58 protein-coding genes (1 of these 58 running past the window's edge) are annotated in these 56,633 nt (G+C 68.7%); 7 read left to right on the top strand and 51 right to left on the bottom strand.

The genetic code is table 11. The features are described 5' to 3' along the window. The 16 genes in view from VHR41_06395 to ndhC are tightly spaced (at most 49 nt apart) and all read right to left on the bottom strand, a layout consistent with a single transcriptional unit that may run on beyond the window. Positions 1-1,958 carry the 5' portion of a UPF0182 family protein gene (locus VHR41_06395; GenBank protein HEX3233807.1) on the bottom strand. 496 nt of this gene lie to the left of the window's left edge, so 1,958 of the gene's 2,454 nt are visible here — the first part of the coding sequence; its start codon is at positions 1,956-1,958; its stop codon lies beyond the left edge, outside the window. Positions 1,959-1,962: 4 nt separating this feature from the next. Then, on the bottom strand, positions 1,963-3,333 hold the full coding sequence (locus VHR41_06390; protein HEX3233806.1) for a phosphomannomutase/phosphoglucomutase: 1,371 nt from the start codon (positions 3,331-3,333) through the stop codon (positions 1,963-1,965). A gap of 8 nt (positions 3,334-3,341) precedes the next feature. Then, the gene (locus VHR41_06385; GenBank protein HEX3233805.1) at positions 3,342-4,844 is read right to left on the bottom strand and encodes an NADH-quinone oxidoreductase subunit N; all 1,503 of its coding nucleotides are present in this window, start codon (positions 4,842-4,844) and stop codon (positions 3,342-3,344) included. Then, positions 4,841-6,412, bottom strand: a complete 1,572-nt coding sequence (locus tag VHR41_06380) for an NADH-quinone oxidoreductase subunit M (GenBank protein HEX3233804.1) — start codon at positions 6,410-6,412, stop codon at positions 4,841-4,843. The genes VHR41_06385 and VHR41_06380 overlap by 4 nt, the downstream gene beginning before the upstream one ends. 7 nt (positions 6,413-6,419) lie before the next feature. After that, on the bottom strand, positions 6,420-8,393 hold the full coding sequence (gene nuoL, locus VHR41_06375; protein HEX3233803.1) for an NADH-quinone oxidoreductase subunit L: 1,974 nt from the start codon (positions 8,391-8,393) through the stop codon (positions 6,420-6,422). Further along, entirely contained in the window at positions 8,393-8,689 is a 297-nt protein-coding gene (nuoK, locus tag VHR41_06370) for an NADH-quinone oxidoreductase subunit NuoK (protein HEX3233802.1), read from the bottom strand. Before nuoK ends, nuoL begins: the two co-directional genes overlap by 1 nt. Continuing rightward, entirely contained in the window at positions 8,689-9,246 is a 558-nt protein-coding gene (locus tag VHR41_06365) for an NADH-quinone oxidoreductase subunit J (protein ID HEX3233801.1), read from the bottom strand. Before VHR41_06365 ends, nuoK begins: the two co-directional genes overlap by 1 nt. Then, on the bottom strand, positions 9,247-9,753 hold the full coding sequence (locus tag VHR41_06360) for an NADH-quinone oxidoreductase subunit I (GenBank protein HEX3233800.1): 507 nt from the start codon (positions 9,751-9,753) through the stop codon (positions 9,247-9,249). It abuts the gene before it with no gap. After that, positions 9,753-11,051, bottom strand: coding sequence for a complex I subunit 1 family protein (locus VHR41_06355; protein HEX3233799.1), 1,299 nt, complete (start codon positions 11,049-11,051; stop codon positions 9,753-9,755). The genes VHR41_06360 and VHR41_06355 overlap by 1 nt, the downstream gene beginning before the upstream one ends. Beyond that, the gene (locus VHR41_06350; protein ID HEX3233798.1) at positions 11,048-12,643 is read right to left on the bottom strand and encodes a molybdopterin-dependent oxidoreductase; all 1,596 of its coding nucleotides are present in this window, start codon (positions 12,641-12,643) and stop codon (positions 11,048-11,050) included. The genes VHR41_06355 and VHR41_06350 overlap by 4 nt, the downstream gene beginning before the upstream one ends. 5 nt (positions 12,644-12,648) lie before the next feature. Beyond that, positions 12,649-13,956: an NADH-quinone oxidoreductase subunit NuoF gene (gene nuoF / locus VHR41_06345; protein ID HEX3233797.1), complete on the bottom strand. Its 1,308-nt coding sequence runs from the start codon at positions 13,954-13,956 to the stop codon at positions 12,649-12,651. Next, positions 13,956-14,483 (bottom strand): NAD(P)H-dependent oxidoreductase subunit E, encoded by a 528-nt coding sequence (locus VHR41_06340; protein ID HEX3233796.1) that lies wholly within the window; start codon positions 14,481-14,483, stop codon positions 13,956-13,958. Before VHR41_06340 ends, nuoF begins: the two co-directional genes overlap by 1 nt. Further along, complete coding sequence (nuoD, locus tag VHR41_06335) at positions 14,480-15,772, bottom strand: NADH dehydrogenase (quinone) subunit D (protein ID HEX3233795.1); 1,293 nt, start codon at positions 15,770-15,772, stop codon at positions 14,480-14,482. Before nuoD ends, VHR41_06340 begins: the two co-directional genes overlap by 4 nt. Next, on the bottom strand, positions 15,769-16,386 hold the full coding sequence (locus VHR41_06330; GenBank protein ID HEX3233794.1) for an NADH-quinone oxidoreductase subunit C: 618 nt from the start codon (positions 16,384-16,386) through the stop codon (positions 15,769-15,771). Before VHR41_06330 ends, nuoD begins: the two co-directional genes overlap by 4 nt. 49 nt (positions 16,387-16,435) lie before the next feature. Next, a complete protein-coding gene (gene nuoB / locus VHR41_06325; protein HEX3233793.1) occupies positions 16,436-17,065 on the bottom strand; it encodes an NADH-quinone oxidoreductase subunit NuoB in 630 nt (209 codons plus the stop codon). Next, positions 17,056-17,421 (bottom strand): NADH-quinone oxidoreductase subunit A, encoded by a 366-nt coding sequence (gene ndhC / locus VHR41_06320; protein ID HEX3233792.1) that lies wholly within the window; start codon positions 17,419-17,421, stop codon positions 17,056-17,058. The genes nuoB and ndhC overlap by 10 nt, the downstream gene beginning before the upstream one ends. Before the next feature lie 165 nt (positions 17,422-17,586). Between ndhC and dcd the strand changes: the two genes are divergently transcribed. Genes dcd through VHR41_06300 form a run of 4 tightly spaced genes read left to right on the top strand, consistent with a single transcriptional unit; the run spans position 17,587 to position 23,749 of the window. Continuing rightward, positions 17,587-18,165 carry a dCTP deaminase gene (dcd, locus tag VHR41_06315; protein ID HEX3233791.1) on the top strand — a complete coding sequence of 193 codons (579 nt, stop codon included), beginning with the start codon at positions 17,587-17,589 and terminating at the stop codon, positions 18,163-18,165. Between the two features lie 43 nt (positions 18,166-18,208). Continuing rightward, the gene (locus tag VHR41_06310) at positions 18,209-20,248 is read left to right on the top strand and encodes a M1 family metallopeptidase (protein HEX3233790.1); all 2,040 of its coding nucleotides are present in this window, start codon (positions 18,209-18,211) and stop codon (positions 20,246-20,248) included. Positions 20,249-20,279: 31 nt separating this feature from the next. Next, positions 20,280-21,740, top strand: a complete 1,461-nt coding sequence (locus VHR41_06305; GenBank protein ID HEX3233789.1) for a CHAD domain-containing protein — start codon at positions 20,280-20,282, stop codon at positions 21,738-21,740. Between the two features lie 41 nt (positions 21,741-21,781). Further along, positions 21,782-23,749, top strand: coding sequence for a M1 family metallopeptidase (locus tag VHR41_06300; GenBank protein HEX3233788.1), 1,968 nt, complete (start codon positions 21,782-21,784; stop codon positions 23,747-23,749). Between the two features lie 7 nt (positions 23,750-23,756). Here VHR41_06300 and VHR41_06295 read toward each other — a convergent pair whose 3' ends face one another. The 15 genes from VHR41_06295 to VHR41_06225 form a co-directional block, all read right to left on the bottom strand. Continuing rightward, positions 23,757-24,899, bottom strand: coding sequence for a hypothetical protein (locus tag VHR41_06295; protein HEX3233787.1), 1,143 nt, complete (start codon positions 24,897-24,899; stop codon positions 23,757-23,759). A gap of 32 nt (positions 24,900-24,931) precedes the next feature. Continuing rightward, on the bottom strand, positions 24,932-25,420 hold the full coding sequence (locus tag VHR41_06290) for a hypothetical protein (protein ID HEX3233786.1): 489 nt from the start codon (positions 25,418-25,420) through the stop codon (positions 24,932-24,934). Next, complete coding sequence (locus VHR41_06285) at positions 25,417-26,160, bottom strand: hypothetical protein (GenBank protein HEX3233785.1); 744 nt, start codon at positions 26,158-26,160, stop codon at positions 25,417-25,419. Before VHR41_06285 ends, VHR41_06290 begins: the two co-directional genes overlap by 4 nt. Positions 26,161-26,222: 62 nt before the next feature. After that, positions 26,223-26,993 carry a succinate dehydrogenase/fumarate reductase iron-sulfur subunit gene (locus tag VHR41_06280; GenBank protein HEX3233784.1) on the bottom strand — a complete coding sequence of 257 codons (771 nt, stop codon included), beginning with the start codon at positions 26,991-26,993 and terminating at the stop codon, positions 26,223-26,225. Continuing rightward, on the bottom strand, positions 26,990-28,903 hold the full coding sequence (locus VHR41_06275) for a fumarate reductase/succinate dehydrogenase flavoprotein subunit (protein ID HEX3233783.1): 1,914 nt from the start codon (positions 28,901-28,903) through the stop codon (positions 26,990-26,992). The genes VHR41_06280 and VHR41_06275 overlap by 4 nt, the downstream gene beginning before the upstream one ends. A 40-nt stretch (positions 28,904-28,943) precedes the next feature. Beyond that, positions 28,944-29,606, bottom strand: coding sequence for a succinate dehydrogenase cytochrome b subunit (locus VHR41_06270; protein ID HEX3233782.1), 663 nt, complete (start codon positions 29,604-29,606; stop codon positions 28,944-28,946). 13 nt (positions 29,607-29,619) lie between these two features. Continuing rightward, positions 29,620-30,552 carry a malate dehydrogenase gene (gene mdh / locus VHR41_06265; protein ID HEX3233781.1) on the bottom strand — a complete coding sequence of 311 codons (933 nt, stop codon included), beginning with the start codon at positions 30,550-30,552 and terminating at the stop codon, positions 29,620-29,622. Positions 30,553-30,611: 59 nt separating this feature from the next. Beyond that, positions 30,612-31,070, bottom strand: coding sequence for a tRNA (cytidine(34)-2'-O)-methyltransferase (locus VHR41_06260; protein HEX3233780.1), 459 nt, complete (start codon positions 31,068-31,070; stop codon positions 30,612-30,614). Beyond that, positions 31,070-32,110 (bottom strand): GTP 3',8-cyclase MoaA, encoded by a 1,041-nt coding sequence (gene moaA, locus VHR41_06255; GenBank protein ID HEX3233779.1) that lies wholly within the window; start codon positions 32,108-32,110, stop codon positions 31,070-31,072. The genes VHR41_06260 and moaA overlap by 1 nt, the downstream gene beginning before the upstream one ends. Next, positions 32,110-32,556, bottom strand: a complete 447-nt coding sequence (locus VHR41_06250; protein HEX3233778.1) for a molybdenum cofactor biosynthesis protein MoaE — start codon at positions 32,554-32,556, stop codon at positions 32,110-32,112. The genes moaA and VHR41_06250 overlap by 1 nt, the downstream gene beginning before the upstream one ends. A 2-nt stretch (positions 32,557-32,558) precedes the next feature. Beyond that, a complete protein-coding gene (locus VHR41_06245) occupies positions 32,559-32,825 on the bottom strand; it encodes a MoaD/ThiS family protein (protein HEX3233777.1) in 267 nt (88 codons plus the stop codon). Between the two features lie 132 nt (positions 32,826-32,957). Then, complete coding sequence (locus VHR41_06240) at positions 32,958-33,287, bottom strand: HU family DNA-binding protein (protein HEX3233776.1); 330 nt, start codon at positions 33,285-33,287, stop codon at positions 32,958-32,960. Positions 33,288-33,365: 78 nt separating this feature from the next. Next, the gene (gene carA / locus VHR41_06235; protein HEX3233775.1) at positions 33,366-34,487 is read right to left on the bottom strand and encodes a glutamine-hydrolyzing carbamoyl-phosphate synthase small subunit; all 1,122 of its coding nucleotides are present in this window, start codon (positions 34,485-34,487) and stop codon (positions 33,366-33,368) included. A 25-nt stretch (positions 34,488-34,512) separates the two neighbouring features. Next, a complete protein-coding gene (secG, locus tag VHR41_06230) occupies positions 34,513-34,989 on the bottom strand; it encodes a preprotein translocase subunit SecG (GenBank protein ID HEX3233774.1) in 477 nt (158 codons plus the stop codon). A gap of 50 nt (positions 34,990-35,039) precedes the next feature. Further along, complete coding sequence (locus VHR41_06225; protein HEX3233773.1) at positions 35,040-35,924, bottom strand: protein phosphatase 2C domain-containing protein; 885 nt, start codon at positions 35,922-35,924, stop codon at positions 35,040-35,042. Positions 35,925-36,084: 160 nt separating this feature from the next. Between VHR41_06225 and pgm the strand changes: the two genes are divergently transcribed. Then, positions 36,085-37,719: a phosphoglucomutase (alpha-D-glucose-1,6-bisphosphate-dependent) gene (gene pgm / locus VHR41_06220; protein HEX3233772.1), complete on the top strand. Its 1,635-nt coding sequence runs from the start codon at positions 36,085-36,087 to the stop codon at positions 37,717-37,719. 81 nt (positions 37,720-37,800) lie between these two features. On the opposite strand, the gene VHR41_06215 is transcribed toward pgm, so the two are convergent. The 19 genes from VHR41_06215 to VHR41_06125 all read right to left on the bottom strand — a co-directional run bounded on the left by VHR41_06215 (position 37,801) and on the right by VHR41_06125 (position 54,698). Continuing rightward, positions 37,801-38,685, bottom strand: coding sequence for a DNA-formamidopyrimidine glycosylase family protein (locus VHR41_06215; protein ID HEX3233771.1), 885 nt, complete (start codon positions 38,683-38,685; stop codon positions 37,801-37,803). After that, positions 38,678-39,973 (bottom strand): formimidoylglutamate deiminase, encoded by a 1,296-nt coding sequence (locus tag VHR41_06210; GenBank protein HEX3233770.1) that lies wholly within the window; start codon positions 39,971-39,973, stop codon positions 38,678-38,680. Before VHR41_06210 ends, VHR41_06215 begins: the two co-directional genes overlap by 8 nt. Continuing rightward, on the bottom strand, positions 39,970-41,157 hold the full coding sequence (gene argE, locus VHR41_06205) for an acetylornithine deacetylase (GenBank protein HEX3233769.1): 1,188 nt from the start codon (positions 41,155-41,157) through the stop codon (positions 39,970-39,972). Before argE ends, VHR41_06210 begins: the two co-directional genes overlap by 4 nt. A 65-nt stretch (positions 41,158-41,222) precedes the next feature. Then, complete coding sequence (gene tpiA, locus VHR41_06200) at positions 41,223-41,975, bottom strand: triose-phosphate isomerase (protein ID HEX3233768.1); 753 nt, start codon at positions 41,973-41,975, stop codon at positions 41,223-41,225. Between the two features lie 4 nt (positions 41,976-41,979). Beyond that, positions 41,980-43,167, bottom strand: coding sequence for a phosphoglycerate kinase (locus VHR41_06195; GenBank protein HEX3233767.1), 1,188 nt, complete (start codon positions 43,165-43,167; stop codon positions 41,980-41,982). After that, positions 43,164-44,177, bottom strand: a complete 1,014-nt coding sequence (gene gap / locus VHR41_06190; GenBank protein ID HEX3233766.1) for a type I glyceraldehyde-3-phosphate dehydrogenase — start codon at positions 44,175-44,177, stop codon at positions 43,164-43,166. The genes VHR41_06195 and gap overlap by 4 nt, the downstream gene beginning before the upstream one ends. A 44-nt stretch (positions 44,178-44,221) precedes the next feature. Next, the gene (locus VHR41_06185; protein ID HEX3233765.1) at positions 44,222-44,977 is read right to left on the bottom strand and encodes a ComF family protein; all 756 of its coding nucleotides are present in this window, start codon (positions 44,975-44,977) and stop codon (positions 44,222-44,224) included. Continuing rightward, positions 44,961-45,743, bottom strand: a complete 783-nt coding sequence (locus VHR41_06180; GenBank protein HEX3233764.1) for a hypothetical protein — start codon at positions 45,741-45,743, stop codon at positions 44,961-44,963. The genes VHR41_06185 and VHR41_06180 overlap by 17 nt, the downstream gene beginning before the upstream one ends. Positions 45,744-45,760: 17 nt before the next feature. After that, complete coding sequence (locus VHR41_06175) at positions 45,761-46,225, bottom strand: low molecular weight protein arginine phosphatase (protein HEX3233763.1); 465 nt, start codon at positions 46,223-46,225, stop codon at positions 45,761-45,763. A 13-nt stretch (positions 46,226-46,238) separates the two neighbouring features. Next, on the bottom strand, positions 46,239-46,889 hold the full coding sequence (locus tag VHR41_06170) for an L-threonylcarbamoyladenylate synthase (protein HEX3233762.1): 651 nt from the start codon (positions 46,887-46,889) through the stop codon (positions 46,239-46,241). Continuing rightward, entirely contained in the window at positions 46,886-47,581 is a 696-nt protein-coding gene (gene ispD, locus VHR41_06165; protein HEX3233761.1) for a 2-C-methyl-D-erythritol 4-phosphate cytidylyltransferase, read from the bottom strand. Before ispD ends, VHR41_06170 begins: the two co-directional genes overlap by 4 nt. Further along, positions 47,571-48,941, bottom strand: a complete 1,371-nt coding sequence (gene radA / locus VHR41_06160) for a DNA repair protein RadA (GenBank protein ID HEX3233760.1) — start codon at positions 48,939-48,941, stop codon at positions 47,571-47,573. Before radA ends, ispD begins: the two co-directional genes overlap by 11 nt. Before the next feature lie 66 nt (positions 48,942-49,007). After that, positions 49,008-50,387 (bottom strand): replicative DNA helicase, encoded by a 1,380-nt coding sequence (gene dnaB / locus VHR41_06155; GenBank protein HEX3233759.1) that lies wholly within the window; start codon positions 50,385-50,387, stop codon positions 49,008-49,010. Next, on the bottom strand, positions 50,350-51,150 hold the full coding sequence (locus VHR41_06150; protein HEX3233758.1) for a uracil-DNA glycosylase: 801 nt from the start codon (positions 51,148-51,150) through the stop codon (positions 50,350-50,352). Before VHR41_06150 ends, dnaB begins: the two co-directional genes overlap by 38 nt. After that, positions 51,140-52,342 (bottom strand): bifunctional phosphopantothenoylcysteine decarboxylase/phosphopantothenate--cysteine ligase CoaBC, encoded by a 1,203-nt coding sequence (gene coaBC / locus VHR41_06145; protein ID HEX3233757.1) that lies wholly within the window; start codon positions 52,340-52,342, stop codon positions 51,140-51,142. The genes VHR41_06150 and coaBC overlap by 11 nt, the downstream gene beginning before the upstream one ends. After that, on the bottom strand, positions 52,339-52,551 hold the full coding sequence (locus VHR41_06140) for a DNA-directed RNA polymerase subunit omega (GenBank protein HEX3233756.1): 213 nt from the start codon (positions 52,549-52,551) through the stop codon (positions 52,339-52,341). The genes coaBC and VHR41_06140 overlap by 4 nt, the downstream gene beginning before the upstream one ends. 23 nt (positions 52,552-52,574) lie before the next feature. Then, on the bottom strand, positions 52,575-53,231 hold the full coding sequence (gmk, locus tag VHR41_06135; GenBank protein HEX3233755.1) for a guanylate kinase: 657 nt from the start codon (positions 53,229-53,231) through the stop codon (positions 52,575-52,577). Then, positions 53,228-54,103 (bottom strand): YicC/YloC family endoribonuclease, encoded by an 876-nt coding sequence (locus tag VHR41_06130; protein ID HEX3233754.1) that lies wholly within the window; start codon positions 54,101-54,103, stop codon positions 53,228-53,230. The genes gmk and VHR41_06130 overlap by 4 nt, the downstream gene beginning before the upstream one ends. A gap of 277 nt (positions 54,104-54,380) precedes the next feature. After that, complete coding sequence (locus tag VHR41_06125) at positions 54,381-54,698, bottom strand: hypothetical protein (protein HEX3233753.1); 318 nt, start codon at positions 54,696-54,698, stop codon at positions 54,381-54,383. A gap of 117 nt (positions 54,699-54,815) precedes the next feature. Between VHR41_06125 and VHR41_06120 the strand changes: the two genes are divergently transcribed. Both VHR41_06120 and VHR41_06115 read left to right on the top strand, forming a co-directional pair. Further along, positions 54,816-55,088 carry a hypothetical protein gene (locus VHR41_06120; protein ID HEX3233752.1) on the top strand — a complete coding sequence of 91 codons (273 nt, stop codon included), beginning with the start codon at positions 54,816-54,818 and terminating at the stop codon, positions 55,086-55,088. Between the two features lie 78 nt (positions 55,089-55,166). Beyond that, the gene (locus VHR41_06115) at positions 55,167-55,487 is read left to right on the top strand and encodes a hypothetical protein (GenBank protein ID HEX3233751.1); all 321 of its coding nucleotides are present in this window, start codon (positions 55,167-55,169) and stop codon (positions 55,485-55,487) included. A 228-nt stretch (positions 55,488-55,715) separates the two neighbouring features. Here the strand turns inward: VHR41_06115 and VHR41_06110 are convergent, their stop codons facing one another. Beyond that, positions 55,716-56,201, bottom strand: a complete 486-nt coding sequence (locus VHR41_06110; GenBank protein HEX3233750.1) for a hypothetical protein — start codon at positions 56,199-56,201, stop codon at positions 55,716-55,718. Between the last annotated feature and the right edge of the window lie 432 nt (positions 56,202-56,633).

The following is a 56,633-nucleotide window of genomic DNA, read 5'->3' as shown; positions in this document are numbered from 1 at the left end:
CCCGCGACCAGCAGACCAGTGAGGCGGCGCTCCGCGATCCGCTCGAACGAGACGACGAGCTGCGGGCCCGCGGCATCCGGCAGCCAGGCGATCTCCGCGCGGGGGAGCTGGTTGCTGTCGGCGGGCACTCGTCCGCTGCCTGCTCCCAGATTCCACGCGGGGCGCTCCAGCTCGTGAGCCTGCGCCTCAAAGAGGTCCTCCGGATACGGCGCGGCACGGAGCACCGGTCCGGGGATGGATGACGCCGGTTCGACCACACCCTCCGAGATGCCCGCCCAGGCCTCCGCCAGCGGGTCGCTCGCCGGACGAAGAAAGATGTGGGTCGCTCCGGTGAGCGCCGACACGCTTCCCAGAAAGCCCGCGCGGAGACTACCCACGGAACGATCATGCCAGGTGATCCGGGGCGAGAGGGGAAAGGTGGCGCTGGAAGTGTAGCCGTCCACCAGCCAGACCAGCTCGCCGTCGATTACCCGAGCCGACGGCTGGCCCCACGTCACATACGGAGCGAGGCATTCGAGCCGGGCGCTGGGGGACAGCCGCCAATCGATCCGCGCGCCGGCCGGGAGCGGCCCCAGCAGTCGCCCGGCCTGCAGTGCCCAGGCCAGCAGGATGCGCCGGTGCCAGCTGGTGGCCGGCACGCCCGGACCGTCGCGCCCGTTCACCCGGAACGACGCGGCGGCCGGCCTGAACGTCTCCTCCCCCAGCTCGAGCAGCGGTCCCGCCGAGGGCCGCGGCACCGAGTCGCGCGACTGGTAGTAGAGTGGCTCGCCGGCGGGCCCGATGCGATCGTCCGCGATCGCCGACAGTGAGAGCCGGCCCTCGCCGAGGGTGCGCGCCGCGAGCCACACCGGACGAGGTCCGCCCTGCACGCTGAGCATCGCGGCATCGATCGACAGCAGGTGCATCGAGTCGACAGCGAGGATTCGCGAAAGCGTCTCCTGGCTCCAGTACGACGGCACGCGGGGCGGCACCGGCTCCCCCCGCGACGCCACCGTCACCTCCCGCAACTGCTCGAGCCCGTATGCGTAGCGGCCCAGCCGATCGAGGCTCGCCGAGTCGGCCAGCGGCTCGGCGTCGCCGGCGATGGCCGCCGGCACCATCAGATGGCCCACCAGCGAGGCCCCCGCGAGGACGATCCATCCGGCGGCGGCCAGCGCGTGGCGCGCGCGGACCGCCCAGGCGACGGAGAGCACAGCGGTAGCAAGCGCGACGCCCGCCAGGATGGGCGTCACGTTTCTGGTGGCGCGCCAGATGGCCTCCGCGGGCACTCCGCCCAGCGCCACCAGCTCGTAACGCTCGAGCAGATAGCCCCACATGAGGGTCAGCGCGAGTCCGGCCAGGAGCCAGCCGAGGTGAATGCGCGCGTGATTGTTGATGGCGGGGCGGCCTTCGATCCAGCGGACCGCTCCGACCACCAGATACAGCGCGAACACGATGCCCAGCGCGAGCGTGAGCAGCAGGAAGGCGAAGCCGTGCGCCGCCCGCCACACCGGGAGCTGCGCCACGTACAATCCGATGTCCCGCTGCAGCAGCGGGTCCGCCATCCCGTAGTGAACGCCCTGCCAGGCGAGCGCCACCTCGTGCACCCACCGCGAGGTGCCCGAGCCGACCAGGACCCCCAGGACGCCACCGCTCGCGACTGCGATGGTGAGCAGCGCGCTGGGGGTGAGCGCTTCCCGGAACTCGAGGTTGGCGACATTGCGGCGCACCTGTACCGAGCCGACCGCGCGGTAGACTGCCAGGAGGTGCCCGATGAACCAGGCCGAGGCTAGCAGGACGGCGGCGAGGTCGAGAATAGCCCGGAGGAGATACCAATCGGTGAGAAACCCGACGGCGGCGGGCGACACCTGCGCGGCCCACCACCGGTCGGCGAGAATGCCGGCCGTCCAGCGGCCCGCGAACAGCAGGACGACGAGTCCGGTGAGCGCGGCGGTGAGCCGCCGACCGCGCCGGGACACCCGGTTAGGCGCGCACGCCCTGCGCGGCCAGCCAGCTCACGACTTCACCGCGGTAGGCGTCCAGGGCCAGCGGGTCGGTGGCCTCGAAGCGAAGCACCAGGATCGGCTGGGTGTTCGAAGCGCGGAGCAGGCCCCAGCCCTTGGGAAAGGTGATACGGACCCCGTCGATGGTGTTGGCGGGATAGCGCGCGGCAAACGACGCCGCGGCTCGCTCCACGATGGCGAACTTCTGGTCCTCGGGCGCGTCGACCCGGATCTCGGGCGTGGCGAAGGTCTGCGGCAGATCGGCCAGCAGCGGGGCGAGTCCGAACGGCTGGCGGCTCACGATCTCCAGCAGGCGGGCCGCCGCGAAGAGCGCGTCGTCGAAGCCCAGGTAATCGCCGCCGAAGAACATGTGCCCGCTCATCTCCCCCGCCAGCGGCGCCTGCAGCTCCTTCATCTTGGCCTTGATGAGCGAATGACCTGTCTTCCACATGACCGGTTGCGCCCCGGCGGCAGTCAGCGCGGCCGGCAGCACTTCCGAGCACTTCACGTCGAAGATCACCGGGGTTCCCGGACCGAACCGGGCCACCGCGTCGCGGCCGAGGATGATCAGCAGCTGGTCGCCGTAGATGATGCGGCCCGTCTCGTCCACTGCGCCGATCCGGTCGGCGTCGCCGTCGAACGCGATCCCCAGCTCCGCGCCGGTGCGCCGCACCGCAGCCTGAAGGTCGCGCAGGTTCTCAGGGATGGTGGGATCGGGATGATGGTTGGGGAAGCTACCGTCCGACTCGCAGAAGAGCGGGATGACCTCCGCGCCCAGAGCCTCCAGCGTGGAGACCGCCACCAGGCTCCCCGCCCCGTTGCCGCAGTCGACCACGACCTTCACCCGCCGGAGGAGCCGATGCCGGTCGAGGATCCCGTCGCGGTAGCGGCCCAGCACCGAGGCGTCGCTGGACTGGCGGCCGGCTCCGGTGCGCCAGCGCTCGGTGACGATTCGCTCCCACAGGTCGAGGATCTCTTCGCCGTGAAATGGATCGGCCCCGAGGACCAGCTTGAAGCCGTTGAATTCGGGAGGATTATGGGAGCCGGTGACCTGCACGCCCCCGGTGCTCCGGAGCGCCGACACCGCGAAGTAGAGCGCGGGCGTGGGAAGCGTGCCGACATCCAGCGCGGTGCCGCCGGCATCCGCCACACCGAGCCGGATCCCCTCCGCCAGCATGGCGCCGGATGGCCGATTGTCCCGGCCCACCGCAATGACCGGCGCCTGGCCGGCCCGGTCCCAGGCTACGGTCGTGAAGGCCCGCCCCACGCCGCGCGCCAGCTCGGGGGTGAGCTCGGTCCCCACGATCCCACGGACGTCGTACTGTCGGAAGATCGACTTGGGTACGTTCATCCGGTCAGTCATCGTCCGGCGAACGGCAGCCCAGTCTGGGTGAGCCGTGCCGCGCTCTGGCCGGCCACGTCGAGCAGCCCTCCGGGCCAGAACCCGAGCACGATGACGACGACCACCGAGACCAGCACCGTACCGGCGGCCGCCGGCGAGAGTCGCACGCTCTGGTAGCGCTCGGGCCCGGGCGACGGCCGCATGTACATGCCCATGATCACCGGGAGGTAGTAGCCCGCCGAGATCACGCTGGTCAGCACCAGGATCACCGGAAGGATATAGTGCCCCCGCGCCACCACCGCGGAGAGGATGTACCACTTGCCGATGAAGCCGAAGGTGCCGGGAAAGCCCAGCAGGGAGAGCATGCAGACGCTGAGCCCGAAGGCGATGGCCGGCCGGGTGGCCGCAAGACCGGCAAGGTCGTCGTAGGTCACGTCGCGCTCGCCGTTCCGCCCCAGGACCGCCAGGAAGCCGAAGCTCGCGAGCGTCGCCAGCGAGTACGCCAGCAGGTAGAGCAGCACCGACCCCGCGCCCACGAAGGAGCCCGGCCAGACGCCCACCAGCAGGTATCCCGCGTGCGCGATCGAGCTGTAGGCCAGCATCCGCTTGAGCGACCGCTGCGACAGCGCGACCAGATTGCCGACGACCATCGTGGCGATCGCCATGGCGGCGATCACCGGTTGCCAGAGACTCACGGCGGAGGCGAACCCCTCCATCAGCACCCGCACCAGCGCGGCGAAGGCGGCGGCCTTCACCCCGGTCGCCATGAAGCCGGTGACCGGGGTGGGCGACCCGTCATAGACGTCCGGCGCCCACATGTGGAACGGCACCGAGGCGGTCTTGAAGCCGAACCCGATCAGCAGCAGGCCCAGGCCCAGCGCGGCGATGAGCGGCAGGTGGCCGCTGGAGAGCTGCGCCCCGATGAGGGAGAGATTGGTCGTCCCGGTGGCGCCATACGTCAGCGCGATGCCGTAGAGCAGGAATCCCGAGGCAAAGGCCCCGATCAGGAAATACTTGAGCGCGGCCTCGGAGGAGAAAGGGCTGGCGCGGCTGAAGCCCGCCAGAGCATAGACCGCCACCGACATGACCTCGAGGCCAAGGAAAAGGACGATGAGGTCTTCGGCGCCCGCCAGAAACATCATGCCGGCCGTGGCCAACAGCACCAGCGGGTAATACTCCGGCGCCAGCAGCCGCTCGCGCTCGAGGTAGCCAAGCGACAGCAGGATCGTCCCGCCCGCGGAGATGAGGGCAACGGCTTCGGCGGCGTAGCGGTAGGGATCCAGAGCCACCATCTGGGCCAGGCCATCGGCCTGGGCGTCGTTGCCCCAGAGTGCCGCCAGTCCGGCGGCGCTCACCACCACACCCACGAAGCTGAGCCATCCGGCGAGCCGGCTGTCGGCCGCGGTCTGGTGACGCCAGCTCAGGACCAACAGGACGATCAGCGCCCAGAAGGAGAGCAGAATCTCGGGCAGGAGTCCGACCGTGATGCCCCAGGGGGTACTCAGATCGAGTCGTATCATCGGGCCGCTCCGGGCTCGCTCACGCCGGCTGGCAGCATCGCGGTCGGCGCCCGGGCGGTGCGCGACAGAGCCGCGTCGAGGTACTGCCGGCTGGCGGTCTCGGTCCGCCGCAGCACCGGCGCGGGATACAGTCCCAGCCAGACGATGCCCACCAGGATCGGCAGCAGGACGGCCAGCTCCCGGCCCGAGAGGTCGGACAGGTGCTCGTTCTCCCGGTCGTCGAGGCGGTTGAAGATCATCCGCTGGAGCGCCCAGAGCAGATAGGCCGCGGCGAAGATCACACCGGTGGTGGCGATCCCGGTGGCCCAGGGAAAGGCGGTGAAGCTCCCCAGCAGGACGAGGAACTCACCCACGAAGCCGTTGAGCCCGGGGAGCCCGATGGAGGAGAGCGCCACCACGGTGAGAATCAGACTGAACACCGGCACCACTCGCGCGATGCCGCCGTAGTCCTCGATCAGCCGGGTGTGGCGCCGCTCGTAGAGCATCCCGATGAGGAGGAAGAGCGCGCCGGTCGAGAGGCCGTGGCTGATCATCACCATCAGCGCCCCCTGTACGCTCTGCAGCGTGAGTCCCCAGATCCCCAGCATCACGAAGCCCATGTGGCTCACCGAGGAATACGCCACCAGCTTCTTGACGTCGGGCTGGACCATCGCCACCAGCGCGCCGTACACGATGCCGATCACGGCCAGCGTCACCATCAGGCTGCTCACCGCCGGGCTCAGCGCGACCTGGGGAAAGAATGGCACCCCGAAGCGGAGGAAGCCGTAGGTCCCGATCTTGAGCATCACGCTGGCCAGCAGGACGCTGCCGGCGGTCGGCGCCTCCACGTGCGCGTCGGGAAGCCAGGTGTGGAAGGGGAAGATCGGCACCTTGATGGCAAAGGCCACGGCGAACGCGGCGAAGAGCCAGGGTGCCGCCCGCCCCAGCGCGGAGGCGTTCTCCAGGAGATGCTCGTACCCGAACGAGAGCGTCCCGGTGGCCGTCTGGATTTTCCAGACCATCACCAGGATGGCCACCAGCATGAGCAGCGAGCCGGCCATGGTGTAGATGAAGAACTTGATCGCGGCGTAGAGCCGGTTGGTTCCGCCCCAGATCCCGATGATGAAGTACATCGGGATGAGCATTACCTCGAAATAGATGTAGAAGAGGAACAGGTCGAGTGCGATGAACACCCCAACCATGCCGGTGAGCAGGACCAACATGAGGGCGTAGAAGCCGCGCTCCCGCCGGGTGATGTAGCGCCAGCTCGCAAGCACGCTCAACGGCATGAGCGCTGTGGTGAGGAGGACCATGACCAGGGAGATCCCATCGATCCCGACCCGATAGGTGATACCCCAGCTCGGGATCCAGGGCGCGGCACTCACCAGCTGCAGGTTCCCGCTGCCCGGATCGAGCGCCCACCAGAGCCCGAGCGAGAGGAGGAACTCGAGGGTGGTGACGACCAGGGCGGTCCATTTGGCGGCGGCCTCTCCCCCCAGCAGCACCGGGAGGACGCCGATCAGCGGGAGCAGGACGAGGGCGTGGAGGATCCACTGACCGTAGGAGATGGACTCGAGAAACTGGCTCATCGGACCGTCACCTGGCCATGGCGCGCAGCACCCACAGCGCGCCGACGAGGAAGAGCACCACGTAGATCCCGACCTGCCCGGTCTGCAGCCGGCTTCCCAGCCAGCCGAGGCCCCGGCTCAGCCGGGCGGTGCCGTTGACCGCGGCGCCGTCGACCACGCCCTGATCCACGCCTTTCCAGAGCACGACCCGAGACAGCCAGACCACGGGCCGAACCACCACTCGCTCGTACAGCTCGTCGATGTAGTACTTGCGGTTGAGCAGCAGTGCCAGCCCTCGATCGGCCGGAGCGACATTGGCGGCGAGGATGCGACGGCCCAGCGTGGCGCGGAAGCCGGCCACCAGCCCCACGGCCCCCACCAGGACGGCGCCGCCGACCAGGAAGAGCTCCAGCCGGCCGTGGGGCATCGTGAGCCCGAACAGGGCGACGCCGCGTGCCATGACCGGCTCGAGCCAGCGCTCCAGGGCGGCGTGCCCGCCGAGGAACGCCGGCAGGTTGAGGGCGCCGCCTACCGCGCTCAGGACGCCGAGCACCAGTAGCGGCCCGGTCATGATCCAGGGCGCTTCGTGCAGGTGCCCCCGCTCGCGCTCGCCGGTGCGGTTCTCTCCGAAAAAGGTCATGGCCATGAGCCGCGCCATGTAGAACGCGGTCAGGAAGGCAGCGACCACCCCCATGGCGTAGAACAGGTAGAACAGCGGGTATTCCCCGCCCCGGGCAAACGCCGCGGCCAGGATCTCGTCTTTGGAGAAGAACCCGGAGAACGGCGGAATCCCCGCGATCGCCAGCGTGGCGATCAGCATCAGCCAGAAGGTGACCGGCAGGTAGTCCTTGAGGCCGCCCATGTTGCGCATGTCCTGGGCGTCCTCGTGCGAGTGGGTGGCGTGATAGGCGTGATGCATCGCGTGGATCACGCTGCCGCTGCCGAGGAAGAGGAGGGCCTTGAAGAAGGCGTGGGTGACCAGGTGGAAGATCCCCGAGACGTACGCCCCCGTGCCCACGCCAAGAAACATGTAGCCCAGCTGAGACACGGTGGAGTACGCCAGGACTCGCTTGATGTCGTATTGCCGGAGCCCGATCGTGGCCGCGAAGAGTGCGGTGAGCGCGCCGATGCCGGCCACCACCGTGCTGCTGAGCGGCGCCATGGCGAACAGCACGTTGGTGCGGGCCACCAGATAGACGCCTGCCGTCACCATGGTGGCCGCATGGATCAGGGCGGAGACGGGCGTGGGGCCGGCCATGGCATCGGGCAGCCAGGTGTACAGCGGGATCTGAGCGGACTTGCCGGTGCAGCCGAGGAAGAGAAACAGGGTGATGGCGGTGACCAGCGCCCCGCCCTGCGTCAGCACCGTGGGCGCCCGGGTCAGCACGTCGGTAAAGTCGAGGCTCCCGAACGACCGCCACAGGAAGAACATCGCGACCAGGAAGCCGAAGTCCCCGATCCGGTTCATGATGAACGCCTTCTTGCCGGCGTCCGCGTTGGCCTTCTCGCTGAACCAGAAGCCGATCAGCAGATAGGAGCAGAGGCCGACGCCTTCCCACCCGATGAACAGCACCGGGAAGCTGGAGCCGAGGACCAGGACCAGCATGAAGACGACGAACAGGTTGAGATACGAGAAGTAGCGGGCGTACCCCGGATCCTCCCCCATGTAACCGATGCTGAACAGATGGATCAGGCTACCCACGCCGGTCACCACCAGCAGCATGACGCTGGAGAGCTGATCCACCTGGAACGCCAGATCCACCTGCAGCCGCCCCACCGGCATCCACTGCCACAAGCTGACGATGAGCGGAGCTTCCGGCGGCTGGCGCAGCAGCTCCAGGAACACCCCGGCCGCCACCACGAAGGCCGCAATCAAGGTGCCGGCGCCCACCACCGACACCATCGCCTTGGCCTGCGGGCGCCACAGGGCGAGCGCGCCGTTCACCAGGAATCCCGCGAGCGGGAACGCGACGGCGAGCCACACCAGATGGGAGATGGTCATCACCCCTGCAGGAGGTTGATGTTCTGGAGATCGACCGACTGCTTGTGCCGGAAGATGGCGAGGATGATGGCGAGCCCGACTGCCGCCTCGGCGGCCGCGACGGTCATGACGAAGAAGACGATGATGTAGCCGCTCGCGCCATAGAGCTGCGCGAAGGCCACGAAGGTCAGGTTGACCGCGTTGAGCATGAGCTCGACGCACATGAACAGCACGATGGCGTTGCGCCGGAGGAGCACGCCGGCCACCCCGAGGCTGAACAGAATGGCGGACAGTCCCAGCGCGGGTCCGAGCAGCATCACACCTTCCGCTTGGCCAGCACGACGGCGCCCACGATGGCCGCGAGCAGCAGGATCGAGGTGATCTCGAAGGGCACCAGGTAGGTCTGGAACAGCGGCGCCGCGATGCCGCCCACGACTCCACGGGTGACCGTCTCCTGCCGCGCCAGCTCTCCGGCGGCGAACGCGGTGCGCGGATCGGCGAACGCGGGCGACTGCGCCAGCTCGGCGGCGAGCCGGCGGGGCGAATAGCGCCAGAGCGTGAGGAGCTCGATACCGAGGAGACCGGCGAGCACCACCGTGGCGGCCACCCCGGGCGGACCCCGCAGATCGGAGCTGGGGTGCCCCAGGTTGAGCAGCATGATGACGAAGAGGAAGAGTACCATGACGGCGCCGGCGTAGACCAGCACCTGGATGGCCGCGATGAACTGGGCGTCCAGCAGGACGTAGATGGCGGCCAGCGAGAACATGGTGGACACCAGCCAGAGCGCCGCAGCCACCGGGTTCCGCTGCAGGATGCAGAGACACGCCGACACCACGGCCAGCGTCGCGAAGAAGTAGAACACCCCGGTGGTCATCTACTCACCCTTTGGATCGGCCGGATCCCAGAGCGTCGAGACGGCGTGGGTCTGGGAGGAGAGCCGCTCCAGGTCGTAGACGAAGCGTCCCCGGTCGTACTCCGCGTTCTCGAAATGCACCCCGACGTGGATCGCCTCCTCCGGGCAGACCTCCTGGCAGTAGCCGCAGAAGATGCAGCGGAACTCGTCGATCTCGTAGATCAGCGGGTAGCGGTCGCCCTGCTCGTCCTCGCCCGGCACCAGCTTGATGCAGTTGGCCGGACAGACCTGGGGACAGAGGCCGCAGGCGACGCACTTGGAGCGGCCCTGCTCGTCGGTGAGCATCCGGTGGGTGCCGCGCCACCGCTGGGAGATGCTCCAGTCGGTGGTGCTCTTCTGCTCCGGGTACTGCATCGTCACCTTGGGCTCGAACATGTGCTTGAAGGTGAGCGCCATTCCTTTGAGAGTGGCCCGCACGTAGCTCACGTTCCGGTCGGGACGCTTGAGCACCTTGACGCCGATGGCCATCAGCTCGTCACCGTCGCGCGCTCGGCGCGCGCCTCGAGGGTTGCCCGCTGCCGTCCCGACCCGCGGATGAACACGCCGCTGTCCAGCACCCCGAATACCAGCACCATCAGTACCAGGTTGATGCCGAAGAGCGCCAGTGCCTCCTGCTTCGGCCCGGCAACCCCCAGCCGATGCTCCAGTACATAGATCGCGGTGCACACCACCATGATGTACGCCAGCGCCAGCGGCATGAGCACCTTCCAGCCCAGGGCCATGAGCTGGTCGTAGCGGAAGCGCGGCAGGGTCCACCGGATCCACATGATGAAGAAGATCCAGAACATCAGCTTGAGGAAGAAGGCGAGACCGGTGAGCAGGGTGGCGAGCAGGCCCGGCGCCAGCGTCAGCAGCGCGCCGGGATGGTCCGGACCGACCGCGACGAACGGAATCGACCACCCGCCGAAGAAGAGCGTCGTGACCATGGCGCAGACCGTCACCACGTTGGCGTACTCGGCGATGAAGAAGAAGGAGAACTTCATCGCGCTGTACTCGGTGTGGTACCCGGCGATCAGCTCCGACTCCGCCTCCGGCAGGTCGAACGGCAGCCGGTTGGTCTCGGCGAAGCCGGAGACCAGAAAGATGAAGAAGGAGAGGAAGAGCGGCAGCACGTACCAGAGCCCCGCCTGCTGGTCGGCGATGATGGCGGAGAAGCTCACGTTGCCGGAGAGGAGGAGGACCGGGATGAGGCTCAGGCCCATCGCCACCTCATAGGAGACCATTTGCGCACTCGCTCGGAGACCGCCAAGCAGCGCGTACTTGCTGTTGGACGACCAGCCCGCCAGGGCCACCCCGTAGACCCCCATCGAGCTGATGGCCAGCACGAACAGGAAGCCGATGGGAAGGTCCGCCACCACCATCGGCATGAGCCCGTGATGGACCCAGCGCCCCAGGTCGACCGGGAAGAGGCCGAAGAAGCTGAACCCGACGGTCACGTCGAAGTCGATCGGTATGGGCGCGGCGAACGGGATCACCCCCGAAAGCAGCAGCGCCGGCACGAACGACATCGCCGGCGCGAGCAGGAACAGCCAGCGGTTGGCCAACGCCGGGTAGGTCTCTTCCTTGAGGATGTTCTTCACGCCGTCGGCCGCGGGCTGGAGCAGTCCCGCCCAGCCGACCCGGTTGGGGCCCCGGCGGTTCTGCATCCAGGCGCTGACCTTCCGCTCCATCAGGGTCAGCAGCGCCACACCGACCATGATCACCGTGAAGACCGCCAGCATCTTGATGACGCTGAGGAAGAGGAACCCCTTGAGCTCCGGTGTCATCCCACGGCACTCCCGGCGGTCTCTCGCCTGGCCGCTCCGGCCACGACTCGTCCGGTGAAGCCGAGCGACGCGTGGCTCAGGCCCGCGAAGGCGGGCCAGCGCTCTCCAAGCAACTCGAACGCCTCCGCCGCGGTCGATGGCGCCGTCGGGCTCGGCCCGGGTCCGGCCAGCACCTCGCCCGCGATCCACCAGGCGGGGCGCGCCATTCCGGGCTGGGATTTGGCCTGCTCGAACCGCTGGACCCGGCCGTCCCGGTTCACATAGGTGCCGTTCTCCTCCGCCATGTTGGTCACCGGCAGCACCAGCTCAGCGCGCTGGAACGCTTCCGCAGCCACCGTGCCCAGGACCACCACGGCGCCGGAAGCGGCGGTGAGCGCGGCCTCGTCGGCCGGGGAGAGATCCGGATCGAGCACGACCACCAGTGCCGCGCCCAGCGCCTCCCGCGTCGCGGCCTCCCACCGGGGCGTGTACCCCAGCAGCTCGGCCCCGGCCAGATTGGGCGCACGCTCCCGCCGGAGCGCCAGGTTGGGGATCCCCGCGAGTGGGGCCTCGTCGCCCAGGGGAACCTGCACCGCGGCGACGACCTCGAACCGCTCCAGCAGGCGGCGCAGCAGCCCGAGCGACTCGGTCGAGGCCCGCCCAGAAGCCAGGATCACGGCCTTGCCCGAGGCGCCCCGCACCAGCTGATCCAACCGCGTGAGGGCGGTGTCCCAGTCGGTGGCGACGTGGCGGCCTCCGTCCCGCACCAGCGGTGCTTCGATCCGGTCGCCCCGGTTCATCCAGCGGTAGTTGCTGCGTCCGTAGTCGCAGATGAAGTGGCGGTTCACCTCGAGATTGGGCCGGGGCCGGATCCGCACCACGACGTCATCCCGGGTATCGATCGAGATGTTGCACCCTTGGGTGCATCCGGGACACACGCTCGCCGTCTTGTCGAGATCCCAGGCCCGCGCCTTGTGCAGGAAGTCCTTGGAGAGGAGCGAGCCCACCGGGCAGAGGTCGACCACGTTGCCGGCCCAGGGGTGATCCAGCTTCTGCTCCGCGCTGATCCCGATGTAGGCGCGGTCGCCCCGCTCGGACACGTTGAGCACGGCGGTGTCCGCCACGTCCTCCATGAACCGCACGCACCGGGTGCAGAGGATGCACCGGTTGGGCACGTAGAGAATGTCGGGTCCGAAGTCCTCCACCGGATTGTAGCGCTTGGCGAACTCCGCGTAGCGGGTGCGGGCGCGGCCCTCCTGGAACACATAGTCCTGCAGCTCACACTCGCCGGCCTGGTCGCAGATGGGGCAGTCGAGCGGATGGTTGATCAGCAGGAACTCGAGCACGCTCTCGCGGGCCTTCTTCGCGTTCTCGCTGTTGACGTGCACCACCTGGCCTTCCATGACCGCGGTCACGCAGGCCGGCTGCAGCTTGGGCGCCTTCTCCACCTCCACGAGACACATCCGGCACACCGCCGGCGACGGCAGGGACGGATGATAGCAGTAGTGCGGCACCAGGATGCCGGCCTGCTTGGCCGCCTCGATGATGGTGGTGCCCTTGGGCACGCTGAGGGGCTGCCCCTCGATCGTGACGTTGACCAGTTCGTCAGGCATCGGCTTCACACCGCCGCCATCGCCGGCTCGCGCGCCCCGGCGATGTATGCGTCGAACTCGGAGCGGAACTTGTGGATCCCGCTCACCACCGGCGCCGCGCACGAGTCGCTCAGCACGCAGATGGTCTTCCCCGTCATGTTCTCCGACAGGTCCAGCAGGAGCTGAAAGTCCTCCTGCTTGCCCTTGCCCGAGAGGATCCGCTCGAGGATCCGGGTGGTCCAGGCGGTGCCTTCCCGGCACTGGGTGCACTGGGCGCAGGACTCGTGGGCGTAGAATCGCGCCAGCCGGCAGATCTGGTAGACCATGTCGGTGGTGTCGTCCATGACGATCATCCCGGCCGAGCCAAGCATCGACCCCTTGGCGACGATGCCCTCATAGTCGAACAGCGCCTCCTCGGCCTCCTGGGTGGTCATGATGGGCACCGAGGAGCCGCCCGGGATGACCGCCTTGAACGTCCGTCCGGGCAGGGGGCCGCCGGCCATGTCATAGAGGATCTCCCTCACCGGCGTGCCCATGGTGACTTCGTAGTTGCCCGGGCGCTGCACGTGTCCGCAGATCGAGATCAGCTTGGTGCCGGTGCTCTTAGGATTGCTCAGACAGAGACCCTTGTACCACTCGGCGCCGCGCACCATGATGTGGGGCACCGCCGCAAGGGTCTCCACGTTGTTGATCGTGGTTGGCATCCCGAAGACGCCCGCCACCGCCGGAAACGGCGGCTTGATGCGCGGGTTGCCCCGCTTCCCCTCGAGCGAGTTCATCATCGCGGTCTCTTCGCCGCAGATGTAGGCGCCCGCCCCGCGGTGGATCACCATGTCGATCCGCTTGCCGCTGCCGAACACGTTGGCCCCGAGCGCTCCCTTGGCGTAGGCCTCCTCTATGGCCGCGCCCATGACCGCGAGCGGCTCGGTGAACTCGCCCCGGATGTAGATGTAGCAGCGCTCGGCGCCGATGGCGTAGGCCGCGATGGCACACCCTTCGATGAGCGCATGCGGGGTCCACCGCATGATCTCCCGGTCCTTGAACGTGCCAGGCTCGGATTCGTCGGCGTTGCAGAGCAGGTAGTGCGGCCGGGTGACCTCCTTGGGCATGAACGACCACTTGAGGCCGGTGGGAAAGCCGGCGCCCCCGCGGCCGCGGAGCCCGGAGGCCTTCACCTGCTCGACAATGGCCTCACGCGTCATGCCCAACGCCTGCCGCAGCCCCTGGTACCCGCCGCGCTTCTCCCAGCCGTCGAAGCTGCGCGCCTCGGCCTCGCCGAAATGGCGGGAGAGGACCGGGTTCTCCTTGGGATGGATCGGATGCGGGAAGCCCATTACCGATACCTCTGCACGATGCCGGGGACGTTGTCCGGCGTGACGCTCTCGATGAAGTCGTCGTCGACCAGGATCGGGGTGGCGAAGCCGCAGGCGCCGAGACACTCGACCTCGATGACCGTGAAGCGCCCGTCGGGACTGGTGGCCCCGAGCTCGCCGCACCGGGTGGCCTCGAGCAGCGCCTTCACCACGTCCTCCGCCCCGCAGATGTTGCACGGCGTCGTGGTGCAGACCTGGATGAAGTGCCGGCCGACCGGATGGGTGTGGTACATGGTGTAGAATGTGACCACGCCCTTGACGTAGGCCGGCGTGATGTCGAGCACCTCGGCGACCTCCCCGATCGCCCGCTCGCTGATCCAGCCCCGCGTCTCCTGCACGATCCAGAGGGCCGGCAGCAGACACGCTTGTTTGGTCGGGTATTTGGCCAGGAGCGCGTCGAGCTTCTCGCGGTTGGCTCCGACGAACACGGGCTGGTACGGCTCCGTCTCGGTGCCGGCGCCATGGGACCCCGCGGACTGCATGCTCATCGGTCGACCTCTCCCATCACGATGTCCACGCTGGCGTTGATGGCGATGACGTCGGAGAGCAGCGCGCCTTGGCACATCTTGGGAAGGCTCGCGAGATTGATGAACGACGGCGGCCGGATGCGCCAGCGGACCGGCTTGGCGGTCCCGTCGGAGACGAAGTAGTAGCCCAGCTCGCCCTTGGGATTCTCGATCCCCAGGTACGCCTCGCCCGCCGGCGGCTTCACCCCTTCCATCACCTGCTTGAAGTGGAAGATCATCGCCTCCATGTCGCTCATGGCGCGGGACTTGGGCGGAAGGATCACGCGGGGATCGGCCACGTTGATCGGCGCACCCCTGAGCTTCTCCAGCCGGTCGAGCGCCTGCTCCAGGATGCGGTTGGACTGGGACATTTCTTCCAGCCGGATCCGGTAGCGGTCGTAGACGTCGCCGTGCTCGCCTACCGGCACGTCGAAGTCGTAGGTCTCATAATCCAGATACGGCCGGTCCTTCCGGACGTCGTAATCCACCCCGCTGGCGCGCAGCATCGGACCGGAAAGGGAGTAGTTGGTGGCTTCCTCCGCCGTCAACGCGCCCACGCCCTGGGTTCGCCCGATCCAGATGCCGTTCCGGGTGAACATGGTGTCCACCTCCCGGAGGGTGGCCGGGAAGGTGCGGGTGAACTCGCGCAGCCCCGCCTCCCAGCCGTCGGGAATGTCGGCCATCATGCCGCCCACCCGAGTCAGACTGGTGGTGAGCCGCGCACCGGTCCACTGCTCCTGCAGGTTGTAGATCCGCTCCCGCTCCTGGAACGACCAGAGGAACGGGGTGTAGGCGCCGAGATCGATCCCGGTAGTGCCGAGCCACACCAGGTGGGAGATGATCCGGCTCATCTCGCAGGCGATCACCCGGAGCACCCGGCACCGCTCCGGCACCTCGATGCCCATCAACTTCTCCGCGGCCAGCGCCAGACCGACGTTGTTGGCCATGGGAGAGAGGTAGTCGGTGCGGTCGGTGAGGGGGATGATCTGATTGTAGTGGCGGTACTCGCCCAGCTTCTCGAAGCCGGAGTGGAGATAGCCGACGTGGGGGATACAGCGCTTGACCGACTCCCCTTCGAGCTCGATTACCAGCCGGAGCACCCCGTGCGTGGCCGGGTGCTGGGGGCCGATGTTGACCAGCATGCGCTCGGCGCCGAAGTCCTCGTCGTAGTGCTCCGGGCCCTGGCCGGCGCGGAGCGGCACGCGCGTGGGCCGTCCCTCCGGATCCAGACCCGGCGTGGCCAGGGCCATCTCGATGGTACGCAGGCTCATTTCAGGAACCCTCGCTCGCCCCGGGCCAGCCGCTCCCGCATGTCGGCGGGGAGCTCGTCATAGGCCTCGGCGATCGACAGCTCTTCCAGGGAGTAGTGGGCCTCGGGGTTGGCGGCGAGCGCCTGTCGGGTCTGCTCGGCCCGGCTGAAATGGCCCCGGAGGGGGAAGTCCTTCCGCAGCGGGTATCCCTCCGCGTAGGTCTCCCACATGAGAATGCGGCGCAGGTCGGGATGCCCGGTGAAGACGATGCCAAACATGTCGTAGACCTCGCGCTCCAGCCAGTCGGCGCCACGCCAGAGATCGTAGACCGAGCGGACCTCGAGCGGCGCACGTTTGTCGAGCGCCACCTTGACCCGCAGATCGGCCCGACGGGGCAGCGAGCGGAGCTGATAGACCAGCTCGATGGGCCGCTCCGGATCGCGATAGTCCACCGCGGTCACGTCGGTCAGATAGTCGAAGTTCTGCGCCGGGGTGCCCTTGAGCCACGTGAGAACGTCGTGGGCTCGCTCCCGGGCCACATACACGACGGTATCGCCGCAGGAGACCAGACTCCGCTCGATGCCGGTGCCGAATGCTTCCCTCAGCGCGGCCACCGACGGGGAGACCGTGCTCACAGCTGCCGCTCCGGCCCGCGCAGGGCCGCCGCAGCGCGGCGCCGGGACCTCATGCCGAGCGCGTCTGGTGCACCGAGTTGCCGAACGGCTCCGAGAGCTCGTCCACCCGGTCGGCCGGCAGGAAGAGTCCCGAGGGACCCACCTCGTGCTCCTCCCGGAGCATGTCGTCGGCGATGGTCTCGCCCTTGATCTTCTTCTGCAGGAGCAGGATGCCGTAGAGCAGGCCTTCGGGGCGCGGCGGACACCCGGGCACGTAGACGTCCACCGGGATGATGGTATCGATCCCCTGCACCATCGAGTAGTTGTCGAAGATGCCACCGGTCGAGGCGCAGGCACCCATCGAAATCGACCACTTGGGCTGGGGCATCTGGTCCCAGATGCGGCGAATCACCGGGGCCAGCTTGAAGGGGAGCCGGCCGGCGCAGATGAGCACGTCCGCCTGCCGGGGCGAGAAGCTCATCCGCTCCATGCCGAAACGGGCCAGGTCGAACCGGCTGGCGGCGGTGGCCATGAACTCGATGGCGCAGCAGGCGGTGCCAAACGGCATCGGCCAGAGCGAGTTGGCCCGGGCCCAGTTGGTCAGGAAATCGAGCTTGGTGGTGACCCAGTTGGGCGACATCGAGGAGACCGACGTGACATCGGCGCCCTCATATTCGGTGGCGGGATTGGTCAATCCCATTGCAACGCTCCACGCTTCCATATGTAGACGTACCCCACCGCCAGAATGACGATGAAGACGAGCATCTCGATGATTAGCAGGCCGGCGATCTCGTCCATCTGGCGAAACGCCACGGCCCACGGGATCATGAACACGGTCTCGATGTCGAAGATGATGAACAGCATCGCGACCATATAGAACTTGACGGAAAACCGCTCCCGCGCGTCCCCCAGGACCGGCATGCCCGACTCGTAGGGTGCGATCTTGGTGGGGGTGCGGCGGAAGGTGGACAGGACGTGGGAGACGCCCAGCATCAGGACGGCGTTGAGGATGACGAACGCGATCAGAAGCAGGATGGGAATGTACGGCTGAAGCATGGCGCTCCGGCTTTCGTGAATTTTTTCACTTATCCGCCGCAAGGTAACCGACTTAGAAAGTCAATTCAACCCGCGCTCGGACCCGCTATATTCCTCGCCGTTCCCGCGCTGGCGGGCGCCAGCCGACCGTCGGCCGCGACCCCGTTTCCCCCCGCACGAGGCCCGATGTCCATCAAGTCCGACCGGTGGATCCGACGCATGGCGCTGGAGCGCGGCATGATCGACCCATTCGTGGACAGCCAGGTCCGCCAGGTCGACGGGCGGGGCCGGCGGGTCATCTCCTATGGCCTGTCCAGCTACGGCTACGACATGCGGGTGGCGCCGGAGTTCAAGATCTTCACCAACGTCCTCAGCGCCGTGGTCGACCCGAAGGACTTCGACTCCAAGAGCTTCGTGGAGTTCGAAGGGGACATTTGCATCGTGCCTCCCAACAGCTTTGCCCTGGCGCGCTCGGTGGAGTACTTCCGCATCCCCCGGGAGGCGCTCACCATTTGCGTGGGCAAGAGCACCTACGCCCGCTGCGGGATCATCACCAACGTGACCCCCTTCGAGCCCGAGTGGGAAGGGCATGTCACGCTGGAGATCTCCAACACTACCCCCCTTCCCGCCCGGATCTACGCCAACGAGGGCATCTGCCAGGTGCTCTTCTTCGAGGCCGATGTGGACGATGTGTGCGAGACCAGCTACGCCGACAAGGCCGGCAAGTACCAGCGGCAGCTGGGCGTCACCCTGCCGAAACTCTAACCCGAGCCCGCCCGCCGCTGCCCTCATGCCCTTCAGGACCAGAATGCGAATCCCCCTGTTGGTGACCCTGTTCCTGGCCCCGCGGCTGGCCGCCCAGCAACCCGGTGGCGGCGCACCCGCGCCAACCCAGCCGTCGAGGCCGGTCACCCTGGTGCCGGCGCTCAAGCCACCGGTGGCGGACACCGGCATCTTCAGCCCGTTGCCGCTCCCCGAGCCCACCGACACGCGCAATCCAGACGGCTCCCCGGGACCTCAGTACTGGCAGCAGACGGTGGATTACACGCTGAAGGTGGTGCTCGACACCGCCGCCAAGCGGGTCTCCGGCACCGAGCAGGTGCGCTATACCAATCACTCCCCCGACACGCTCCGCTTCGTCTGGATGCAGGTGGACCAGAACCTGTTCCGGCCGGGGAGCGTGGGCTCGCTCCTGTTCGAGCAGGAAAGCCGGTTCGGCGGAGCAGGATTCCAGGGTGGGTTCGAGATCGAGAGCATCACCCAGAGCTCGCTGCCGGTCAAACCGGCTCCGGCCCGATCGGGCCGGCGGCGGACCGCCTCCCCCTCCCCGGCGGACCCGCACAGCGTCCCGCTCAAATGGCGGGTCGACGATACCATGATGTACCTCGAGCTGGCCACGCCAATCGCTCCCGGCGGCAGCACGGTGCTGGATCTGGTTTACGGCTTCAACATTCCGGAGCACGGGGCCGACCGGATGGGTCGGGATGGCAGCCTGTACGAGATTGCCCAGTGGTACCCGAGGATGGCGGTGTACGACGATGTGCACGGCTGGAACACCGATCCCTACTTGGGCCAGGGTGAGTTCTATCTCGAGTACGGCGACATCGATTACGACGTCACCGTCCCCGCAGGCTACATCGTGGCGGGGAGCGGCACCCTGCAGAACCCCACCGAGGTGCTCACCGCAGCCGAGCGCGGACGCCTGGCGAGCGCCGTCAAGTCGGACAGCACCATCGCCATCGTGACCGCGGAGGAGTTGAGCTCGGGCGCCGCCCGTCCTCGCACTGACGGCACCCAGACCTGGCGCTTCCGGGCCGAGCACGTGCGCGATGTGGCCTGGGCGGCCTCACCCGAGTTCCTCTGGGATGCGTCCGGCTGGGACGGCGTCCTCGCTCAGGCGTACTATCGGCCCTCCGCCGTGGACACCTGGAAGGATGCCGCGAAGATGAGCCGGTACTCCATCCTGGAATACAGCACCCGCTGGTTCCGCTACCTCTATCCCCAGATATCCGCGGTCGAGGGGCCGGTGAGCGGCATGGAGTACCCCATGATGGCGATGGAGGCAAAGGGCGACGACGGCCCCGACCTCTACAACGTCATCACCCACGAGATCGGCCACATGTGGTTCCCCATGATGGTGGGCTCCGACGAGCGGCGGTACGCCTGGATGGACGAGGGTTTCAACACCTTCATGAACACCTTCTCGGAAGAGGACTACTGGAAGCGGGATGACACCCAGATCCGCCGGGGCGAAGCCCGGTTCGTGACCACGCTGGACCAGACCCCGACCGCCCAGCCGATCATGACGCCCGCCAACCGCTACCGCAACGATCAGAATCTCGGCAGCCTGGCGTACGTGAAGCCCTCCATCATGCTGCTGGCGCTCCGGAACAAGGTGCTGGGGCCGGAGGTGTTCGACACCGCCTTTCGGGAGTACACCCGGCGCTGGGCTCTCAAGCACCCGCAGCCCGCCGATTTCTTCCGCACCATCGACCAGGTCTCCGGCCGGGATCTCTCCTGGTTCTGGCGCGGGTTCTTCTTTACTACAGCGGCGCTGGACCAGTCGGTCGAGACGGTGCATCAGGCGCCGGACAGCGGCGCCGAAGTGGTGATCCGGAGCCTCGGCTCCGCCGTCATGCCGGTCGAGCTGCGGATCGGATACGCGGACGGCACCGATAGTCTGGTCAAGCTGCCGGTAGAGATCTGGTACGGAGGCAACCGCTATCTGTACAGGTACAATCCCGGAAAGCAGATTGTGACTGCCCGAGTCAACCCCGATGGCGCCTTTCCGGATGTCGTTCCGGCCAATGACGGCTGGAGCTCTGCGCCGGCCACCTCGACCCCGTGACTTGATCGAGGTCACCCCTGAGGATCGTCGCGTGCCGCTCCCCGAGTACCTGCTCGACTTGCCCGCGGAGGAGGCGGCGCGGCTCATCGCGCTGTCGCTTCTCGATCGTGCCGCCATCGCCGCCGGCCGCCTGGCGGACCCCTCCGACCCCCAGGCGCTCCACGATTTCCGGGTTGCCATGCGGCGCCTGGTGGCCTGTCTCCAGGCCTATCGGCCGGAGATCGACGGCAGCGTGTCGTCGCGCATTCGCCGGCAGTTGCGCCGGCTGGCGCGGGTCACCACGAGGAGCCGGGATCTCGAGGTGCACCTGACCTGGGACCGCCAACAGGAAGGCGATCTGACTGCGCGCCAGCGCGCCGGGCTGCGCTGGCACCTCGGGCGCCTCGAGGCGCGCCGGCGCCGGGCCGATCGAGCCGTCTTCCGGAATGTGGACACCCGGTTCAGGAAGCTGGAGCCCCGGCTGCGGCGCCGGCTCGAGGTGTACCGGATGCGGATCGAGCGCGATCCCGCGCGGCGGCGGCACGAGGCTGCGGCGGTGCTGGGCAGTCGGATCCGGAAGTTCGGCGGCGACCTGGAGTGGCGGCTGGCGGAGATCGGATCGATCGAGGACGAGCGGCAGTCCCATCGGGCCCGGCTGGCGGCCAAGCGGCTGCGCTATCTGCTGGAGCCGATCCGGGATGAAGTGCACGGGGTCGAGCCGCTGATCGAGCGGCTTCGAACCCTGCAGGATCACCTGGGCGAGCTGCACGACAGCCAGACGCTCCAGGCCGACCTCGCGGCGGCGCTGCTGGGCGCGGGAGAGGAGCACGCGCGGCGGCTGTCGCGGGCGGTGCGCATGGCAGCCAAAGGTGACGGCATTGCCGATGACGCGGGCGAGGACCCGCGTCCCGGGCTGCTGACACTCATCCGCCGCCTGAGAGCGCGCGAGGAGCGCGCCTTCGCTCGGCTCGAGGCCGAGTGGCTCGACGGCGCCGCGGGGTCCTTCTTCGAGGAAGTCACCGCGCTGGGCAAGCGGATCGCCCACCGTCCCTCCTGCGTCGCGGAGATCGAGCGGAAGTTCGTGCTGCGCCAGGTGCCCACCACGGCGCGCCAGATGCCGACCATAGAGATCGAGCAGGGCTGGCTCCCCGGCACACGGCTGGTGGAACGGATGCGGCGCTGGCGTGATGATCGTCTGGAAGTGCGCTACCGGACGGTCAAGCCCGGCACCGGTCCGAGCGGTGACGAGGTGGAGGAAGCCACTGCGCGTGGTCTTTTCGAAGACGTCTGGCCGCTCACCCAGGGGCGACGGGTGGTCAAGCGACGGCACGAGGTGCCCGACTACGGCCTGACCTGGGGCATCGAGCAGTTCCTCGATCGCGATCTGGTGCTGGCTCAGGTTCAGCTTGCTGGTGAGGAGCCCGCTTTGCCCTTGCCCGAGTGGCTGGAGCCGTATGTGGTCCGCGAAGTGACCGGCGAGCGGGAGTACAGCAACCGGGCGCTGGCCCGGTAGTCGAGTCGTCCCTGCCCCATCCACTCCGATCCCAGGTCTCCATGTCCGTCCGCTTTCCCTTGCTCCTGCTTTGTCTCGGGGCCACGCCGCTGCTCGCCCAGCGATCCCCCTCACCCGCGGCCTCGCCCTTCGACCGGCTTCAGCTTCCCACCCCGACTGCGGTCCGGACCGGGAGCGGTGCCCCCGGCCCGGGGTACTGGCAGCAGCGGCTCACCTACGTGATCAAGGCCAGTCTCGATACGGCCGGCAAATCGGTGAGCGGCGAGGAGCGGATCACCTACGGCAACAACTCGCCCGACACGCTGCGATACGTCTGGCTCCAGCTGGACCAGAATCTCTTCAACGATCACAGCCGCGGCTTCTTCGTGTTCGGACAGGATCCGAGGTTCGGATCCAAAGGCGCGCAGGTCAGTGTCACCTTGACCCGGGTGGCCGAGCCGGCAGCGCCTCCCGTCAAGGGGAAGCCGGGCCGGCCGGCCACGCCGCTGCAATACACGGTGAACGGGACGATGATGAGGATCGACCTCGCCCGGCCGCTCCCCCCCGGTGGCAAGCAGGCGCTGGAGCTTGCCTGGTCGTTTCCCTTCGGACCCAACGGCAACCGGATGGGCACGGAGGAGATCGACGGGAGCACGGTGTACGAGGTGGCGCAATGGTATCCCCGGCTGGCCGTGTACGACGACGTCCGGGGCTGGAACACCGAGCAGTACCTGGGCCAGGGTGAGTTCTACCTGGAGTACGGCAGCTTCGACGTGAGTCTCACGGTGCCGACCGACATGCTGGTCGCCGCTACCGGTGTGCTGCAGAATCCGGATGAGGTGCTCACCGCGGCGCAACGCGCCCGTCTCGCCCGCGCGCGTACCTCCAGCGAAACGGTGGTCATCCGCGGCAAGGACGAGATCGGCGACGCGTCATCCCGCCCGCCGACTACCCGCGGCACGCTCACCTGGCATTTCACGGCCGACAGCGTCCGCGATTTCGCCTGGGCGGCGGCTCGGCACTTCATCTGGGACGCGGTCGGGGTAAACGGCGGGAAAACGCTGGCGATGAGCTTCTACCCTCCCTCGGCCGACTCGATCTGGAGCCACGCCACGGCGTATGCCAAGGCGGCGATCGAGCACTATTCCGAGAAGTGGCTCAGGTTCCCCTACCCGGTGGCCAGCAACGTCAACGGGATCGAAGGCGGGATGGAGTACCCGATGATCGTCTTCTGCCACAATCGCACCGACCCGGTGGCGTTGTACAGCGTGACCGACCACGAATTCGGGCATACCTGGTTCCCCATGGTCGTGGGAAGCAACGAGCGGCTCTATGGCTGGATGGACGAAGGGTTCAACAGTTTCATCAACCACTACAACTTCCCCATGCAGTTCCCCAACACGCCGCTTCCCACCGCGCGCGGTGTGCCCGAGACCTATATCAAGAATGCCAAGTCGGGGAACGAGCAGCCGATCATGACGCCGGCCGACCGCATGCGGACCACCGAGAACTGGCGCCAGGGTCTCTACAACAAGCCGGCCGTCGGGCTGGTGCTCCTGCGGGAGCACATCACCTCACCCGAGCGATTCGACCCCGTGTTCCAGGAGTACATCCGTCGCTGGGCTTACAAGCACCCCACGCCGGCAGACTTCTTTCGCACCATGGAGGACGGCCTGGGAGAGGACCTGAGCTGGTTCTGGCGCTCCTGGTTCTACACCACCGACCAGCTCGACCAGGCGGTCGACTCGGTGGCCCGCTCCGACTCCGCCGGCGGCTTCTCCCGCGTGTACCTGCGCAACGCCGGCAGCATGCCGATGCCGGTCGAGCTGGCACTCACCTTGGATGACGGCACCATTCGGCGCGTCTCCCTACCGGTAGAGGTATGGTATGCGGGGGACCGGTATGCGCTCCTTGTCCCCGGTTCCCGAAGCGTCACCAGTGTCGTGATCGACCCGGACAGCTGGTATCCGGACGTAGAACGGGGGAACAACAGGTGGGCGGCAACCGCCAAGCAGCCGGCCGGCCGGTAGACCTGAGCTACGGCGCCTGAAGCTGCCAGAGACCGCTCAGCATGTCGCTGGCGTAGAGCGAGTGTCCCTGGAGCTGCACGCCCCAGGTGTACGTATCTCCCGGGCCGCCTGGCTCGACCCGGCCGATCAGTCGGCCGGCCAGATCCCCGGCCAGGAGGCCGGACACATCGAGTGCCACGACGCCGGCGTTGTAGTACGCCGCGTAGAGGATCTGGCGCTGCTCGTCCATCCAGAAATTGTGAGTGCCGGCCCCGTCCAGATGGAAGAAGGCCACCTCCCTGGGATGGAACAGATCCTGGACATCGATCACGTGGATATCTCCGCTCGACTTCGCACCAAGCACTTGCGCGCCCTCCTGTCCGACGAAGAGATATCGGTTCTCTCCGCTCACCGGGTTGTGGAACCACCACCCGTTGTGTGTCGCCACTCCGCCAGCGACGCCGTCGTCGTCAGGGACGACGCGGCTCACCTCCTTCGGCTGCCGCGGCGACCCGCCGAGCATGCCGTTGCCCACGTCGTAGATGATGACCCCGCTGTTCCAGGCGAACACGAAGGCGAGGCCGTCACGCACGTAGGTGTCGTGAATCCCGTAGAGCGGAGGGATCGGCACCGAGGCCGCGAGACTGATGGCCGCCGGCGTACTGATATCGTAGATCAGCAGCGCGGGGTTCTTGGGGTTCTTGGCGGCGAAGACGTAGCGTCCGCCCGCGATATCGGCCACCGTAGCCGTGTGGATCCCTTCGGCCACCAGCGCGCTGTCTTGGAGCACCGGCTGCAGGGGGTCCGCCAGCCCGTACACGTACAAGCCGGCGTTGGCGCCCCGCTCGGTGCTGAACACCAGCAGCGCGCCATCAGCGCTCACTTGCACGTCGCTGACCGTGCGGATCGACGGGATCTTGAGCGAGTCTGCCAGGGTCGGCGCGCCGGAGGCATCGAGAGACCAGATCTTGATCACGTCCCCGGGCTGCTGATCGGGAGGGGCGCCCCAGGTGCCGGTGTAGGCGTACGCCCCATGGACCCAGAGATCTGAGGTGTACCGGTCGGGTACGTTGTCGCCGCCATCCCGAACCTGGAGCGCGCTGCCGTTCTGGTCGAGGCCGCCATCATTCCCGCCCCCGCAGGCGAGAATGCCCAGCAGGGCCGCTGCCACGCTTCCTCGCCGTGCGATCGGGAAACCCATCATCACTGGGCGTGCCCGCCGGGCGCATGCTCCCCCCTCACGCCCGACTCCTCGAGCGCACCGTAGCGCCCCATGCGGTGCGGCGGCTGGCCCAGCCGCACGCCCAGGGTCAGCGACCAGCACGTACTCTGACCATACAAGCCGCGGACGTCGAAGAGGCCGCCACCCACCTTGGCGATCCTGCCGTACGAGAGTTCCACCAGCGGCCGCACGCCCACCTCGCGAGTTCGGAGCGCGGTGACCTCATAGCCCAGCGTCTGTACGGTCCAGCGGGTGATTCCGAGCACGGCGTTCTCGATCTGCGGGCGGAGCGTCCGAAAGGCGGAGACCCGCTCCTCCTCCGGACGCTCGCTGCGTTCGACTCGGTACTGGAGACGATGGCGCCCCAACGTCCATGCACCTTCGGCCAGCAAAGAGTGGAAGACGAAGAAGCCGCCCGCTTCGGAGGTGCGCGCCCATTCCACCATCGCGTAGAGCGGCCGTCCGCTCACCGGACCGAACCACCGGGCAGACAGACTCCACTTGGACTGGTCGGCACGGATCCCGGCCGGTGCTCGGGCGAATGCACCTGCGCGTGAGAGCCCTGCACCTCCAGGCGCTCGAGAGGGAAGAACGTGAGCCGCGCCGACCAGGAGTCCCCGAACCGGTGACCCACCCGTGGCCATTGCCCCGGTCGTTCCGGCTCGTCGCCGTTGAACAGGCCCAGCTCGCCCGCCACCGTGCGGGTCCGTACCCCCGCGATCGCCACCGCGCGCTCGAGTATCTGCGAAAGGTGGTGGTTCACCGGATAGCGGACGAACGGCCGGACCATCGGATCATCGGTGCCGAAGGGCGCGAATCCCTTGCCCAGACTGACCGACGCCCGAACATCACCATCCATCCGGCCGAGCAGGTCATCGGCCGCGAGGATCACCTCGTGGACGTAGGTGTGGGGATGCCGGCGGTCGACGAACCCTTCGCCCCAGTCGCCCGGGGCGAGCTCGCCGTTCGGTATCGTCAACCCTTCGAGATTGACCATCGCCAGGAGCCGAAAGCGGTTGAGCGCACCTGCGTGCAGGTGGACCGCCGGCTGCACCAGCCGGATCTCACCCACCGAGCCTCCGCCCGGCACCGGGTCGGCCCACTCCCAGGCGGCGACTGCCTGCGCCCCGATACCTGCCCACACGCCGGACTGCGCACCGGACTGCGCGCCGAGCGAGTGCGGCCGGAGCAGTGCCGCGCCCAGAAGCACGAGGGAGGACCCCGCCAGGTGCCGGGTCCTCCCTCTCGATGATGCACCCATGTGAGCCGGAATCAGTCGGATCGCGCGGTGGCCCCCCGCCCCGCCACCAGGCTGGCCCGCAGGAAGTCCCGGTTCATCCGGGTGATCGTGTCGATACTGATCTCCTTAGGACACGCCTCCTGACACTCTCCATACAGCGTGCAGTGGCCGAACCCCTCGATATCCATCTGCCGCACCATCCGCCGCGCGCGGTCGAGCCGCTCGGGCTGACCCTGAGGCAGCAGGCCCAGGTGGGCGATCTTGGCTCCGGTGAAGAGTGATGCCGACCCGTTGGGGCACGCCGCCACACAGGCGCCGCAGCCGATGCATTGGGCGGCGTCCATGGCCGTGTCGACCACGTCCTTGGGAATGAGAATCGCGTTCCCGTCGGGCGCGCAGCCGGTCGGCGCGCTGATGTAGCCGCCCGCGGCGATGACCCGGTCCAGCGCGCTCCGGTTCACCACCAGGTCCCGGATCACGGGAAAGGCTCGCGCCCGCCAAGGCTCGACGTTGATATGGTCGCCATCCCGGAAGCTCCGCAGGTGAAGCTGGCAGGTGGCCGTCCCCCGGTTCGGCCCGTGCGCCACGCCGTTGATCATCAGGCTGCAGGCGCCGCAGATCCCTTCCCGGCAGTCGTGGTCGAAGGCGATCGGCGCCTCGCCCCGCTGCATCAACCGCTCGTTGAGCACGTCCAGCATCTCGAGGAATGACATGTCGGGGCTCACGTCCTGGACATCGTACCGCACCAGGCTTCCCTTTGCCGCCGGGCCCGGCTGACGCCAGACGTGCAGGACCAGGTTCACTTGTAGCTCCGCTGGGCGAGGTGTACGTACTCGAACTCGAGCGGCTCCCTGTGTAGCTGCGGCGGCCGCTCGAGGCCGGTGTATTCCCAGGCGGCCACGTACGCGAACTCTTCATCGTTGCGCCTGGCCTCGCCGTCTTCGGTCTGATGCTCCTCCCGGAAGTGGCCGCCGCAGGATTCCTCCCGGTGCAGGGCGTCGCGACACATCAGCTCGCCCAGCTCGAGAAAGTCGGCGACCCGGCCGGCCCGCTCCAGCGCCTGGTTCAGCTCGGCGTCGCTCCCCGGCACGTTCACCGTCCGCCAGAACGCCTCCCGCAAGGCTGGGATGCGCTCCAAGGCCTCGCGAAGCCCCGCCGCGTTCCGGGCCATCCCGCACTTGTCCCACATGATCCGGCCGAGCTCCCGGTGGAAGGAATCGACCGTGCGGGTTCCCTTGATCTCGAGAAACCGGCGGGTACGCACCGCCGCCTCGCCGGTCACCCGGCGGAACTCCGGATGGTCGGCGTCGACCTTCTCCAACCTGGCGCTCGCGAGATAGTCGCTGATCGTGTTGGGAAGGACGAAGTAGCCGTCCGCCAGGCCCTGCATGAGTGCGCTCGCGCCCAGGCGGTTGGCGCCGTGGTCGGAGAAATTCGCTTCCCCGATCACATGGAGCCCGGGAATCGTGCTCATCAGGTTGTAGTCGACCCAGAGACCGCCCATCGTGTAGTGCACGGCGGGGAAGATCCGCATCGGCATCCGGTAGGGATCCTCATCGGTGATCCGCTGATACATCTCGAACAGGTTGCCGTACCGCTCGCGGATCGTCTCGGCGCCCAGCCGTCTGATCGCGTCGGCAAAGTCCAGGTAGACCCCCAGGCCTCCGGGGCCGACCCCTCGCCCCTCGTCGCAGACCGCCTTGGCGGCCCGCGAGGCGATGTCGCGCGGGGCGAGGTTGCCGAAGCTGGGGTAGCGCCGCTCGAGGTAGTAGTCTCGCTCGGCCTCGGGAATCTGGTCCGGGCGGCGGCTGTCGCCCGGCTGCTTGGGGACCCAGACACGCCCGTCGTTGCGCAATGACTCGCTCATCAAGGTGAGCTTCGACTGGTACTCCCCGCTCACCGGAATGCAGGTGGGATGGATCTGGGTATAGCAGGGGTTGGCGAACGCCGCGCCGCGTTTGTGGGCCCGCCAGATGGCGGTGACGTTGGACCCCTTGGCGTTGGTGGACAGATAAAAGACGTTGCCGTAGCCGCCGGTGCCCAGCACGATGGCGTCGGCCACGTGTGCCTCGATGGCGCCGGTCACCATGTCGCGGGTGACGATGCCGCGCGCCCGGCCATCGATGACCACGAGGTCCAGCATCTCGGTCCGGGGATACATCGTCACCCCGCCGCGGGCGATCTCCTTCTCCAGCGCCTGGTAGGCGCCCAGCAGCAGCTGCTGCCCGGTCTGGCCCCGGGCGTAGAAGGTGCGCGACACCTGCGCGCCACCGAACGAGCGGTTGGCCAGCAGCCCGCCGTATTCCCGGGCGAACGGCACTCCCTGTGCCACGCACTGGTCGATGATCTCGACGCTGATCTGGGCCAGCCGGTAGACGTTCGCCTCGCGGGCCCGGAAGTCCCCGCCTTTGACCGTGTCGTAGAACAGGCGGTAGATGCTGTCCCCGTCATTCCGGTAGTTCTTGGCCGCGTTGATGCCGCCCTGGGCCGCGATGCTGTGGGCCCGGCGGGGCGAATCCTGGAAGCAGAAGCACTTCACGTTGTAGCCCAGCTCGCTGAGCGAGGCAGCCGCGGAGGCGCCGGCCAGTCCGCTGCCCACCACGATGATGGTGTATTTCCGCTTGTTCGCGGGGTTCACCAGCTTCATCTCGAAGCGGTGCTTGTCCCACTTGAGCTCCAGCGGGCCGGTCGGGATCCCGGACTTCAGCTCCATGTCGGCTTCCCCATCCCCTCGCCCGACCTGATGTGGCTCCTCACGGCCGAAGCACTCCCGCGTACACCGCGATCGGAATCGCCGTGAACCCCGCCCAGACGATCAGCGCCAAGGCCAGCGCGAGCTGCCGGCGCAGCGGGTGCGGCGACGGCGGGCTCACTCCGAGGCTCCGCCCGCTGCTCCAGATGCCGTGGTACAAGTGCAGGCCGACCGCGGCCATGGCGACCTCGTAGAACACGACGACCAGGGGATTGCCGAAGCCGGTGACGACGTTGTGGTAGGGATCGCCCTCGATGAAGGCGGCGTGCACCGTTCCGAGAGTGAAGTGGAGGATGTGGTAGACCAGGAACACGAGAATCAGCACCCCGCCCCAGCGAATGGTCCGTGCCGCCACGGTCGACACCTGGGGCTCGCGCCCACCAGCGTAGCCCACCGGCCGGGCCGCCCGGCGCCGGAGCGTGAGCTGGACTGCGGCCAGCACATGCAGCACCAACGCGGCGAAGAGCACCGCGCGCGCCACCCACAGCGCGCCTCCGGTGCCGTGGAGGAATGCACTGTAGGCATTGATCTTCGCGGGTCCCTGAAAGACGAGGAGGTTGGCCAGTACGTGGGTGATCAGATACGCGAGCAGGATGAGCCCGGTACCAGCCATGACCGCTTTCTTCCCGACCGACGAGTCCCACAGAGCCCACAACCGATTCATCGGTCGTCGCGGGTCAGGCCGCGTCCACGACGGCCTGCGTCGCCCGGACCGCTTCCGCCGACTTGTGCAGCTCGGTCCGTTCGGCGTCGCTCAGGGTGATCTCGAGGATGCGCTCGAGCCCGCCGCGGCCAAGCTTGCAGGGCACGCCGCAGAACACGTCGCGCAGGCCGAACTCTCCCTGCAGCCAGGCCGAGCACGGCAGGATCCGCCGCTTGTCGAGTGCGATGGCCTCCACCATCTGCACCGCGGCCGCGCTGGGAGCGTAGTAGGCCGAGCCGGTCTTGAGGAACGCCACGATCTCCGCCCCGCCGTTCCGCGTGCGGGTCACAATGGAGTCGAGAGTGCCGGCATCCATCAGCTGGCTCACCGGGATGCCCGAGACGGTGGTGTACGAGATCAGCGGGACCATGGTATCCCCGTGCCCTCCGAGCACCATCGCCTGAATGTCCTCCACCGACACGTTCAGCGCCTCCGCCAGGAACATGCGGTAGCGCGCGGTGTCGAGCACCCCCGCCATACCGACCACCCGCTCGCGGGGGAAGCCGGTGGCCCGCATGGCCACGTAGCACATGACGTCGAGTGGATTGGAGACCACCACGAGGATGGTCTGGGGCGCCACCCGGGCGATCTCCCGGCACACCGATCGCACGATGCCGGCATTGGTCTTGACCAGATCGTCCCGGCTCATGCCGGGCTTCCGCGCGATCCCGGCGGTCACCACGAACAGATCGGCGCCCGCGGCCGGCTCGTAACTGTTGCTGCCGACGATGCGGGTGTCGAACCCCTCGATCGGACCCGACTGCCACTGGTCGAGCGCCTTGCCCTGGGGCACGCCTTCGATGACATCGATCATCACCACGCTGCGTGCCAGCTGCTTTTCGGCGAGGCGCTGTGCCGCGGTGGCGCCGACGTTTCCTGCTCCGACAACGGCAATCGTGCCAAGCATCGGGAGTCACTCTCCAGGCGGGCCGTGGGTGCGTGGACTAAGGCGCAGCAATATACTGGCTACCCGGCGGCGCTGGTATGCCGGATGGCCTCGTACAACGCGATTCCCACCGCCGTCGCCAGGTTGAGGCTCCGAACCGGCCCTGCCATCGGGATCCGGAAGCAGCGGTCCGGGTGCTTCTCCAGGATGCGCGCCGGCATGCCCTCGGTCTCATTTCCGAAGACCAGACAACTGTTCGAGCGGTAGGGCGCCTCCCAGTAGGTGCGAGTGGCGTTGGAGGAGAAGTAGAGGCACCGCTCCCGTCCCATGGCGTCGCGGAAAGCGAACCAGTCCGGGTGCACCCACAGGTCCACCGCGTCCCAGTAGTCCAATCCGGCCCGGCGGAGCTCGCTCTGCTCCAGGGAGAAGCCGAGCGGCTCGATCAGGTGCAGGGCGCTGTCGGTGGCGGCGCAGAGCCGGGCGATGTTGCCGGTATTGGGAGGGATCAGGGGCTGGATGAGCGCGACGTGAAGCGCCATCAGCCGCCGCGGGTGTGCATCTCGCGCCGCGGCTCGGCGCGGAGACTCTCGATCCGATGCAGCACGCCCCGCGCGGGGAGCGCGGCGCGCTCCTCCGCGCCCCGGTCGATGCGGGCCCGCCAGGCGGCCGCGATCCGGGCGGCGATCTCCCCGTCCGCCACGCCGCCGCGGAGCAGGCTCCGAAGATCGAGCCCCTCTTCTCCATAGAGGCAGAGCAGCCAGGTGCCGTCGGCGGTGAGGCGGCTCCGGTCGCAGGTGCGGCAGAACGGAGCGGTGGTGGACGCGATCACGCCGAACTGGGTGCCATCGCCCAGCGCGAACCGCTCGGCCGGCGCCCAGCCGGTCTCTTCCAGCGGGGTGATCGTGCCGTAGCGCGCGGCCAGCCGCTCCAGCACCTCGCGGCGCGAGACAACCTGATCCATCGACCAGGTCGTCGCACCGCCCACATCCATGTACTCGATGAACCGGACCTCGACCTTCTCCCTCCGGCCGAACTCCAACAGCTCCACCAGCTCGTCGTCGTTATACCCACGGATGATCACGCTGTTGAGCTTGATCGAGTCGAAGCCCGCGGCCCGCGCGGCGGCGATGCCGTGCAGCACGTCATCATGGCGCGCGCTCCGGGCGAAGCGGAGCATTCGCTCGGGGCGGAGGGTGTCCAGGCTGACCGTCACCCGGCGGAGCCCGGCCGCGCGGAGCGCGCTGGCGGAACGCTCCAGCAGGATGCCGTTGGTGGTAAGCGCGAGGTCCGCGAGCTCGCCCTGGGCGGCGAGCATCGATACCAGCGTGGGGAGCTCGTGCCGCAGCAGCGGCTCCCCCCCGGTGAGGCGAACCTTGCTTACACCGAGGCTGGTGAAGATGGCGGTCAGCCGGGCGAGCTCCTCGAAGCTCAGGATGGACTCGCGCGGGAGCCAGACGTACTCGTCCTCCGGCATGCAGTAGCGGCAGCGCATGTTGCAGCGGTCGGTCACCGAGATCCGCAGACTGCGGAGCGGCCGGCCGAAGCGATCGACGGGCTCAGGCGTTGCGAGCTTCGACATCAGGCGGGCTGCGGTGCGGCGTCCGCCGGGTGAGAGGCGGCGGTAGGATCCACCCACGCCACCGTGCCGTCGGCGTAGACCTCCTGCTTCCAGATTGGCACCCGCCGCTTCACCTCTTCGATGATCCAGCGGCAGGCCGCGAACGCTGCCTCGCGGTGCGCCCCGCCGACCACGATGGCCACGGCCGTCTCACCGACCTCGAGCCGTCCGGTGCGGTGGCGCAGGGCCACCACCACCCGCCAACGCGGCTCCGCTTCAGCCACGATGCGAGCACACTCGGCCTCCGCCATCGGGCCGTAAGCCGAGTAGTGCAGCCGCTCGACGGGCCGGCCGCCGTGGTGGTTGCGGACCACGCCGAGGAAGGAAACCACGGCCCCGCGCTCCGGGGACTCGACCGTGGCGGCGAGGGCAGCGAGCTCGATCGGGTCGGACGTGAGGAACCGCACGCTCATCCTCCTGCGAGCGGTGGAAGGATGGCGATCTCGTCGCCGGCCTCGAGCGGTTCGTCGGCTCCGACGTGCGCGAGGTTCCGAGCGCAGAGCGGCCGCGCCGGGAGCTGATCGCCCCCCGGCAGCGCCCGCAGCCGTTCCAGCACGGCGCCGACCGAGGCCGGTGCCGGCAGCGTCAGCGCGATCGACTCGAGCCCGAGCCGGTCGGCGTAGCTGGCGAACAGGAGCACTCGCACGGTCACGCCGGAGGAGAGTTCGACTGCCATAGCGGAAAGCTATCCCTGCTCCGCGGCAGGGGAAACACCGCCGCGCGGGTCCGGTACGAAGACGGGTCGCCCCGGGGCATGTGCCCCGGAGCGACCCGTCGTGCAGTGCGGCCGCCGGCGCCGGGCCGGCGACTACATGCCTGGGACCGGCTCCGCCTGCGGCTCGCCTTCGTCCGCCACCAGCGCCCGTAACTCTTTACTGGGCTTGAATACGGGGACCGGACGCGCGGCGACCTCGACCGGGTCACCGGTGCGGGGGTTCCGCGCCATGCGGGTCTTCCGCCGGCGGATCTTGAAGGTCCCGAACCCGCGAACCTCGATGTTGTGCTGCTGCTTGAGCGCGTCCTTGACCGCCTCGAGGAACGCGTCCACTACTCGGGCGCAGTCCTTCTTGGAGATCATCGGCCCAGCGGTCTTGGCAATTGAAGCAGTGACCTGCTCGACGAGATCGGCCTTGGTCATGCGTCCCCCAGACGGGTTTCAGGCAGCGAGGCTGGCGGGCTTCCTTACGGCCGATAGTAGGAGCTTAAGTGTTGTCTGTCAAGGGGTTGGACTTTGCACCGTGGTCTGGCGGCCCTGCAGCGTGGCCAGGAACTCGGCAAAGTGGGGGAAAGCGTCGTGCGGCCCGGGGGCGGCTTCCGGGTGGTACTGCACGGCGAAGAGCGGGAGCTCGCGGTGCCGTACGCCCTCGATGGTACCGTCGTTGAGGTTCAGGTGGGTGACCTCGAGCCCGCTGGCTCCGGGCACCGCGCCGGCATCGCCAACCACTGCGAAGCCATGGTTTTGCGTGGTGATCAGGACCTGGCCCGTGCGCAGATCGCGGACCGGGTGGTTACCCCCGCGATGTCCGTAGGGAAGCTTGGCGGTGGAGCCGCCGAAGGCGAGGCCGACGAGCTGGTGGCCTAGACAGATTCCGAAGGTGGGAAGGCCCCCGCCGGCGAGATCCGCGATGGTGTCGACGGCGTAGGCCACCGCGGCCGGATCGCCCGGGCCATTCGAAAGAAAGAGTCCATCAGGGTTTAGCTCGCGCACCTGAGCCGCGCTCGTCTTCGCCGGGACCACCGTGACCCGACATCCCGCGCGCACCAGCATCCGGACGATGTTTCGCTTGATGCCGTAGTCGTACGCCACCACGTGCGGGCCGTCCCGACCCTCGGTCCAGGGCTCGTGCACGGTGGCGCGGGAGGCGAGGTCGAGACCTTCCATAGAAGGGGACGCCAGCAGCTGGGCCGTGAGCTCGCGGCTGGGTTCGCGGCCCTCCGCCAGGACGCCTCGCATCGCGCCCCGTTCGCGCAGGTGGCGGGTGAGCCGGCGCGTGTCGACATCCTCCAGCACCGGCACGCCCGCCTCGGACAGCCAGGTGTCCAGGCTCATCGTAGCGCGCCAGTTGGACATGTGCTGAGAGAGCTCGCGCACCACCACACCGGTGACCTGGGGCCGGGGCGATTCCATGTCTTCGAGATTCACCCCGTAGTTGCCGATCATCGGCGCCGTCATCACCACGATCTGCCCCAGGTAGCTGGGGTCGGTGAATGTCTCCTGGTAGCCGGTGAGGTTGGTGGTGAAGACCACTTCGCCGAAGCCGGGATCGATGGGCCGGGACGTGGTTCCGGAGAACCAGGTGCCGTCCTCCAGCAAAACGAAAGCGGGGCGACCCGTCATCGGCTCACCCCGCGCTCGATCCTGGTCACTGCTTGGGCTTGGGAGGCGCCGCCCCCGGAGACGGAGCCTTGACGGGAGCCGGTGCGGCGGCTGGAGACTTGGCCGGCGCGGCTCCGCTTGCCGGCACCTTTGCGGTCCCCGCGGCCGAAGGCTTGGCGCCACCCGCTGGCTCCGAGGCAGGCGGCAGGGGCGAGCCGCCGAGCGGCACCTGCGCGCCTGAGGCGGGCGCCGCCGGCGACGAGGCCCGCAACCGCTCCTGCAGCGCGCTGGTATCGCCGCTGCGGCGTACGAACGAGAGCATCAGCGCCAGCACCAGGAAGATGCCGCCGCACCACCAGCTCGCCTTGGTGAGGATGGTGACGGCCTGGCGGCCGCCGAGCACGGTATCGGTCGTGCCGCCGCCGAGCGAGGCGAGTCCCCCGCCCTGGCCCGCCTGGAGCAGGACCACGACCGAGAGCAGCAGCGCGTCGAGAATGAGCAGCGTGAGCAGGAACGCGAACATGAAATAGCCTCCTGGGCAGCCGCGAAGTCTAGCGGCCGACACAGGTTGGGTCAACTCTCGGCGGGAACGCTGCGGCCGATCAGGATGGTAATGTTGTCGCTGCCACCGCCCTCGAGGGCGTCCTGCAGCAGGCTCTCGCAGGCCTCCCTGGCGGAAGTCATCTCCAGCAGGCGTTGCCGAATCCTGTCATCGCTGACGTGGCGGGTGAGTCCGTCGCTGCAGAGAAGGCCGACGGTGTCCCACGCGTGATCCAGCCGGGTCACCGATGGCGCGGTCTGCTGGCCACCGATGGCGCTCGAGAGCACGTGTGCCCACCGGGTCCGGTCGGCTTCCGCCCGGGCCATCACGCCGGCATCTATCAGCTCCTGCGCCATGGTCTGGTCCCGGGAGATCTGAGTCAGCTCGCCTTGACGGAGCACGTAGCAGCGGCTGTCGCCCACCTGCAGCAGATAGCCCCGCGGCCAGACACTGAGCCAGAGCGTGAGCGTCGTCGCCATGCCGGCCAGGTCCGGGTCCCGATCCGATTCCGCCAGGATCTCCGCATGGCAGCGCATGGCGGCTTCCTGCAGGTCGGCCAGGAAGGTCCGGTCGTCGTGGCTGCTCCCGGCATAGTAGCATTGCACGCTGTGGCCGAGATAACGGGTGACGGCCTCGAGCGCGACTCGGCTCGCCGTTTCCCCTGCCGCGTTCCCACCCACCCCATCCGCCACCATCGCCAGAAACGCCAGCCGGTTCTCGAAGGTCGGAAGGCGATCGACGTCGGGCAGGCTGGTGCGATGCACCTGCATCTGCTTCCGCAGCGAGCAGATCAGGAAATGATCCTGATTCGACTTCCGTACCTTGCCGGCGTGGGTAAGTCCGTAAACGTCGAGCTCGTTGTCGCGCGGCTGCCGGTCAGGCAGAGCGCCCGCGGGATGGGGCGTCGGATGGGTCATGAGGCTCTCGCTTTCGTTGCATCCAGGATACGAGCCCCGTGCCGCCTTGGCCAGATTCCGCCGGCTCGCGCCGGACCGCTGTGGTTGTCTGCCCCGCCGGTCGGGGTGATGTTTCGGCGGTCACGCACTCTCCGACGCCCGCCGATCACCACGAGCCTCGATGCATCCACTCGCCGGCCAGCCCGCCCCACGGAACCTCCTGGTCGACGTCGGCGCGCTCGAGCTCCAGTATCATGGCCGCCGGCCGGACCCCGATGATCCGGCGCAGCGGGTGAGCTTCGGGACCAGCGGGCACCGTGGCACCCCGCTGGACGGCAGCTTCACCGAGTCTCACATCCTGGCCATCAGCCAGGCGATCAGCGAATACCGCGTCGCCAGCGGCATCACCGGGCCGCTCTTCCTGGGGAAGGACACCCACGCGGTGTCGCGTCCGGCGGAGCGGACGGCGCTGGAGGTGTTCGCGGCCAACGGCGTGGCGGTCGTCGTCCAGCAGGACGACGGCTTCACCCCGACGCCGGCCATCTCCCACGCCATCCTCAACTACAACGCGCGCCGGTCGGCCGGGCTGGCGGACGGGGTCGTGATCACCCCCTCGCACAATCCGCCGGCGGACGGCGGGTTCAAGTACAACCCACCAACCGGTGGGCCGGCCGATACCGAGATCACCACCCGCATCCAGGACCGGGCGAACGCGCTCCTGGCTGCGCGCAACGCCGGCGTCCGCCGGGTGCCCGTGGCAACGGCCCGCGCGGCTTCGACCACCCACCAGGAGGATCTGGTCGAGCCCTACGTCGCGGCGCTGGGCAGCGCGCTCGACCTCGAGGCGGTCCGGTCCGCGGGCGTGCGGATCGGGGTGGACCCTATGGGCGGCTCCTCCCTCGGCTACTGGCCCCGGATCGCCGAGCGCTACGGTCTCGATCTCACGGTGGTGAACCCGGTGCTCGATCCGGCCTTTGGCTTCATGACGGTGGATCACGACGGCAAGATCCGGATGGACTGCTCCAGCCCGTGGGCCATGGCGAGCCTGGTCGGTCTCAAGGACCGCTTCGCGGTGGCCTGGGGCAACGATCCCGACGCGGACCGCCATGGTATCGTCGCGCCCTCGGCGGGATTGCTCAACCCGAATCACTACCTGGCCGTGGCGATTCATTACCTGTTGACCCATCGCCCGAAGTGGCCGAGCGGGGCGGCGGTGGGGAAGACGCTGGTCTCCAGTGCCGTGATCGACCGGGTGGTGGCGGAGCTGGGGCGGACGCTGCTGGAGGTGCCGGTGGGATTCAAATGGTTCGCGCCGGGACTGTTCGACGGGAGTTGCTGTTTCGGCGGCGAGGAGAGCGCGGGGGCCAGCTTCCTCCGGCGCGACGGCTCGGTCTGGACCACCGACAAGGACGGAATTCTGCTGGGGTTGCTCGCGGCGGAGATTACCGGCGTGACCGGCCGCGACCCCGGTGTCTACTACGCCGAGCTGAGCGCGAGGCTGGGCGCGCCGATCTACACCCGGCTCGACACACCGTGCTCCCCCGCGCAGAAGGCGGCGTTCAAGCGGCTCACCCCAGAGGCGGTGACCGCGGGATCGCTCGCCGGTGATCCGATCACCGCCAAGCTCACCCGCGCTCCCGGCAACGGTGCGCCGATCGGCGGCCTCAAGGTCACCACGGCACACGGCTGGTTCGCGGCCAGGCCGTCGGGCACGGAAAACGTGTACAAGCTCTACGCTGAAAGCTTTCGTGACGCGGACCATCTGGCCCGGCTGGTCGCGGAGGCGCAGGGGATGGTGGAGGGGGTGCTGCGATAGGACGGGAAGGACGGGAAGGACGGCCGCGCAGCGAATAGGCTCGGGATGACAGTTCCCGCGAGGGTCGACAGCTCCGCTCGCTCACTCCACCTCGTCGATCGACCGAGGCCAATCCTCCCGCAGGATCCGCGACATCGCCCGGTCCGCCAGCAGCCGGCCGCCGGTCTGGCAGCGGGCGCAGTAGTTGGTCTCGTTGGCCGCATAGCGAATCCGCTGCACCGGCGCGCCGCAGACCGGGCAAGGCAGGCCAAACCGCCCGTGCACCGCCATTCCCTCCCGGAACGCCGTCACCTTCTCCGGAAACTCCTCACCCGCCTCGGCCCGAAGGCGCGCTGTCCACTCCCGCAGGACCGCGCCGGTGGCGTCGAACAGCCTCGTGATCTCCTCTTCCTCGAGTCGGCTGGTGAGCGTCAGCGGTGAGAGTCGCGCGCGGTGCAGGATCTCGTCGGAATACGCGTTCCCGATGCCGCTGAACAGGCGGGGATCGGTGAGCGCGCGCTTGAGCGTGTGGTTCTCCGACGTGAGACGGGCGGCAAAGGCCGCGTGGTCCGCGCCGAGCACGTCCAGGCCGCCGCGGTCGAACTCCCGGAGCGCTGCCTCGCCCCGCAGCACGTGGAGTGACGCCCTCCGGGTGCGGCCCGCCTCGGTCAGCACCAGCACGCCGGAGGGGAACTGGAAGGTGGCGAGCGCCAGCATGGCGGGGATCCTGGCGCCGGCCGCCCGCCAGCGCAGCCGCCCGGCGATCATCAGGTGGATCACCAGGAAGAGCTCGTCCTCCAGCGCCAGCACCACGCGCTTGCCGAGCCGGCGGAGGCCGCGGACTCGCTTGCCTTCCACCTCGGCGACAGATGGCGAGACCGAGCGGAGCACGAACGGATTGCGGATGAGCAGTCGTTCGAGCGGCTGGTCCACCACTCTCGGAGCGAGGCAGTCCAGGTAGACGGTGATGTCCGGGAGCTCAGGCACGCGCGCGCGTCGCTCGCCAGCGGCCGCCCACGAACGTGCCGGCGATGACCTCGTTGCCCGCGCCGAAGACCAGCGCCTCGAGCAGCCGCTCCGGTCCGACCTCCGCGAGCGCCGGAGCGGTCAGATCGATCGCTACCAGATCGGCCCAGGCGCCCGGCGCGATGCGCCCGGTGTCCACCGCCAGCGCGCGGGCGCCCCCGGTGGTGGCGGCGGCGAGGACCGTGGTCGCCACGTTCCCCGCCTCATCCGCCAGCGCTCCACGCATCTCCCCCTCGAGTCGCTGCCCGTATTCCAGCCAGCGCATCTCTTCCAGCAGCGAGAGTCGATTATTGGAGTCGGTGCCGAGCGCGAGCCGATCACGGGCGGCGTGCGGGAGCGACAATCGGGGGATCCCGTCGCCCAGGTTCGCCTCGGTCAGCGGGCACAGACACACCCGGCCCCCTGCCGCGAGAAACCTCGCCATGTCGGCGTCGGAGGTGTGGGTGCAGTGGACGGCCGTGAAGTTGTCGCGCACGTCGAGCGCATCGAGGATGACAGCCATGGGCGTGGCGCCGTACGCCGCCATCGACTCCTCGATCTCCCGCTCCTGCTCCTCGACGTGCATGTGGAACGGAAGGGCCCGACGCATCGCCTCATCGTGCACCGCGCGGATCTGCTCGGGGCTCGCCGCCCGGATGCTGTGCGCCACGGCGCCGAGGCTCTGGGTCGCAGGTTCGAGCATGCCGGCGAGCAGATCCATCCGGCGCCAGTACTCGTCCAGCGACGGCGTCGCGAAGCGGCACTGGGCCCCTTGCAGGGGCTTTCCGGGCGCGCCGGTCGCGTAGAACGTGTTGAGGAGCGCGATCCGGATCCCCACCTCGGCCGCTGCCGCCAGCACCACCTCGTCCAGCGCGAAGTCGCCGTCGCGCTCGTGATGGACGTAATGGAACTCTCCCACCGTCGTGACCCCGGCATCGCGCATCTCGCCGAACGCCTGCACCGACCAGCGGCGAAGCGACTCGCGATCGAGCGACCCGACCAGTGCGTACATCGCCTCGCGCCAGCTCCAGAAGCTCCCCGCACCGGCGGGGAAGCGCTCGCCGGAGCCCCGGAGGCCACGCTGAAAGGCGTGGGAATGGGTGTCGACGAATCCGGGCAGCAGCGCGACGCCGCTCAGCCGCTCCGTGGGAGACAGACCGAGTGCCCCCGCGGCGGCGATCCGCCCATCGTCCCCGATCGCAATCTGGACGCCCGGGGCAAACCCGCCGAGGGTCCACATCAGCTCGGCTTCGAGCACCGCCGGGCTCATGACTCGATGCAGCTCTTCTGGATGAGGTCGTCGAGGACGTGCCCGGCGCGGACGAACTCGCCAATGGGGAGCGACTCATTGGGCCGGTGGGCCACTTTGATCGTGCCGGGCCCGAAGAGCACGCACTCGAGCCCGATCCGCTGGAGCCAGCCGGCGTCGGTGGCGAACATGACGCTGTGGGAATCACGCTGGCCGAGGACGGTGCAGAGCTGCCGGTGAATTTCGGCGTCCGCGGGGAGCATCAGCGGCGGGCTCTCGCTGCCCAGGTCGAGCGTGAACGGCTCGCCGCCCACGGCGGCGCGCGCCGTCGCACGGACCCGCTCCATGAGCTCGTCGGCGGACATGCCCGGCAAGAGCCGGATGCCGATCTGTGCCACGCACCTGTCGGGTATGACGTTGGCGGCGCTCCCGCCGGCGACGGTCCCCACGTTGAGCGCCGCGAAGGGTACCTCGGGGAAGAACTCGCCGTTGGCCGGACGCTCGGTCTCCATCGTGCGGCGCAGCTCGCCGAGCGCGACGATCGCCCGCGCGGCCGGCTCGATGGCGCTTCGGCCCAGGTGGGGATACCCACTGTGCGCGGCGCGGCCCTCGAACTCGAGCCGGAGTCGGATCATTCCCTTGTGCAACCGGACCACGCGGAGCGAGGTCGGCTCGCCGATCACCACGTTTCGAGGAAGCGTCTCGGGCGAGGGCCAGGTCTCGGAAAAGTGGCGGGCGCCGAGAGTGCCGGTCTCCTCGTCGTAGGTCAGGAGGAGCAGCAGCGGGTACCTGAGCTTCGCGGGGTCCAGAGCGCGGAATCGATTTATCGCGAGCGCGAGGAAGCCCTTCATATCGGCTGTGCCCCGCCCCGCGTAGGTCTCGTGCACCTCGGTGAGCAGGAACGGGTCGGTCCGCCACTCGGGCTCCGTGGCCGGTACCACGTCCATGTGCCCCGAGAGCATCAGCCCCCGCCGGTCCGCGCGCTCCGGCCCGGCGGCGAGCAGCAGATTGGCCTTCTGGCCATCGGCCGATTGCAGTCGGGTGATCCGGACGCCCGGACGATCGACGTAGTCGCAGATGAAATCGGCCAGCGGGAGATTGCTGAGATGGCTGGTCGAATCGATCCCGACGAGCCGGGCGAGGAGCACGCCGTCGGAGAGGAGAGGCGTGAGGTCGTCGATCGCCGGCTCCGGCTGGGGAAGCATGGAGAGACTGCTGAAAAGCTAGAGGCGAATGGCGGGAAGTGCCAGCGGCGCGCGACGTTCCGGCGTCAACCGCCGAGTCCCACCAGCTCGCCCCAGCGGTCCGGATCGAGACTCGCGCCGCCCACCAGCACGCCGTCCACCTCGGGGCGGGCGAGCAACGACAGCACGTTCGCGGGGCTGACGCTGCCGCCGTACAGGATGGGCACCCGCACGTCGACGTCGCGCCGGGAGAGCTGAAACCGGATGAGATCGTGTACCTGGGCGGCATCGTCCGGCGTGGCATTCTTCCCGGTCCCGATCGCCCAGACCGGCTCGTACGCCAGGATCACCCGAACCCAGTCGGCGGCCGGCACCTTCGCGAGCACCGCCTCCACCTGCCGCTGGATCACCGATTCGGTGCGGCCACTTTCCCGCTCGGCCCCGGTCTCGCCGACGCACACCAGCGGGGTGACGCCGGCCGCGAGCGCGGCGACCGTCTTCCGGGATACCTGCTCGTCGGTCTCCCCCACCAGGTGCCGCCGCTCGGAGTGGCCGATCAGCACCACCCGGGCTCCCGCCTCCATCACCATGGAGATCGAGAGCTCGCCGGTGTACGCGCCTTTCGGCTCCCAATGGACGTTCTGAGCGCCGACCCGGATATCGGCCCGCTGAGCGAATGCGTCCGCCACCACCCTGATCGCCACCGACGGCGGGAAGAACCAGAGCTCCCGGCCCTCCACCGGCGAGGTCAACTGGAGAAACCGCTCCGCGAAGGCACGTGCCTCCTCGGGGCCGTGGTTCATCTTCCAGTTGGCGGCGTAGATGAGGCGTCGGACCATCGGATCAGACCTCATCCAGCACTGCGACGCCCGGGAGCTCCTTCCCCTCCAGGAATTCGAGCGACGCTCCGCCGCCGGTCGACACGTGGCTGATCCGGTCGGCGAGCCCTGCCTGGGCCACCGCGGCCGCGGAATCTCCGCCGCCCACCACCGTCACCGCACCCCGCCCCGTGGCCTCCGCCAGAGCTTGCGCCACCGCCAGCGTGCCGTGGTCGAACGGCGGCGTCTCGAAGACTCCCATCGGGCCATTCCACACGACGGTGCCGGCGCCAAGAATGCGCCGGGCGAAGTCGGCCTCGGTCTCGGGATCGATGTCGTACACGGCCCAGCCGGGCGGGATCTGGTCGCGGGGCACCGTCCGAGTTTCCGCGCCGGCCGTGAGGCCCTGGGCGATGACCGCTCCGGCCGGCAGCACCAGCTTCTTCCCCGCCTTGTCCATCAGCCGCCTTGCCAGGTCCAGCCGGTCGGTCTCCACCAGCGAGGTGCCGGTCTCCAGTCCCATCGCCTTGAAGAAGGTGCACGCCATCGCGCCGCCCAGCAGGATCTCGTCGACCTTGGGCAGGAGCGCCTCGACCAGATCGATCTTCCCGCTGATCTTGGCGCCGCCCAGCACGGCCACGAACGGCCGCTTCGGCTGGTTGAGCGCGTCTCCGAGATAGCGCAGCTCCTGCTGCATCAGGAAGCCGGACACTGCGGGCTTGAGAATCCGGGCCACCGCCTCGGTGCTGGCGTGCGCCCGGTGGGCCGAGCCGAACGCGTCGTCGACATAGAAGTCGCCCAGGGCGGCGAAGCGCTGGGCCAGGTCGGGGTCGTTCCGCTCCTCGCCCGGGTAGAACCGGCTGTTCTCCGCCACTGCCACGGCGCCGCGGGTGAGCCGCTTGGTGGTGGTGACTGCGGCGTCGGACGTGGGATCGGGAAGGAAGGTCACCGGAGCGCCGAGCAGCCGCTCCAGCTCGCGCACCACCGGCTGCAGCGAATACTTGGGATCCGGGCCGTCCTTGGGGCGGCCGAGATGGGAGAGAAGGATCACCCGCGCGCCCCGCTCTCTGAGAAACTTGATGGTGGGCAGCGCGGCGCGGATCCGGGTGTTGTCGGTGACCTTGCCGTCCGCGATGGGACAGTTGAAATCAACCCGCACGAGTGCCCGTCGCCCCTCGACGGCAGCGCCGAGGGATTCGAGCGTTCGCTTCACAGCCGCTGCCCCACGTAGCGGAGCAGGTCCACGCACCGGGCGGAATAACCCATTTCATTGTCGTACCACGAGGTCACGTTGACCAGCGTGCCGCCCACCACGTTGGTGGAGAGCGCGTCCACCGTGCTCGACTGCAGCATGCCGATGTAATCCACCGAGACCAGCGGCTCTTCGCTCACCGCCAGCAGCCCCTTGAGCGGGCCGCTCTTGGCGGCCTCACGGAAGGCAGTGTTCACCTCGTCCGCCGAGGTGACCTTCGCCACCACGCAGCTCAGCATCACCACCGACACGTCGGGGGTCGGCACCCGGAGCGAGACGCCGTCGATCTTGCCCTTGAGCTCGGGGAGCACCAGCGAGGTTGCCTTGGCGGCGCCAGTAGTGGTCGGGATGATGGACAGCGCCGCGGCCCGCGCGCGCCGGAGGTCCTTGTGCGGCAGATCCAGGATCTGCTGGTCGTTGGTGTAGGAATGCACCGTGGTCATGAATCCGCTCACGAAGCCGAACCGATCCAGGATGACCTTCACCATGGGCACCAGGCAATTGGTGGTGCAGCTCGCGTTGGAGATGACGTGGTGCTTGGCGGTGTCGTACGCGGTGTGGTTCACCCCGTACACGATGGTGATGTCTTCCTTCTTGGCCGGGGCGGAGATGATGACCTTCTTGGCGCCACCGTTGATGTGGAGGGCGGCCTGGTCGCGATCGGTGAATCGGCCGGTCGATTCCAACACCACGTCCACGCCGAGGTCCTTCCACGGGAGCTTGGCGGGATCCTTCTCGGCCAGCACCCGGATCGAGTCGCCACCCACGGTGAGGGCATCCGCTTCCGGCACGACGTCCCCGGGGAAGCGGCCGTGCACCGAGTCGTACTTGAGCAGGTGGGCCAGCGTCCTGGTGTCGGTGATGTCGTTGACCGCGACGAAATCGAGATCGCCCGCGCCCATTGCCTTGGCGGCGCGGACCACGTTGCGGCCGATCCGGCCGAAGCCGTTGATGCCGACTCGAATTGCCATGATCTCTCCGTCTTAGAATGAGGCTCCGGTGCGCGACTGGGCAGTTACAGCTGCACCGGGAGCCGGGCCCGCGCGAACGTCACCGCCTCGACCCGCGGCGCCCCGCCGGCCACGAGCGCCGCCCCCGCCTCGGCGAGCGTGGCTCCCGTGGTGAACACGTCGTCCACCAGGACGCATGCCGGCACGGCGGGCTCTGCCGGGACGCACTCTGCTCCGGCCAGCCCGCGGGTTTCGAACGCACCCGCCACGTTGGCCTGCCGCGCCTCCGGCGTGAGGGCCGTCTGGGTGCGCGTCTCGGTGACGCGAACCAGCCAGTCGGTACGCACCGGCAGCCCCAGCTTCGCACCGAGTGCGCTCGCAATTTGCTCGCTCTGATTGTAGCCGCGTTCCCGGAGCCGCCGCGTACCCAGCGGCACCGGTATCAAGCATACCTGCCCCGTCAATGGCTCCAGCGTGCGCATCGCATCCGCCAGCGTCTGGCCGATGCGCCACCAGCCCTCGTACTTGAGCCGGTGGACCGCGTCACGCGCCGTGCCCTCCAGCCAGACCGCACTGCGCACGCGGCCGAGGCCCGGCGGCCAGGCCGCGCAGAGCCGGCAGGCCAGGTCTCCCAGCGTCGGCTGGCCACAGCGCTCGCACCAGGGCCCCGCGACCGGCCGCCAGCGAGACCGGCACAGGCCGCAGATGAGGGCGTCGTCTTCCCGGACCGGCACCGGCTGTTCGCAGAGGAGGCATGCGGGCGGCAAGAGCCACCGCTCCACCTCCTCCAGCGCGGCGGCGGCCTTAGCGAAGCGCGGCATCGACCGCCGCCCGCATGACCTCCGTCGGAGCCCGCTCATCGGGGAACCAGCGCTCGAATGCAGCCGCGCCCTGGGCCACCAGCATGGCACGGCCGTCCGACGCCCGCAGCCCCGCGGCCCGCATGGCGCGCACCCAGCGAGTCTCGCCCTGGGTGTACACCATGTCGAGCGCGACCTCGGCCCGGGGCGCGACGGACGGTACGGCCGCCGCCCCATCGCCGTCGTGCAGCCCGGCCGGCGTCGCGTTGATGAGAACCCGGCACTCCTCGGCCGGGACGACGTCCACGCCGAGCGACGCGGCCCAGTGGCCGAACGCTTGCTGCCGGTCGGGGGTGCGAGAGACCACGGCGACCTTGGCTCCCCGGAGCCGCGCCGCGCCGACCGCAGCCCGCGCGCCGCCGCCGGTGCCGAGAATCAGCCACGCCCCGTCCGGCGGCTCCAGCCGGTCGAGTGCCTGACACACGCCGGCGACGTCGCTGTTGTCGCCCACCGATGTGCCCGCTTCGCCCCAGAAGGTGTTGCAGGCGCCGAGCAGGGCGGCCTGCTCCAGGCAGCGGTCCACCGACCTCGCGGCCAGCTCTTTGTGTGGGACGGTGACGTTCCCGCCCCCGGAGGCGCGGGCCAGCGCGCCCAGCAGCGGAGGGAGGTCGGCGGCGGCGCAGCGGAGAGGGACGTAGACCGCGGGCAGCCCCAGCGCGAGGAAGGCCGCGTTCTGCATGACGGGAGAGAGGGAGTGCGCGACTGGATCGCCCAGAATGGCGAACACGCGCGTCGCGCCCCCGATCACCGCACGGTGCCGGCGACCCGGTTCACCACTCCGCCAATCAGCTCCTGCAGCTCGGTGAAGGTGCTCCGGTAGCTGGCGAGATCGGCTCCGTAGGGATCGCTCACCTCACCCCGCCCCTCGTCCCGGCCGGCGAACACCCCGAGCAGGTGGGCCTTCTCCTCGCAGCCGAGCTCGGCGACCCGGGCGAGGTGCTGACCCGACATCACCAGGATGAGATCCGCGCTCCGCGCCAGCTCCCGGGTCAGCAGTCGCGCCCGATGCTCGCTCAAGTCGAGGCCATGCTCCAGACCGACCAGGTAGGCGCCCTCCGAAGCCGGTGCGCCATCCCACGCGCCGGTGCCTGCGGAAGCGACGGTGACCTGGTCCAGGCCGCGCGCGGCGAGGGCTTCGCGCATCAACGCTTCGGCCATCGGGCTGCGGCAGGTGTTGCCGGTACAGACGAAGAGGACGTGGGTGCTCATGGCGGAAACATACTCAGGGCGCCAGCCGGCCGGCGGCGCGGCGCAGCTCGGGACGCGGGATGGCACCGTCCCGCACCAGACGCGGTACCACATCGGTACAATCGACCAGCGTCGAGGGAGGCACGTTGCCCAGCACGCCGCCGTCGAGCACCAGCACCAGGCCTCGCGTCACCTCGTCGCGGAACAGCTCGACCAGGCGGTCGGGACCCGGGGCCGGTGGACCGCCGGGCCGGTTGGCGGAGGTGGAGGTGAGCGGCCGACCGCTGGTCGCGACCAGGCGCGCGATGCCCCGATGCGACGTGTGGCGGACCGCGATGCCACCCTCCCTGCCTCGGAGCTCCTCCGGCAGCCGGCCCTCGCCCCCCGGCAGCACCAAGGTCAGCGGCCCGGGCCAGAAGGCGTCCGAGAGCGCGCGGGCCGAGGGCGTGAAGACCAGCCCCCACTCCTCCGCCATCAGACGGCTCGCCACCAGCAGCAGGAACGGCTTGCCGGGCTGTCTCCCTTTGAGTCTGGCCAGCTTCTCGAGCGCGGCGACGCTGGGGTCGGAGCCCAGGCCGTACACCGTTTCCGTGGGGTACGCCAGCAGGTCACCAGCGGCCAGGTGGGCGATCACCGGCGGAATGGCCGCCGTGATCTCCTCCTCGGTGTTGAACGGAAGGATCACGCCTGCCCCCGCGCGAGCAGCTCGGCGAGCGCGAGGTCGTCCGGTGTGGTGACCTTGAGATTACGTGGAGAGTCGGGCACCAGGTGCACCGGCACACCCAACGCCTCGACCAGTGCGGCGTCGTCGGTAGCGGAGGAGCCGTCCGGAGCCGCGGCGGCGTGGGCCTGCGCGAGCACGGCGCGGGGGAATCCCTGCGGTGTTTGCGCGCGCCAGAGCCGCTCGCGGGGAATGGTCCGCTCGATCCGATCCGGCGCGGCGGCGGCGGCCTGCTTCACGGTGTCGGTGAGCGGCACGGCGGCGATGGCGCCGTCGCCCCGCCGGGCGTGCGCAATGACGGCATCGATGACGCCGGGTGCCACGAACGGCCGGGCCCCATCGTGCACCAGCACCACGGTGCACTCGGCCCGGAGCGCGGCCAGTCCCGCGGCCACGGAATCGCGCCGCTCGGCGCCACCGGCAACGAGCGTCAAGGCGGAGCCCGACAGGTGGGCGAGAAACTCGGGCGGCTGCCGGGCATCCTCCGCAGGGATCACCAGTGCCACCTGGGCCACGTCGGGGTGCGCGGTGAATGGGCGCACGGCGCGGAGCACCATCGGTACGCCGGCGATCGGCTGATACTGCTTGGGCCGCTCGCCCCCGATCCGGCTCCCCCGTCCGGCCGCGACCACGATGACCCCGACATCACGCGGCAAGCGCCCGCACCAGTTGCTCGACGTGGTCCAGCGCAACCATCGAGACACCGGGAAGCTGTACCACGCTGCGGGAGCTGCCGAACACCCGACGGAAGCCGAGCCGCGCGGCCTCGGCGATGCGCCGCTCGATGGCGCCGCTGGGCCGGATCTCGCCGCCGAGCCCGACCTCGCCGAGGAAGATGACGTCGGCAGGAGCGGGACGATTGTACAGACTGGAGACCAGGGCGGCCGCGACCGCCAGGTCGGCCCCGGGCTCGTTGAGCCGCACCCCGGCCGTGACCTGCACGAATACATCGAGGTCGGCAAAAGAGGTCTCTGCCCGCCGCTCCAGTACGGCGAGCAGGACGGCCAGACGCTTGGGATCGATGCCGGTGGCGACACGCTGGGGCGTGCCGTACCCGGACTTGGCGGCCAGCGCCTGGACCTCGACCAGCACCGGGCGCGTGCCTTCCATGAGCGCGGTGACCGCGCTGCCGCTGATCCCGTCGGCGCGGGCGGCGAGGAACACGGCGGATGGGTTGGGCACGGCCACCAGCCCGCGCTCGGTCATGGTGAAGACGCCCAGCTCGTCGACCGAGCCGAAGCGATTCTTGGTGGTTCGGAGCAGCCGGTAGTCGAGCGTGACCTCCCCCTCGAAGTAGAGCACCGTGTCCACGATGTGCTCCAGCGTCTTGGGGCCGGCGATGCCGCCGCCCTTCGTCACGTGGCCCACCACCACGACCGCAGTGCCGCTCTCCTTGGCGAACCGCATGAGCTGGCCCGAGCACTCCCGCACCTGGCCGACATTGCCGGGCGCGCTCTCCAGGGTCTCGGTGTAGACCGTCTGGATGGAGTCGATGACCACGACGTCCGCCGCTACGGCCGTGGCGGCGCCGATGATCGCCTCCAATCGGGTCTCGCCCAGCACGTGCACCGCACCGGCATCTTCGTGCAGGCGATCGGATCGCAACCTGAGCTGGTCGGGCGACTCCTCACCGCTGGCGTAGAGCACGGTGCGACCCGCGGTCTCCAGCCGGGCGGCGGCCTGCAGCAGCAGGGTCGACTTGCCGATCCCGGGCTCGCCACCGATGAGAATCATGGAGCCGGGCACGATCCCGCCGCCCAGCACGAAATCGAACTCGGGGAGCCCGGTGCGCCAGCGCTCCAGCGGGCTGGTGGCCACCTCGCGGAGCCGGGCAGGCGGCGCCACCAGGCGCTGCGCCCTCCCGGCGCGCTTGAGCCCCGACCGAAGCGACGTGCGCACCAGCACCGGCTCCTCGGCCACCGAGTTCCACGCGGCGCACGACTCGCAGCGGCCAACCCATTTGGGGTGCTCGTGGCCGCATTCAGTGCAGCGATAGACGGATGTGGGTTTGGGCATCGGTGGCCGTATGGATTAGAGATGTCACGCTGAGCGAAGCGAGGGACCTTGTCCGCCCGCGGACCCTCACCCGTCCGGCTCCTCCCGCGTCGACAGATTGTCGAACCGGGTGTACTCCCGCACGAACCGGAGCTGCACGTCTCCCGTGGGGCCGTTGCGGTTCTTGGCCAGCATCACTTCCGCCACGCCCTTCTTGGATTCGTCCTCCCGATCGTAGTACTCGGGCCGGTGGATGAAGAGGACCAGGTCGGCGTCCTGCTCGATAGCGCCGGAGTCGCGTAGGTCGGAGAGGATCGGCTTGCGCTCGCCGCCCCGCTGCTCCGACGCGCGGGAGAGCTGGGAGAGCGCGATGACCGGAATCTCCAGCTCCCGGGCCAGCGCCTTGAGCGAGCGGGAGATGTCGGAGATCTCCTGCACCCGGTTCTCCGCCCGCTCCGGGCTTCGCATGAGCTGCAGGTAGTCCACGACGACCAGCCTGAGATCGTTGTCGATCTTGAGCCGGCGCGCCTTGGAGCGCATCTCCAGCAGGGTGAGCGAGGGAGTGTCGTCGATCCAGAGCTGGTAGGTCTGCAGGATGCCCGCCGCCCGCGCCAACTGGGTGAAGTCCGAATCCCGCAGAGTACCCTGGCGGACCCGGTGGCTGTCGACCCGGGCCGTGGCCGTGAGCATGCGCTGGACCAGCGATTCCTTCGACATCTCCAGCGAGAAGATGGCGACCCCCTGCCCCTCCGCCGCCGCGTTGGCCGCGATGTTGAGACAGAACGCTGTCTTACCCATCGACGGGCGAGCGGCCACCACCACCAGCTCGGACGCCTGGAAGCCCGACGTCAGCGAATCCAAATCTATGAACCCGCTCGGCACCCCGGTAATCGCTTTGCCGCTGCGCTGGAGCGTTTCGATGCGCTCCATCGTGGGCCAAAGCATCTCCTTGATCCGGGTGAACCCGTCGTTCCCCCGCTGCTGGGAGATCTGGAAGATCTTGGATTCGGCGACATCGAGGAGATCGTTCGCGGTCGAGTGCCCGTCGTAGGCCTCGGTGATGATCGAGGTGGACGCCTCGATCAGGCGGCGGAGCACCGCCTTGTCGCGGACGATCTTGGCGTGGAACTCGAGGTTGGCCGCGGTGGGCACCGCGTCCACCAGCTCGGCCAGGTACTCGTGGCCGCCCGCGGTCTCCAGGTCGCCCCGGCGGAGCAGCTCGTCGCGCAGGGTGATGTGGTCGATGACCACCCGGCGCTCGGTGAGGGCGAGCATGGCGCGGAAGAGGCGCCGGTGCCCCTCCCGGTAGAACATGGAATCGTCGACCAGCTCCGCCGCGCGGAGCGCGGCGTCCTGGTCCAGCAGCATGGCCCCGAGCACGGCCTGCTCCGCCTCCTGACTCCAGGGAGCCGAGCGGCCGACGTAGGGATCAGCGGTCGAGAAGTTGTCGGGCGATACGGACGTCATCCCAGGTCGGCTTCTTCCAGTTCGGGTTGCGGAGCAGTGCCGCGGGATGGTACGTCGCGATCAGCGGGATGCCGTTGTACGTGTGCACCTTGCCGCGGAGCTCGCCGAGACTCTTCCTCACACCGAGCAGCGACTCGCCGGCGGTGCCGCCCATGGCGACGATCACCTTGGGACGGATGAGCTCCAGTTGGCGGTGCAGATACGGAATGCAGGCTGCGATCTCATCCGGCAGCGGCTTCCTGTTCTGAGGAGGCCGGCATTTCACGATATTGGTGATGTACACCGAAGTCCGCGGGACTTCAATAGCCTCGAGAATGGAGTCGAGCAGCCGGCCCGCCTGGCCCACGAACGGACGCCCGCTGGCGTCCTCGGTGGCGCCGGGTCCTTCGCCCACCAGCACCAGCCGGGCCTCGGCGTTTCCCTCGCCGGGGACCGCGTTGGTGCGATGGGGGCAGAGCTCGCAACAGTAGGTCGTGCGGATGCGCTCCGCTACCGCCTCGAGGCTTCCCAGCGCCGCCAGATCGTTCCCCAGCAGGATCGGCTCGGGCGAGGTCACGGCGAGTCCCGGGCCTGGAATGGGCGGCGCGCCCTTTCGCCACTTGGCCCCACCTTCCAGCGTCGATTCCTCGGCCGGCGGTGCCGCCGATTCATTCGCCATACCTTGCTCCCGCGCCGCGGCGCTCCGCAGGGCGGCGCTCAGGATGATCTCGGCGCCGCCGAGCTCGGCCTGCTGGGCAAGATAGCGCCGCCACTCATCGGCCAAGGGTCAGCTCCACGGCATCCAGGATCGCGTCGGCCACCTCTCGCTTGGACTGCAGCGGGAGAATGCGCGCCGCGCCATCCCGGCCCAGTAGGGCAACGCGGTTGGTATCGACCTCGAACCCGGCCCCGGGCTCGAGCGCGTCGTTCACCACGATGAGATCCAGATCCTTCCGCTCCAGCTTGGCGCGTCCCTTGGCGAGCGCGTCGCCGGTCTCCAGCGCGAACCCCACGATGACGCTGCCGGTCTTCCGCAGGCCCCGCGTGGCGCTCAGGATGTCCTCGGTCGGCTCCATCGGCACCGCGAGCGCGCCGTCCACCCGCGCGCGCTTGCTCTCGCTCGGGCTGCTGGGCCGAAAGTCGGCTGGGGCCGCGGCCATCACCAGCACGTCGGCGGCGGGCAGCTCGCTCCGCACGGCCGCCTCCAGCTCGCTGGTGCTCTCCACCCGGCGCACGGCGACGCCGACCGGCGGCGGCAGCGCCACCGGGCCGGAGATCAGTACCACCGCGGCACCTCGTTCCCACGCTGCCTCCGCCAGCCGGTACCCCATCTTGCCGCTGGACCGGTTGGTCACTACCCGCACCGGGTCGATCGACTCGCGGGTGGGCCCGGCGGTCACCACCACGCGCCGGCCGGCCAGCGGTCCGCGGCCCCGAATGGCACGGGCCGCATGGGCCAGGATCGTCTCCGGCTCGCTCATCCTGCCCGGCCGCTCCGACGGTCCCTCGGCCAGCGCGCCGATCTCCGGGCCGACGATGGCCACACCGCGGGTGCGGAGCCGCTCCAGGTTCGCCTGGGTCTGCGGGTGGGCGAACATCGCGTCGTTCATTGCCGGCGCCAGCAGCACCGGGGCGGCGGCGGCCAGCAGCAGCGTGGTCAGCAGGTCGTCCGCGAGGCCCTGCGCCATCCGGGCGATGAGATGGGCCGTGGCCGGCGCGACTATGATGAGCTCGGCGTCCTGTCCCAGCCGGACGTGCGAGAGCGCCCCGTCCGGCTCCCATATAGAGGAAAGGACGGGGCGCCCGGTGAGCGCCGCGAAGGTGACCGGCCGCACGAACTCCCCGGCTCCCTGCGTGAGCACGACATCGACCTGCGCGCCCGCCTCAGCCAGCCGCCGGGCGAGCGTGCAGCTCTTATAGCAGGCGATCCCGCCGGAGACGCCGAGGAGGACGCGCCGGCCGGCCCACGGGCTCACGCCTCGGAGCGACGGCGGCGGACGAGCTTGTAGTTGAGCTCACCTTCCACCAGCGCCTGCATCGACTTGGTGGTGAGCTTCTCTCCGGCCGTCGCGAGCTGGTCCTTGGGAAACTCGTTCAGGTAGCGGGCGAACTTGGCCGCCACCAGCACACCCAGATACTTGTTGCCGGCCTGCTTGGCGACTTCCGCGGGAGTGATGATCCGCATCGTGACTCCTTACGAGGTAACCGTTACGAAGTGACGTCCGTGACTGCGATCCGCGCCGCCGCCGCGATCACGTCGCGGCGCAGGCGGTCGATGAATCCGGGCAGCCCGTCCTGCCGGGGGACGCGCCGGGCTTCCGCTTCGAGGATCGCGGCCACCTGCGAGACGGCCACCACCAGATCCTCGTTGAGAATCGCGTAATCGTACTCGACCACCGCGGCCAGCTCGTCCGCCGCTCGGGCGATCCGCTCGCGAACCACGGCGGCCGGCTCGGTATTCCGGCCGGTCAGCCGCCCCACGAGCACCTCGGCCGAGGGAGGCAGCACGAACAGATGCAGCGAGTTGGGAAAGCTCGACCGGATCTGACGCGACCCTTCGATCTCCACGTCCAGCACCGCGATCCGTCCCTCGCCGAAAATCCGCTCGATCTCGCTCCTGAGCGTGCCGTAGAGCTCGCCGGCGTAGGTGGCCCACTCGAGAAACTCGCCCGCTTCGACCCGGCGGAGAAACTCCGCCCGGGTCACGAAGTGGTAGTCCACCCCGTCGCGCTCCCCGTTCCGCATCGCGCGGGTAGTGGCGGAGACCGAGTAGCCGAGATCGTCGCGGGCGTTCAGCAACTGCTTCGCGATGGTGCTCTTCCCGCCCCCCGAAGGCGCGGAGAGGACGAGGAGGAATGGTCTCACTCCAGATTCTCGAGCTGTTCCCTGAACTTCTCGAGCTCGCCCTTCATGGCGATGACCTCCTGGGCGATCTCCGCGTCATTGGCCTTGGAGCCCATCGTGTTGACCTCGCGCCCCAGCTCCTGCGCCAGGAAGCCGAGCTGCTTACCGACGGGGCGGTCCACGGCGAGCGCCTCGCGCACCGCCGCGAGATGGGCCCGGAACCGCACTAGCTCTTCGGTGATGTCGAGCCGGTCGGCCTGAAAGGCGATCTCCTGCGCCAGCCGCCCTTCATCCACCACCCGGCCGTCCAGCAGCTCCGTCACCGCGGCGCGGAGCCGATCCCGCTCTCGCAGCAGCCGGCCCGGCGCCCATTCGGCGATGCGTTGTCCGGAGCTCTCCAGCAGATCCAGTCGGTGACGCAGCTCCACAGCGAGCGCCTCGCCCTCATGGGCCCGCATTGCCCGGCAGTCGGCACTCGCCTGCGCGACGATCGGCTCGACCTCGGACCAGGAGACCTCCAGCGCGGCGTTGCTGGTGGTGGAGAGGACGTCGGGCTGGCGCGCCACCAGCTCCACCGTCACCTCGCCGGCGAGCCCGAGGGCGGACTGCAGCTCCTTGAGCCGCGTGGTCACCAGGCGGGCGCGCTCCAGGTCGATGCCGAAGCCGCCGGTGCGCTCGGGATATTCGGTCCAGCGTCCGTGGACGGCGACGTGCCCCCGGTCGAAGTCGCGTCGGAGCCGCTCGCGCAGCTCGCCTTCCAGGGCGGCCAAGTCGGCCGGGAGCTTGGCGGCCAGATTGAAGTGGCGGTGGTTCACCGTCCGGATCTCGATCCGGAGCCGCCCGCCCGCGGCCGTGCCCTCTGCCGCGCCGAACCCCGTCATGCTGTAGGGCAACGAGTCTCCGTGGTCGCCGGGAAACCGGAGAATTTACCGGTGAGCGGGGGGTATTGGTAGGGTCAGTAGTAGCGGGAGAGGGGCGGACGTGCGGGTTGACGTTGGTTCGCGAGCGGGTGATCAGTGTGGCTGATAGCGGCTCATAGCCATTATGCAAACTACTACTGCATGGGGTGTTACGATACTCACCTCAACTGGTTTATGAGCCACAACGGTAGACCCGCCCATCGAACGACGCGGCACGACAGCACCATGCGCCATCGTAGGCAGGCGATTTTCAGATCGTGGACGAATTAGGGGCGCAGCGCGAACACTGGCCAGCCAGCGCCAGCAGGGTCGTGGCCCAGAAGCCCAACATCCAGCGGACCAGCTCGGTGCGCTGATCCGCGAGTGCGGTGCGCTGATCCGCGAGTGCGGTGCGCAGATCCGCGATTCGCCGCTCCAGTCTGGCGTCGAAGCGCGCGAAGTTCAGCTCGTTCAGATCGCGCAGCTCGGTGCGGTAGGTCACGTCCACGGCATTGAACCAGTCCACGAGCTCGTTCGCAATGTCGTCGCCCAGCACCTCGTAGAACCGCTGGGGCAGTTCGGCAGTCACCGGCATCCTGATGATCCGCGAAGAGACCGATGACACTCTAACCTTTCGGGGAAACGACGAGCTCTGCGCGGGGCCGAAGTCTATTTATGGTTGGGCAGCAGACTGACGGCGCAAGCGATGGCCTTGCCGCGAATCGCACTCAATCCGGAGCTGCTGGTGGCCAGCGCCCAGCTTCGATTGCCGGCGAGCCAGCCGTTCAAGCGCGATACTCCTACTGGGACACTGATGATCCAGCGGGCCCGTGGTAACCGACGCCAAGGAGAGATCCTGATGATCGTGGGGGCAGCGGGCATAGTGACGGGGCTGCTCGTAGACGAGGATCTGATCACGATCGCGGGAGCAGGGGTGGGCGGGTTTGGCCTATACCTGTACCTGGAGGCAACGCGCTGAGCCCGCGGGGAGAACCCGAGCGCACCACAACGACTTCGAACCTGACGTGGCTTGTATGGTCCGTGACCGGAGGCGCTCTTGGATGCACACATCGGGCGCAGGATGTGGCGAGGCGCCAGAATTGGGGTTCTCGCCGGCATAACCTTGGCGGTGGTCTATATCGCGCTTGGGACACGGGTCAACGAGTTCACCGAGCTCCTGGGGTACTCGTTGGTCGTCGTGGGGTTCCCCGCTCTGTTCGCCGCTATACCTGTCGTTCAGGCGTTAGGGCTCCGGGGCGGTCTGGGTGAATATGCGGCGCTTGTGTCTCTCACGTTCCCCCTAAACGGCATCCTGTGGGGCGCGATCCTCGGGATCCTCTTGAGCTCGCCGGCCGCACCGGATGGTCGTGGTGATTGAGGCATCCGAGCGAGGTACAGCCTCACCCGCGGATGCAGCCGCCAGGCCGAGTGGGGGCCACCTTCCCTGCGGGCGCATCCCGCCTTGAGCGCGCTGCGGAACGTACATTGTGCGGACGCCGGCACGATGGCTTGCAGCTGATGCGAATGTCGTTAGGCGTCCCTGCCACCATCCACCTCTGGATGAGCAACGCCCTTCGAAGCGGCGGGTTGGAGCCACGCGGACATCTCAGTCGCGCCCGAGTAGTTCCCGCATTTCGTCCCCGGTAAGTTCGTCCTCGGCCGGATCCGCACTGGGGCCGGGGAGTTCTCGCCTTTCGGCCCGTCTGGCCACGGCCAGCGAACCAGCAGCGCAGACCGCGCTCGCCGTGGCGAGCGCGGGACCGAACACCAGGAACTCTCCCCACAAGCTCTGCCCCCGAAGGGCCGCGCCGACAACGAAGATCCCGGACAGCAGAAGCCCACTCACGGCGCCCCACCCCACAAAGCGCGAAAGCGACATGCGATCAAACCCGCGACGGCGCTCGATACCCACGAGGATTCCGGAGAATATGATGCCGGCACAAAAGCCGAGCGGAGCAAACAGGAGGGCAAACGGGAGGTCGGAGTAGAAACCGGGCACCCGCGCCAGCAAGATGCCTGCACCAAACCCTGCTGCTCCCCAGGCGAGGCCCATTCCGATTGCCCCGCGGATGCGTCGCGCCCCCTTCTTCATGACTACCTCCCGGCGCTCAATCGGATGCGCATTCCGCGTGTTGATGATAGAATGCCACGTACTTTGTGATACAGCGTATGCCTCGAGGACGCGGTGTCAAGCGAAGTGGCGTCCGCTTCCACCGACCTCGCCTCCGCCTCGCGCCCCTGCCGCCGGAGCGCTGCCGCCCGGGAGATGCCCGATTCCGGGGGTCAATGGCGGCCGTCCCGCCTGCCAAGCCTCCCCATGTCGAACTCATGATCCCTCGTTCGTCGTGGGCATGGAGGGGCTGCGAATCCAACCGGAAAGGGTGAAGCGATGACTGATCACAAGATCGGTACCCGCGCGGAGTGGCAGGCCGCGCGCGACGAGCTGGCCAAGCTGGAGGCGGAGCACGCGGAACGCAACGCTGAGATCAAACGCAGGCGCCTGGAGCTGCCCTGGGTTCCGGTG

This window comes from Gemmatimonadales bacterium (assembly GCA_036265815.1).
Lineage (GTDB): Bacteria > Gemmatimonadota > Gemmatimonadetes > Gemmatimonadales > GWC2-71-9 > CAVVWJ01.
This window is presented reverse-complemented; position numbering and strand designations above follow the sequence as displayed.

Excerpts from the sequence above, each read along its gene's own strand:
- VHR41_06380 (HEX3233804.1), bottom strand. The coding sequence starts at position 6,412 with ATGAGCCAGTTTCTCGAGTCCATCTCCTACGGTCAGTGGATCCTCCAC.
- nuoD (HEX3233795.1), bottom strand. The coding sequence starts at position 15,772 with ATGAGCCTGCGTACCATCGAGATGGCCCTGGCCACGCCGGGTCTGGAT.
- nuoK (HEX3233802.1), bottom strand. The coding sequence starts at position 8,689 with ATGCTGCTCGGACCCGCGCTGGGACTGTCCGCCATTCTGTTCAGCCTC.
- dcd (HEX3233791.1), top strand. The coding sequence starts at position 17,587 with ATGTCCATCAAGTCCGACCGGTGGATCCGACGCATGGCGCTGGAGCGC.
- VHR41_06240 (HEX3233776.1), bottom strand. The coding sequence starts at position 33,287 with ATGACCAAGGCCGATCTCGTCGAGCAGGTCACTGCTTCAATTGCCAAG.
- dnaB (HEX3233759.1), bottom strand. The coding sequence starts at position 50,387 with ATGACGTCCGTATCGCCCGACAACTTCTCGACCGCTGATCCCTACGTC.
- VHR41_06210 (HEX3233770.1), bottom strand. The coding sequence starts at position 39,973 with ATGAGCCCGGCGGTGCTCGAAGCCGAGCTGATGTGGACCCTCGGCGGG.
- secG (HEX3233774.1), bottom strand. The coding sequence starts at position 34,989 with ATGTTCGCGTTCCTGCTCACGCTGCTCATTCTCGACGCGCTGCTGCTC.
- VHR41_06110 (HEX3233750.1), bottom strand. The coding sequence starts at position 56,201 with ATGAAGAAGGGGGCGCGACGCATCCGCGGGGCAATCGGAATGGGCCTC.
- VHR41_06390 (HEX3233806.1), bottom strand. The coding sequence starts at position 3,333 with ATGAACGTACCCAAGTCGATCTTCCGACAGTACGACGTCCGTGGGATC.
- VHR41_06355 (HEX3233799.1), bottom strand. The coding sequence starts at position 11,051 with ATGACACCGGAGCTCAAGGGGTTCCTCTTCCTCAGCGTCATCAAGATG.
- nuoL (HEX3233803.1), bottom strand. The coding sequence starts at position 8,393 with ATGACCATCTCCCATCTGGTGTGGCTCGCCGTCGCGTTCCCGCTCGCG.
- tpiA (HEX3233768.1), bottom strand. The coding sequence starts at position 41,975 with ATGGTCCGACGCCTCATCTACGCCGCCAACTGGAAGATGAACCACGGC.
- gap (HEX3233766.1), bottom strand. The coding sequence starts at position 44,177 with ATGGCAATTCGAGTCGGCATCAACGGCTTCGGCCGGATCGGCCGCAAC.
- mdh (HEX3233781.1), bottom strand. The coding sequence starts at position 30,552 with ATGCTTGGCACGATTGCCGTTGTCGGAGCAGGAAACGTCGGCGCCACC.
- VHR41_06275 (HEX3233783.1), bottom strand. The coding sequence starts at position 28,903 with ATGGAGCTGAAGTCCGGGATCCCGACCGGCCCGCTGGAGCTCAAGTGG.
- ndhC (HEX3233792.1), bottom strand. The coding sequence starts at position 17,421 with ATGCTTCAGCCGTACATTCCCATCCTGCTTCTGATCGCGTTCGTCATC.
- VHR41_06175 (HEX3233763.1), bottom strand. The coding sequence starts at position 46,225 with ATGAGCACCCACGTCCTCTTCGTCTGTACCGGCAACACCTGCCGCAGC.
- pgm (HEX3233772.1), top strand. The coding sequence starts at position 36,085 with ATGCATCCACTCGCCGGCCAGCCCGCCCCACGGAACCTCCTGGTCGAC.
- VHR41_06245 (HEX3233777.1), bottom strand. The coding sequence starts at position 32,825 with ATGGCAGTCGAACTCTCCTCCGGCGTGACCGTGCGAGTGCTCCTGTTC.
- carA (HEX3233775.1), bottom strand. The coding sequence starts at position 34,487 with ATGACGGGTCGCCCCGCTTTCGTTTTGCTGGAGGACGGCACCTGGTTC.
- VHR41_06120 (HEX3233752.1), top strand. The coding sequence starts at position 54,816 with ATGGCCTTGCCGCGAATCGCACTCAATCCGGAGCTGCTGGTGGCCAGC.
- VHR41_06350 (HEX3233798.1), bottom strand. The coding sequence starts at position 12,643 with ATGCCTGACGAACTGGTCAACGTCACGATCGAGGGGCAGCCCCTCAGC.
- VHR41_06140 (HEX3233756.1), bottom strand. The coding sequence starts at position 52,551 with ATGCGGATCATCACTCCCGCGGAAGTCGCCAAGCAGGCCGGCAACAAG.
- VHR41_06365 (HEX3233801.1), bottom strand. The coding sequence starts at position 9,246 with ATGACCACCGGGGTGTTCTACTTCTTCGCGACGCTGGCCGTGGTGTCG.
- VHR41_06340 (HEX3233796.1), bottom strand. The coding sequence starts at position 14,483 with ATGAGCATGCAGTCCGCGGGGTCCCATGGCGCCGGCACCGAGACGGAG.
- VHR41_06385 (HEX3233805.1), bottom strand. The coding sequence starts at position 4,844 with ATGATACGACTCGATCTGAGTACCCCCTGGGGCATCACGGTCGGACTC.
- VHR41_06225 (HEX3233773.1), bottom strand. The coding sequence starts at position 35,924 with ATGACCCATCCGACGCCCCATCCCGCGGGCGCTCTGCCTGACCGGCAG.
- VHR41_06185 (HEX3233765.1), bottom strand. The coding sequence starts at position 44,977 with ATGCCGCGCTTCGCTAAGGCCGCCGCCGCGCTGGAGGAGGTGGAGCGG.
- VHR41_06270 (HEX3233782.1), bottom strand. The coding sequence starts at position 29,606 with ATGAATCGGTTGTGGGCTCTGTGGGACTCGTCGGTCGGGAAGAAAGCG.
- VHR41_06360 (HEX3233800.1), bottom strand. The coding sequence starts at position 9,753 with ATGGCCATCGGCGTCAAGGTGCTCAAGCGTCCCGACCGGAACGTGAGC.
- VHR41_06300 (HEX3233788.1), top strand. The coding sequence starts at position 21,782 with ATGTCCGTCCGCTTTCCCTTGCTCCTGCTTTGTCTCGGGGCCACGCCG.
- VHR41_06260 (HEX3233780.1), bottom strand. The coding sequence starts at position 31,070 with ATGGCGCTTCACGTCGCGCTCATCCAGCCCCTGATCCCTCCCAATACC.
- nuoB (HEX3233793.1), bottom strand. The coding sequence starts at position 17,065 with ATGGGATTGACCAATCCCGCCACCGAATATGAGGGCGCCGATGTCACG.
- moaA (HEX3233779.1), bottom strand. The coding sequence starts at position 32,110 with ATGTCGAAGCTCGCAACGCCTGAGCCCGTCGATCGCTTCGGCCGGCCG.
- radA (HEX3233760.1), bottom strand. The coding sequence starts at position 48,941 with ATGCCCAAACCCACATCCGTCTATCGCTGCACTGAATGCGGCCACGAG.
- VHR41_06310 (HEX3233790.1), top strand. The coding sequence starts at position 18,209 with ATGCGAATCCCCCTGTTGGTGACCCTGTTCCTGGCCCCGCGGCTGGCC.
- argE (HEX3233769.1), bottom strand. The coding sequence starts at position 41,157 with ATGCTTCCCCAGCCGGAGCCGGCGATCGACGACCTCACGCCTCTCCTC.
- nuoF (HEX3233797.1), bottom strand. The coding sequence starts at position 13,956 with ATGGGCTTCCCGCATCCGATCCATCCCAAGGAGAACCCGGTCCTCTCC.